42 protein-coding genes, 2 tRNA genes and 1 pseudogene (1 of these 45 only partly in view) are annotated in these 49,374 nt (G+C 70.5%); 33 read left to right on the forward strand and 12 right to left on the reverse strand.

All coding sequences use genetic code 11. From position 1 onward, the window contains the following. Both AC07AW_RS08265 and AC07AW_RS08270 read right to left on the reverse strand, forming a co-directional pair. Positions 1-1,295, reverse strand: the start of a protein-coding gene (locus AC07AW_RS08265; protein ID WP_478814664.1) for a S8 family serine peptidase. It extends 2,026 nt beyond the left edge of the window; only the first 1,295 of its 3,321 coding nucleotides appear in the window; the start codon lies at positions 1,293-1,295; the stop codon falls past the left edge of the window. A gap of 194 nt (positions 1,296-1,489) precedes the next feature. Continuing rightward, positions 1,490-2,032 carry a CGNR zinc finger domain-containing protein gene (locus tag AC07AW_RS08270; protein ID WP_478814665.1) on the reverse strand — a complete coding sequence of 181 codons (543 nt, stop codon included), beginning with the start codon at positions 2,030-2,032 and terminating at the stop codon, positions 1,490-1,492. Positions 2,033-2,162: 130 nt separating this feature from the next. Between AC07AW_RS08270 and AC07AW_RS08275 the strand changes: the two genes are divergently transcribed. From AC07AW_RS08275 to AC07AW_RS08295, 5 genes are all read left to right on the forward strand, one after another. After that, a complete protein-coding gene (locus AC07AW_RS08275; protein ID WP_478814666.1) occupies positions 2,163-2,618 on the forward strand; it encodes a VOC family protein in 456 nt (151 codons plus the stop codon). A gap of 277 nt (positions 2,619-2,895) precedes the next feature. Then, positions 2,896-3,633, forward strand: coding sequence for a pyridoxamine 5'-phosphate oxidase family protein (locus AC07AW_RS08280; protein WP_478814667.1), 738 nt, complete (start codon positions 2,896-2,898; stop codon positions 3,631-3,633). Further along, positions 3,630-4,157: an HPP family protein gene (locus AC07AW_RS08285; protein ID WP_478814668.1), complete on the forward strand. Its 528-nt coding sequence runs from the start codon at positions 3,630-3,632 to the stop codon at positions 4,155-4,157. Before AC07AW_RS08280 ends, AC07AW_RS08285 begins: the two co-directional genes overlap by 4 nt. A 9-nt stretch (positions 4,158-4,166) precedes the next feature. Next, complete coding sequence (locus tag AC07AW_RS08290; RefSeq protein ID WP_478814669.1) at positions 4,167-4,634, forward strand: NUDIX hydrolase; 468 nt, start codon at positions 4,167-4,169, stop codon at positions 4,632-4,634. 109 nt (positions 4,635-4,743) lie between these two features. After that, positions 4,744-5,883 carry a serine hydrolase domain-containing protein gene (locus AC07AW_RS08295; RefSeq protein WP_478814670.1) on the forward strand — a complete coding sequence of 380 codons (1,140 nt, stop codon included), beginning with the start codon at positions 4,744-4,746 and terminating at the stop codon, positions 5,881-5,883. Positions 5,884-5,887: 4 nt separating this feature from the next. Here AC07AW_RS08295 and AC07AW_RS08300 read toward each other — a convergent pair whose 3' ends face one another. Then, the gene (locus AC07AW_RS08300) at positions 5,888-6,892 is read right to left on the reverse strand and encodes a hypothetical protein (RefSeq protein ID WP_478814671.1); all 1,005 of its coding nucleotides are present in this window, start codon (positions 6,890-6,892) and stop codon (positions 5,888-5,890) included. Positions 6,893-7,029: 137 nt separating this feature from the next. Next, positions 7,030-9,576, reverse strand: a complete 2,547-nt coding sequence (gene pepN, locus AC07AW_RS08305) for an aminopeptidase N (RefSeq protein ID WP_478814672.1) — start codon at positions 9,574-9,576, stop codon at positions 7,030-7,032. A 148-nt stretch (positions 9,577-9,724) separates the two neighbouring features. Between pepN and AC07AW_RS08310 the strand changes: the two genes are divergently transcribed. Continuing rightward, positions 9,725-10,360, forward strand: a complete 636-nt coding sequence (locus tag AC07AW_RS08310; protein WP_478814673.1) for a mycothiol-dependent nitroreductase Rv2466c family protein — start codon at positions 9,725-9,727, stop codon at positions 10,358-10,360. 110 nt (positions 10,361-10,470) lie between these two features. Here the strand turns inward: AC07AW_RS08310 and AC07AW_RS08315 are convergent, their stop codons facing one another. Together AC07AW_RS08315 and AC07AW_RS08320 are read right to left on the reverse strand one after the other, a co-directional pair. Beyond that, complete coding sequence (locus AC07AW_RS08315) at positions 10,471-11,115, reverse strand: superoxide dismutase (RefSeq protein ID WP_478814674.1); 645 nt, start codon at positions 11,113-11,115, stop codon at positions 10,471-10,473. Between the two features lie 175 nt (positions 11,116-11,290). Continuing rightward, complete coding sequence (locus AC07AW_RS08320) at positions 11,291-12,703, reverse strand: amino acid permease (RefSeq protein WP_478814675.1); 1,413 nt, start codon at positions 12,701-12,703, stop codon at positions 11,291-11,293. Positions 12,704-12,997: 294 nt separating this feature from the next. Between AC07AW_RS08320 and AC07AW_RS08325 the strand changes: the two genes are divergently transcribed. Next, positions 12,998-14,158: an RNA-guided endonuclease InsQ/TnpB family protein gene (locus tag AC07AW_RS08325; RefSeq protein ID WP_478814676.1), complete on the forward strand. Its 1,161-nt coding sequence runs from the start codon at positions 12,998-13,000 to the stop codon at positions 14,156-14,158. Between the two features lie 366 nt (positions 14,159-14,524). Beyond that, on the forward strand, positions 14,525-15,118 hold the full coding sequence (locus AC07AW_RS08330) for a biotin transporter BioY (RefSeq protein WP_478814677.1): 594 nt from the start codon (positions 14,525-14,527) through the stop codon (positions 15,116-15,118). A 73-nt stretch (positions 15,119-15,191) separates the two neighbouring features. Here AC07AW_RS08330 and AC07AW_RS08335 read toward each other — a convergent pair whose 3' ends face one another. Beyond that, a complete protein-coding gene (locus AC07AW_RS08335; protein ID WP_478814678.1) occupies positions 15,192-16,643 on the reverse strand; it encodes an amino acid permease in 1,452 nt (483 codons plus the stop codon). Positions 16,644-16,839: 196 nt separating this feature from the next. Between AC07AW_RS08335 and AC07AW_RS08340 the strand changes: the two genes are divergently transcribed. Further along, positions 16,840-17,334 carry a ribose-5-phosphate isomerase gene (locus AC07AW_RS08340; RefSeq protein WP_392153938.1) on the forward strand — a complete coding sequence of 165 codons (495 nt, stop codon included), beginning with the start codon at positions 16,840-16,842 and terminating at the stop codon, positions 17,332-17,334. Further along, on the forward strand, positions 17,334-18,140 hold the full coding sequence (locus tag AC07AW_RS08345; RefSeq protein WP_478814679.1) for an Fpg/Nei family DNA glycosylase: 807 nt from the start codon (positions 17,334-17,336) through the stop codon (positions 18,138-18,140). The genes AC07AW_RS08340 and AC07AW_RS08345 overlap by 1 nt, the downstream gene beginning before the upstream one ends. Before the next feature lie 104 nt (positions 18,141-18,244). On the opposite strand, the gene AC07AW_RS08350 is transcribed toward AC07AW_RS08345, so the two are convergent. Beyond that, the gene (locus AC07AW_RS08350; RefSeq protein WP_478814680.1) at positions 18,245-19,474 is read right to left on the reverse strand and encodes a GNAT family N-acetyltransferase; all 1,230 of its coding nucleotides are present in this window, start codon (positions 19,472-19,474) and stop codon (positions 18,245-18,247) included. A gap of 106 nt (positions 19,475-19,580) precedes the next feature. Here AC07AW_RS08350 and AC07AW_RS08355 point away from each other — a divergent pair, with 106 nt between their 5' ends. Then, positions 19,581-20,726, forward strand: a complete 1,146-nt coding sequence (locus AC07AW_RS08355) for a PP2C family protein-serine/threonine phosphatase (protein ID WP_478814681.1) — start codon at positions 19,581-19,583, stop codon at positions 20,724-20,726. Here the strand turns inward: AC07AW_RS08355 and AC07AW_RS08360 are convergent. After that, complete coding sequence (locus AC07AW_RS08360) at positions 20,683-21,777, reverse strand: acyltransferase family protein (protein WP_478814682.1); 1,095 nt, start codon at positions 21,775-21,777, stop codon at positions 20,683-20,685. The two genes, AC07AW_RS08355 and AC07AW_RS08360, sit on opposite strands and share 44 nt — an antisense overlap. A gap of 299 nt (positions 21,778-22,076) precedes the next feature. Between AC07AW_RS08360 and AC07AW_RS08365 the strand changes: the two genes are divergently transcribed. Together AC07AW_RS08365 and AC07AW_RS08370 are read left to right on the forward strand one after the other, a co-directional pair. Beyond that, positions 22,077-22,271, forward strand: coding sequence for a hypothetical protein (locus AC07AW_RS08365; protein WP_030684996.1), 195 nt, complete (start codon positions 22,077-22,079; stop codon positions 22,269-22,271). Positions 22,272-22,374: 103 nt separating this feature from the next. Beyond that, complete coding sequence (locus AC07AW_RS08370; RefSeq protein WP_478814683.1) at positions 22,375-23,274, forward strand: trypsin-like serine peptidase; 900 nt, start codon at positions 22,375-22,377, stop codon at positions 23,272-23,274. 62 nt (positions 23,275-23,336) lie between these two features. On the opposite strand, the gene AC07AW_RS08375 is transcribed toward AC07AW_RS08370, so the two are convergent. Further along, positions 23,337-23,407, reverse strand: a tRNA-Gly gene (locus AC07AW_RS08375). 132 nt (positions 23,408-23,539) lie between these two features. Here AC07AW_RS08375 and AC07AW_RS08380 point away from each other — a divergent pair. The 5 genes from AC07AW_RS08380 to clpX all read left to right on the forward strand — a co-directional run bounded on the left by AC07AW_RS08380 (position 23,540) and on the right by clpX (position 28,217). Beyond that, a tRNA-Pro gene (locus AC07AW_RS08380) sits at positions 23,540-23,616 on the forward strand. A 171-nt stretch (positions 23,617-23,787) separates the two neighbouring features. Next, complete coding sequence (tig, locus tag AC07AW_RS08385; protein WP_478814684.1) at positions 23,788-25,173, forward strand: trigger factor; 1,386 nt, start codon at positions 23,788-23,790, stop codon at positions 25,171-25,173. A gap of 240 nt (positions 25,174-25,413) precedes the next feature. Then, a complete protein-coding gene (locus AC07AW_RS08390; RefSeq protein ID WP_362572549.1) occupies positions 25,414-26,031 on the forward strand; it encodes an ATP-dependent Clp protease proteolytic subunit in 618 nt (205 codons plus the stop codon). Positions 26,032-26,096: 65 nt separating this feature from the next. After that, positions 26,097-26,759: an ATP-dependent Clp protease proteolytic subunit gene (locus AC07AW_RS08395; protein WP_030684990.1), complete on the forward strand. Its 663-nt coding sequence runs from the start codon at positions 26,097-26,099 to the stop codon at positions 26,757-26,759. A 174-nt stretch (positions 26,760-26,933) separates the two neighbouring features. Beyond that, positions 26,934-28,217 (forward strand): ATP-dependent Clp protease ATP-binding subunit ClpX, encoded by a 1,284-nt coding sequence (gene clpX, locus AC07AW_RS08400; protein ID WP_015033605.1) that lies wholly within the window; start codon positions 26,934-26,936, stop codon positions 28,215-28,217. 69 nt (positions 28,218-28,286) lie between these two features. Here the strand turns inward: clpX and AC07AW_RS08405 are convergent, their stop codons facing one another. Then, on the reverse strand, positions 28,287-29,234 hold the full coding sequence (locus AC07AW_RS08405) for a hypothetical protein (RefSeq protein WP_478814685.1): 948 nt from the start codon (positions 29,232-29,234) through the stop codon (positions 28,287-28,289). Positions 29,235-29,372: 138 nt separating this feature from the next. Between AC07AW_RS08405 and AC07AW_RS08410 the strand changes: the two genes are divergently transcribed. Beyond that, entirely contained in the window at positions 29,373-32,021 is a 2,649-nt protein-coding gene (locus AC07AW_RS08410; protein WP_478814686.1) for a valine--tRNA ligase, read from the forward strand. Between the two features lie 137 nt (positions 32,022-32,158). Further along, complete coding sequence (locus AC07AW_RS08415; RefSeq protein ID WP_478814687.1) at positions 32,159-33,298, forward strand: sensor histidine kinase; 1,140 nt, start codon at positions 32,159-32,161, stop codon at positions 33,296-33,298. 68 nt (positions 33,299-33,366) lie between these two features. On the opposite strand, the gene AC07AW_RS08420 is transcribed toward AC07AW_RS08415, so the two are convergent. Next, positions 33,367-34,389: a rod shape-determining protein gene (locus tag AC07AW_RS08420; RefSeq protein WP_478814688.1), complete on the reverse strand. Its 1,023-nt coding sequence runs from the start codon at positions 34,387-34,389 to the stop codon at positions 33,367-33,369. Between the two features lie 100 nt (positions 34,390-34,489). Between AC07AW_RS08420 and folC the strand changes: the two genes are divergently transcribed. The 13 genes and pseudogenes from folC to AC07AW_RS08485 all read left to right on the forward strand — a co-directional run. Then, entirely contained in the window at positions 34,490-35,989 is a 1,500-nt protein-coding gene (folC, locus tag AC07AW_RS08425) for a bifunctional tetrahydrofolate synthase/dihydrofolate synthase (protein WP_478814689.1), read from the forward strand. Positions 35,990-35,994: 5 nt separating this feature from the next. Next, positions 35,995-36,348 carry a DUF4233 domain-containing protein gene (locus tag AC07AW_RS08430; RefSeq protein ID WP_478814690.1) on the forward strand — a complete coding sequence of 118 codons (354 nt, stop codon included), beginning with the start codon at positions 35,995-35,997 and terminating at the stop codon, positions 36,346-36,348. A gap of 66 nt (positions 36,349-36,414) precedes the next feature. After that, a complete protein-coding gene (gene ndk / locus AC07AW_RS08435) occupies positions 36,415-36,828 on the forward strand; it encodes a nucleoside-diphosphate kinase (protein WP_352017594.1) in 414 nt (137 codons plus the stop codon). Positions 36,829-37,039: 211 nt separating this feature from the next. Next, complete coding sequence (locus AC07AW_RS08440; RefSeq protein ID WP_017239313.1) at positions 37,040-38,059, forward strand: rod shape-determining protein; 1,020 nt, start codon at positions 37,040-37,042, stop codon at positions 38,057-38,059. A 64-nt stretch (positions 38,060-38,123) separates the two neighbouring features. Continuing rightward, entirely contained in the window at positions 38,124-39,125 is a 1,002-nt protein-coding gene (mreC, locus tag AC07AW_RS08445) for a rod shape-determining protein MreC (protein WP_478814691.1), read from the forward strand. Then, positions 39,122-39,790: a rod shape-determining protein MreD gene (gene mreD, locus AC07AW_RS08450; protein WP_478814692.1), complete on the forward strand. Its 669-nt coding sequence runs from the start codon at positions 39,122-39,124 to the stop codon at positions 39,788-39,790. The genes mreC and mreD overlap by 4 nt, the downstream gene beginning before the upstream one ends. A 54-nt stretch (positions 39,791-39,844) precedes the next feature. Next, the gene (mrdA, locus tag AC07AW_RS08455; protein ID WP_478814693.1) at positions 39,845-42,067 is read left to right on the forward strand and encodes a penicillin-binding protein 2; all 2,223 of its coding nucleotides are present in this window, start codon (positions 39,845-39,847) and stop codon (positions 42,065-42,067) included. Between the two features lie 14 nt (positions 42,068-42,081). Beyond that, positions 42,082-43,281, forward strand: a complete 1,200-nt coding sequence (gene rodA, locus AC07AW_RS08460; protein WP_478814694.1) for a rod shape-determining protein RodA — start codon at positions 42,082-42,084, stop codon at positions 43,279-43,281. A gap of 19 nt (positions 43,282-43,300) precedes the next feature. Continuing rightward, entirely contained in the window at positions 43,301-44,818 is a 1,518-nt protein-coding gene (locus tag AC07AW_RS08465; protein ID WP_478814695.1) for a CYTH and CHAD domain-containing protein, read from the forward strand. A 52-nt stretch (positions 44,819-44,870) separates the two neighbouring features. Continuing rightward, the gene (locus AC07AW_RS08470) at positions 44,871-46,799 is read left to right on the forward strand and encodes a TIGR03960 family B12-binding radical SAM protein (RefSeq protein ID WP_478814696.1); all 1,929 of its coding nucleotides are present in this window, start codon (positions 44,871-44,873) and stop codon (positions 46,797-46,799) included. A gap of 65 nt (positions 46,800-46,864) precedes the next feature. Further along, positions 46,865-47,500, forward strand: a complete 636-nt coding sequence (locus tag AC07AW_RS08475) for a hypothetical protein (RefSeq protein ID WP_478814697.1) — start codon at positions 46,865-46,867, stop codon at positions 47,498-47,500. 241 nt (positions 47,501-47,741) lie between these two features. Next, positions 47,742-48,533 (forward strand): TIGR03936 family radical SAM-associated protein, encoded by a 792-nt coding sequence (locus AC07AW_RS08480; protein ID WP_478814698.1) that lies wholly within the window; start codon positions 47,742-47,744, stop codon positions 48,531-48,533. 235 nt (positions 48,534-48,768) lie between these two features. Next, positions 48,769-49,374, forward strand: a pseudogene (locus tag AC07AW_RS08485) (ribonuclease E/G); the annotation flags it as partial.

A 49,374-nucleotide genomic window follows, 5' to 3' on the forward strand; every position in this document is an offset into this window, starting at 1 on the left:
GACCAGGTGCACGCGCGCGAGGAGACGATCTTCGCGCCGGGGGCGGCGCCGCTCATCTTCCCGCCGAAGAGGCCGTTGGCCGCGGTGATGCCCGCGACGTGCGTGCCGTGCGCGGACTCGACGAGACCGATGTTGACGAAGTCGGCCTTCTTGCCGATGTAGTCGTCGCCCCAGCCGTCGAGCGCGACGTCCTTGCGGATCTCGACGACGAACGGGGTGCGCTCGGCGACGTCGGTGGCCGGGTTGTCCGTACCGAAGTAGCCGACCTGGTAGCCGTCCTTGTACGGCTTCATCGGCGCGTTGTCCGTGAAGTCGTTGTTCTGGTCGGTGTCCACGCGGACGGTTCCGGCGGCCGGGTCGTACAGCATGCCGAAGATGTCGGTGGTGTCGCCGTCCCGGTTGATGTCGCCCTTCGGGTCGCCACCGGCGGTGAAGCGCTCCTGGAAGCGGCTGAACTGGTACGAGCCCGCGGGGGCCTTCCAGCTCTGCGCGGAGGCGGTGAAGACCGGGCCCGCGACCGGGGTGATCTGGGCGCGCCAGGTGTTGTCGCCCTCGGTGACCGGGTCGGTGGCGGTCACCCAGTCGACGATCTTGCGCTCGCCGGTGGTGGTCTTCTGCAGGGCCGGGTGGCCGAGGTCGACACCCGAGTCCAGGATGCCGATGGTCACGCCGCGGCCGTCGGCCTTCGGGTGCTCCTTGACGAAGTCGACCGCGCCCGTCTCGTACGAGGGGTTGTACGGGTTCTTCGCCGGGGTGTCCTTGCCCGGGGCCGGGTACGTCGTGGCGACGGTGGTGCCGTCGACGGCACCCGTCGCGGCGCCCGCGTCCGGCGTCGGGTCGTCCAGCGCGACCTCCGCCTGGAGGTCGACGGACTGGACGGAGGAGAGGTTGGTGGCGGCCTTGATGGCGGCGGCGGCCTTGGCGGTCGGCAGGGTGGCGCGGACGTAGCCGAGGGCGTCCTGCTGCTTGCCGACGGAGGCGCCGGCGACGGCGTCCAGCTGCGCGGCGACCTGCTCGGTGGCGCCGGGGACGGTGGCGACGAGGACGGTGACGTTCTTCTCGCCGCTCGCCTGGGCCTCGGTGAGCCGCTGGGCGTCGATGGCGCCGAGCTTGTCGGCCGGGTTCGAGGACTTGACCGGGGGAGTGGTCGCCGGGGCCTCGGTGGCGAGCACGGGCGCGGCGCCGGTCGCGACGAGCGCCGCCACGAGTCCGGCGGCGGCTGCGACGCGGGCCGCGCGTCTGGGCCCGTGCGTCGAGCTTCCGGGTATGGAGCTCTGAGTGTCGGGGGTGGTCATTTACATCCCTGTTTGTGAAAGGACGGTGTCCGGATTCTGATGCCGGATGACCGCTCAGCCTTTCGCAAGTGACAGGGGTTTGGGGAGAGTTGTCGGGTGCCGGATTGCCGCCGCGGCACAAACCCGCCAGCGCGGTGGACGCGCCACGCGGGACGAAATCACCCGAACCAGGGCGAGTTGCCGTGGTGGACGGCTCAACTCTCCTTCGTACGGGCGTAGTGGCGGGAGGCCTTGGCGCGGTTGCCGCAGACGGCCATCGAGCACCAGCGGCGGGTGCCGTTCCGCGAGGTGTCGAAGAAGTGCAGGACGCAGGCCTCGTGGGCGCAGGCCCGGATCCGGTCGGGTGCGGTGCGCAGCAGGTCGAGGTAGTCGCGGGCGGCGGTCCAGCCGGGACCGCGGGCGGGGTCCGCGAACTCGGCCTCCTCGCCGGGGCCCTCGGTGGTGAGCCTGGGCCGGATGCGGCCGTGCCCGAGGACGTCGTCGACGCGCGCGGTGGCGGCGGGGTCGCCGGGACGGTCGACGAGCGCGGCGAGCGCGTCCCGGGCGGCGAGGGTGTGCCGGAGGGTGGCCGCGTCGGCGGTGAACCGCTGGTCCAGGCCGTTGGCGGCGAGCCAGACGGAGAGCCCCTCGACATCCGCCAGCAGGTCGTGGCGGACGCCTTCGTCGTTCCAGCGGGTGTTGAGGAGGTCCAGGGAGAGCGGCTCGCCGACGAGCGGACGCGGATCGACGACGGTCATGGTGGACACCCTCCTCGGTGAGCTAACCCCTCAAGAGTACGTGAACGGTTGACTCCCTCCACGGCTAACCCCTAAAGTCGAATTAGAAGGTTAGCCCGAGAGGGGCGGCCGAACCGGAGAGGGAACCGCCATGCCCGCGATCGGCACGCTCGCCACCCACCATGTCGGCCTCAACGTCACCGACCTGACGCGCTCGCTCGCCTTCTACGGAGACGTCCTCGGCTTCGACGTCCTCGGCGAGGGCGCGGAGCAGGACAGCAGCTACGCCTTCCTCGGCCAGGACGGCCGCCTGGTCCTCACGCTCTGGCAGCAGGCCGAGGGTGCCTACGACTCCGGCCGGCCGGGCCTCCACCACCTGGCCTTCGAGGCGGAGTCCATCGAGCACGTCCGCGCCGCCGAGGCCGCGCTCACGGCGCGCGGCGCCACCTTCGCGTACGAGGGCGTCGTCGCCCACCGCGAGGGCGCGGCCTCGGGCGGCATCTTCTTCCACGACCCGGACGGCACCCGCCTGGAAATCTCGGTCCCCAAGGGCGCGGAAGGGGCTGAAGCCCCGAACGAAACGGCCCCGACCTGCGGCTTCTTCTGACGAACCCGGTTGTGGGCCATCGTTCCTCCCCCAGACTCCGTCCGGGGGGACCCCCAGGGCGGAACGGGTGGGCACAACGCCGAACGCGCCACCCGCGCCCAGGGCCCCGCACCACGACGACCCGCACCCTCCGGAGGCACCCGTGAACACCGCCTACAGCCCTGGCTCCCGCGCCGTGCAGGCAAGGGTCGGCGTAAGAGACCGAGCCGAGCACATAGCCCCCTCCATCACCCACGGCATCCGCCCCATCGCCGCAGCCTTCCTCGAAGCCCAGCCCATGCTGATGATCGGCACGGCGGACGCCGAGGCCCGCGTCTGGTCCACCCTGCTCACCGGCGCGCCCGGCTTCGTCCGGGCCACCGGCCCCCACACGGTCTCGGTCGCCGCCGCCCTTCCCGAGGGCACGCCCGACGGCTCCCCCGTCGGCACCCTCGCCCTCGACCCCCGCACCCGCCGCCGCATGCGCCTCAACGGCACCGCGAGGACCAGCGGCCGCGGCTTCACGATCGAGGCCGAACAGGTCTTCTCGAACTGCCCGAAGTACCTCCAGAAGCGGGAGTGGTACGGCTCCGAGCCCGCCGGCCCCGAGGCGGGCACGGCGCGGCACGGCGAGGCCCTCACCCCCGACCAGATGCGCCGGATCCGGGCGGCGGACACGTTCTTCGTCTCCACCGCAGCCCCGGACGGCCTCGACACCAGCCACCGCGGCGGCAACCCCGGCTTCGTCCGGGTCGACACGCCCAGGGAGCTGAGCTGGCGCGACTACCCGGGCAACTCCATGTTCCTGACCCTGGGCAACCTGGAGGAGGACGGCCGCGCGGGACTGCTCTTCCTCGACTGGGAGACGGGACCGACCCTCCAGCTCAGCGGCCTCGCGCACACGGAGTACGGCCCCGAGGGCCGCGTCACCCGCTTCCGCGTGGACCGCACGATCGAGACCCCGGCCGGCAGTCCCCTGCGCTGGTCGCCACCGGAGTACTCCCCGGCCAACCCGAAACTCTGGAGCCCCAGTTGACGACCGCCGCCACCGCGTCCACCGCCACCGCGTCCACCGCCGCACCCCGCCTCTCCGCCCCGCCGCGCCCCCGCCCCCGCGTCGTCCTCGCCTCCACCGCCGCCGCGGGCACCGCACTCCTCCTCCTGGTCGCCGTCGGCGCCGTCCTCCACCAGCCGCTGCTCATCCCGCCCCTCGCCGCGAGCATGGCGCTCGTGGCCGGCGCCCCCGACCTGCCGCTCTCCCAGCCGCGCTCGGTCGTCGGCGGCCAGCTGCTCTCCGCCCTCACCGGCTTCGCCGTCCTCGCCCTGGCCGGACCGGGCCCGTGGGGCGCCGCCGTGGCGGGCGGTCTCGCCCTCGGCGTGATGATGCTCGCCCGTACCCCCCACTCGCCCGCCGCGGCGACGGCCGTCATCGTCGCCCTCCAGGCCCCGCCCTTCTGGTCGTTTCTCGGCCTTCTCGCGCTCGCCTCCCTCCTCCTGGTCGCCGTCGGCCTGACGGCCGCCCGTGTCACGGGGCGGACGTATCCCGCGTACTGGCTCTAATCTCGGCTCATGCAGCAGGAGTTGAGGGTGGCGGCCTACGCCGTGTGTGTCCGGGACGGCGAGATACTCCTCGCCCGCTGGGTCGCGAAGGACGGCGTCAAGCGGTGGACCCTGCCGGGCGGCGGCATGGACCACGGCGAGGACCCCGTCCATACCGTCGTCCGCGAGGTCGAGGAGGAGACCGGCTATCTGACCGAGCCGACCGCCCTCCTCGGCATCGACTCCATCCGGCGCTCCTGGCTCCGCCTGCTCGGCGCCCCGGGCGACTGGCAGGGGCTGCGGATCCTCTACGAGTCCCGGATCACCGGCGGCGCCCTGCGGAACGAGGAGGGCGGCTCCACCGACCTCGCCGCCTGGCACCCGCTCGACTCCGTGCCCTCCCTCGCCCGTGTCGAACTCGTCGACATCGGCCTCCAGCTCTGGCGCGACCGGCCGCCCCTCGGGCGCTCGCACCTCACCGAGCACGACAACCGCTGACCCCTGCCAGAAGGCTGAAAACGGCTCAACCGTCGCGCGTGCGGTCAACCCCGCCCGCCCTCCGGCAGTCCCCTCCCCTGACCGCAGTACAACGATCAGGGGAGCCCGCATGTCAGCCGCCCGCACCATCGTCGCCGCCACCCTCGTGGCAGGTCTCGCCGCCACCGCCCTCGCCACCCCCGCCCTCGCGGCGCAGGCGCCGGCGCACCGGCAGGACCACGCGGCCACCCAGCAGGCTCTGGACGCCGCCGTCGCCGAGGGCGTGCCCGGTGCCGTCGCCCAGGCCCGCGACGGGCGCGACCGCTGGACCGGCACCGCGGGCGAGCGCAAGGGCAACGACCGCTACCGGGTCGGCTCCATCACCAAGACCTTCACCGCCACCGTCCTCCTCCAGCTCCAGGCGGAGGGCCGTATCGACCTCGACGACCCGGTCGAGAAGTGGCTCCCCGGTGTCGTCCGGGGCAACGGCCACGACGGCAGCGCGATCACCGTCCGTCAGCTGCTCAACCACACCAGCGGCATCTACAGCTACACCGAGGACCCCGCATTCCAGGCCAAGGTCTTCGGCCCCGGCTTCCTGGAGCACCGCTACGACACCTGGACCCCGCAGCAGCTCGTCGACGTCGCCATGACCCACAAGCCGGACTTCGCGCCCGGCACCTCCTGGAACTACTCCAACACCAACTTCGTCCTCGCCGGCATGGTGATCGAGAAGGTCACGGGACGTCCGTACGGCAAGGCCGTCGAGAACCGGATCATCAAGCCGCTCAAGCTCCGCGCCACCACCGTCCCCGGGACCCGCTCGGCCATGCCGGAGCCCAGCAGCCCGGCGTACTCCAAGCTCTCCCGGGACGAGAACGCCCCCGTCCACGAGGTCTCCGACCTCAACCCGAGCCTCGCGGGCGCGGCGGGCGAGATCATCTCCGACTCCCGCGACCTGCAGACCTTCTACTCGGCCCTGCTCAAGGGCCGGCTCCTCACCAAGAACGGTCTGAAGGAGATGACGACCACGGTCCAGATCTCCCCCGAGTACCCGAACGTGGGCTACGGCCTCGGGCTCATGAAGCAGAAGCTGAGCTGCGGCCAGGAGGTCTGGGGGCACGGCGGCGGCATCCACGGCTCCACCTCCCTGGCCCAGGTGACCCGCGACGGCGAGCACTCCCTCGCCGGCAACTTCAACGCCGACTGGGAGGGTGACACCGAGAAGGTCGTCGAGGCCGAGTTCTGCGGCACCGACCCGAAGAAGTAGGCCGTCACCGCGGCAGGACGACGACGTACGCGGCGGGCTGCCGGTCCGGCGCGGCCATCAGGGCCGTACGGACCACGGCGGCCTGCTGGTCCATCGCCTCGCGCAGCTTGCGCGGGGTGAGGTGGACGACCGTGATGCCGAGCCGCTCCAGGTGCTCCCGCTTGCGGGTGTACTCGGTCCACAGCTCGTCGTCGTCCTGCCGGGGCGCCCGGGTGTCCAGCTCCACGGCGACCGCCTGGTCCGGCCAGTAGGCGTCCACCCCGCCCAGGTGCGGGCCGCCCGGCAGCCGCAGGTCCACGTTCCACAGCGGGTCCGGCAGCGCGAACTCCCGCACCATCTCGTAGAGCCGCTGCTCGGAGAGCGAGCGCCCCTCGACGAGCAGCGCGTCCACCGCGTCCACCACGTGCGGCCGGGAGAGCAGCCGGGCCCGGCTCAACTCCCGTACCACCGCGCCCGGTTCGCAGTGCCCGCCGCGCACGGCCTCGGTGAGCAGCCGGCGTACCGTCTCCGCGTCCGTGAGGCCCGACACCGCGTCGGCGACGGCGCGGGCGACCGGGGCGACGGGGAGGCCCGTGAGCTCCACCGGCTCCGGCGACTCCGCGGCGCGCACGACCCGCACCCAGCCGGTCGAGCGCAGTCGCCGGGTGCGCGGCACGAGCACGTCGATCCGGTCCTGGGCGGTGAGCGGGGGAGCGGAGGAGAAGCGGTGCAGGGTCAGCGCGGCGAGTCCGGTGATCATCGCGTCCGGGCCCTGCGCGGGGACGGCGCCGGTCCTGCGGGCGTAGAGCAGGGCGGCGCGCAGCCGGTCCTCGCTGGTGGGCGGCCCGGGCTGGAGCAGGAAGACACCGGGCAGCAGCTGCTGCCAGCCGCCGGGCCGGCAGTGCGCGGCGACCTCGGCTGCGGGGATGCCCTGCGCCCTCAACTGGTCTGCGGACGCGAGTCGTTGCGCGCAGCCGGTGCGGGAGGAGAGAGGGAGGGGGCGGGGGGTGATGGGGGTGTTGTGGTTCATGCCGGGGGTCTTCCGCTCCCGAAGGCTCCCCTAACCCCTGTTACACGCTCGTCGACATTTAGGGACAACCTCGCCCTAAAGTACGCACGTTCGAGTGCCGATGGGGGCCGCGGTCCGCGGCCCCCGTCGTCAGGACCTCACGCCGCCAGGCCATCGCACTTCTGCGCCCGCAGCGCCCGCGCCAGGTCGTCGCGGGCCTCCAGGACCAGTCGCCGCAGCGCCGGCGCCGCCGCCGCGTGCTCCGACAGCCAGGTGTCCGTCGCGGCCAGCGTCGCCTCGTCGTCCTGGAGCCCCGGGAACAGGCCCCGGACCACGTCGATGCCGATCTGGATCGACCGCTCGCCCCACAGCCGCTCGATCGCCGCGAAGTACTTCTCCGCGTACGGCGCGATCAGCTCGCGCTGCGAGGGCTGCACGAAGCCCGCGATGGTCGCCTCGACCAGCGCGTTCGACAGGGTGTCCGACTCGACGACCTGCGCCCAGGCCTGCGCCTTGACCGCCGCCGAGGGCCGCGAGGCCAGCAGCCGGGTCTGGTGGCGCTTGCCCGTCGCCGTGTCGTCGAGGGCCAGCTCCTCGCCGATCCGGGCCTCGTCCGCACGGCCGTGCACGGCGAGCGGGGAGAGCAGCGCCCAGCGCAGCTCCTGGTCGACGTCGAGGCCGTCGATCTTCGCCGTACCGTCGAGCAGCCCCTCCAGGAGCTGGAAGTCGGCCTCGGCGGAGGCGGTCGCCGCGAAGAACCGCGCCCAGGTCAGCTGGTGCTCGCTGCCCGGCTCGGCCACCCGCAGCTCGCGCAGCCCGCCCTCGGCGAGCAGCCGCCCGCCCGCCTCGCGCCACGCGGGCGCCGCGTACAGCGTGACGGCCGACTTCGTCCAGCCGTGGACCATCTGGAGGACGCCGATGTCGGTCTCGCGGCCCGCGAAGGCGAGCGCGACGGAGACGAAGTCCCGGGCGGGCATGAGCCCGTCGCGGGTCAGGTTCCACAGCGCCGACCAGCACAGGGCGCGGGCCAGCGGGTCGGTGATGTCGCCGAGGTGCGCCCGCAGGGTCGCGAGCGAGCCCTCGTCGAAGCGGATCTTGCAGTAGGTGAGGTCGTCGTCGTTGACGAGGACCAGGTCGGGCTTCTCCTCGCCCGCGAGCCCGTCGACGACGGTCCGGGCGCCGGTGATGTCGGCCTCGGCCCGCGCATACCGCACGAGCTCCCCGCCGGAGAGCCGGTAGAGGCCCACGGCGGCGCGGTGCGGGCGCAGCTCGTCGCCCTCCTGGAGGACGGCGAGCTCGGTGATCCGGCCCTCCGCGTCGTACGTGACGGCCGGGGTCAGGCTGTTGACGCCGGAGGTCTGGAGCCAGGACTTCGCCCAGGTCTTCATGTCGCGCCCGGAGGTCTCCTCCAGGATCGCGAGGAGGTCGGCCAGCCGCGTGTTCCCGTAGGCGTGGCGCTTGAAGTAGCGGCGCGCGCCCTCCAGGAACGCGTCCCGCCCGGCGTACGCCACGAGCTGCTTGAGCACCGAGGCGCCCTTGGCGTACGTGATGCCGTCGAAGTTGAGCTTGGCGTCCTCCAGGTCACGGATGTCGGCCGTGATCGGGTGCGTGGACGGCAGCTGGTCGGCGCGGTACGCCCAGGCCTTGCGGTTGTTGGCGAAGGTCACCCAGCTGTTGGTGAAGCGGGTGGCCTCGGCGTTCGCGAAGGAGCCCATGAAGTCCGCGAAGGACTCCTTCAGCCACAGGTCGTCCCACCACACCATGGTGACCAGGTCGCCGAACCACATGTGCGCCATCTCGTGCAGGATGACGTTGGCCCGGCTCTCGTACGCGGCCTGGGTGACCTTGCCCCGGTAGATGTACTCCTCGCGGAAGGTCACCATGCCCGGGTTCTCCATCGCGCCGAGGTTGTACTCGGGGACGAAGGCCTGGTCGTACTTCCCGAAGGGGTACGGGTAGTCGAAGTTGTCGTGGAAGAAGTCGAAGCCCTGCTTGGTGATCAGGAAGACGTCGTCCGCGTCGAAGTGCTTCGCGAGCGACTTCCGGCACATCGCGCCGAGCGGGATCTCCAGCTCGCCGCGCGTGTAGCTGTCGGTCACGTAGTGGTACGGGCCGGCCACGACGCACGTGATGTACGTGGAGATCGGCGCCGTCTCCGCGAACCGCCACACGCCCTCGGCGTCCTGCTCGCCCGCGCCGTTCGACCAGACCGTCCAGCCCTCCGGCGCGGTCACCGCGAAGCGGTACGGGGCCTTGAGGTCCGGCTGCTCGAAGTTGGCGTGCACCCGGCGGGCGTCGGCCGGCTCGTACTGCGTGTAGAGGTAGACCTCGCCGTCCTCCGGGTCGACGAAGCGGTGCATGCCCTCGCCGGTCCGGCTGTAGGCGCACTGGGCGTCCACCACGAGCGTGTTCTCGTCGGCGAGGTCGTCGAGCGCGATCCGCGCGCCGTCGAAGACCACCGCAGGGTCGAGCGAGCGGCCGTTGAGCGTGACCGCGTTCACCGAGGGGGCGATCAGGTCGACGAACGTGCTCGTGCCCTCGCCGGTGCGGCGGAACCGGATCGTCGTCAGCGAGCGGAAGGTGCGCACCGCCTCCTCGGACTCGCCGACGGCCGACCGCAGGTCGAGGACGACCTCGTACCCGTCGACGGACAGCAGCGCGGCCCGCTCGTGGGCCTCGTCGCGGGACAGATTCTCACCGGGCACGGTCACTCCTTCGTGGCGCGTTCGAAACAGCACCGATCCTCCCATGTGCAGCTGTCACCGGGGGACCCGGGAATGCGTCAGCGCGTCCGCGGGTTCCCTTCTTTCGGCGCACCACCTACTTCTTTCCGCGGCCTCACCGAGGAGTGACATGTCCGAGACCAGGACCACCGCCGACTTCTACTTCGACCCGCTGTGCCCCTGGGCCTGGATGACCTCCCGCTGGATGCTGGAGGTGGAGCAGGTCCGCCCGGTCGACGTGCGCTGGAAGGTCATGAGCCTGGCCGTGCTCAACGAGAACAAGCTGGACGAGGTGCCCGCCGAGTACCGCGAGATGCTGGAGACCCAGGCCTGGGGCCCGGTCCGCGTGGTGATCGCCGCCCAGCAGCTGCACGGCGACGAGGTCGTCGGCAAGCTCTACACGGCGCTCGGCACCCGCTTCCACAACAACGGCGAGGGCCCGACCCGCGAGGCGATCGTCGGCGCCCTGAAGGACGTCGGCCTGCCCGAGGACCTGGCGGACTTCGCCGACAAGGACACGTACGACACCGAGCTGCGCGCCTCCCACACGGAGGGCATAGAGAAGGTCGGCCAGGACGTCGGCACCCCGGTCATCGCGGTCCCGGGCCCGACGGGCGACGAGGTCGCCTTCTTCGGCCCGGTCGTCACCCCGACCCCGCGCGGCGACGACGCCGCCCGGCTGTGGGACGGCACGCTGCTCGTGGCGTCGACGCCGGGCTTCTACGAGATCAAGCGCACCCGGACGTCGGCGCCCAGCTTCGAGTAGGCGCCACCCGGTACGGAAGAACCCCCGCGATTCACGTCATCGCGGGGGTTCTTCTTTCATCCGCCTGCCCGGTGAAGGTTGAGAAGACGATCACGAGCAGGAGTGCGGGGTCAGAACGAGATCAGCGGGATGCTGGCCTTCGCCGACAGGTAGCGCCTGTGCACGTCCTGCCAGTTGACGACCTGCCACATGGCCTCGATGAAGTCGACCTTCTGGTTCTTGTACTGCAGGTAGAAGGCGTGCTCCCAGGCGTCGAAGACCAGGATCGGGACCGAGCCCTGCCCGACGTTGCCCTGGTGGTCGTAGACCTGCTCGACGATGAGCCGGCCGCTGATCGGCTCGTACGCGAGGACGCCCCAGCCGGAGCCCTGGGTGGTCGCGGAGGCCTTGGTCAGCTGGGCCTTGAACTTGGCGAAGGAGCCGAAGGACTCGGTGATCGCGTCCGCGAGCTCACCGACGCCGTCGGCGGCCAGCGGCTCGCCGCCGCCCCCGTCCTTCGGGCTGTCCATGTTGTTCCAGTAGATGGAGTGCAGGATGTGGCCGGAGAGGTGGAACGCGAGGTTCTTCTCCAGGCCGTTGATCGCACCCCACTGGTCCTTCTCGCGCGCCTCTTCCAGCTGCTCCAGGGTGTCGTTCGCGCCCTTGACGTATGCGGCGTGGTGCTTGTCGTGGTGCAGCTCGATGATCTGCGGATTGATCACCGGCTCCAGCGCCGCGTAGTCGTACGGCAGCTCCGGAAGTGTGTAGATCGCCATGTGCCCGAGCCCTTCGACGGCTTATTGCAACCTATATGCAAGTGCAGGCTAACAGTAGGTGCGGGGGAAGTTGATCAGTCCTTCGTCCTAGGTCCCGCGCCCGGGTCCTCCCCCCAGGTACGACGAAGCCCCCGGACCGAGTGGTGGTCCGGGGGCTGCGTACAGGAAGGGGGGCTCAGGAGGCCCGGTCCGCCGTTTTCTTCTGGCGGATGAAGCCGATCGTCGCGAGCGCCAGCGTCAGCGCGCCCGTGTAGATCAGCTGCACGCGGGTGCCCTCCTCGCGCGCCATCAGGACGAAGATCGCCGCCATGCCGGCCAGCGCCACCCAGGTCAGCACCGGGAAGGCCCACATGCGCACGACCAGCTTCTCGGGCGCCTCGCGCTCGGTGCGGCGGCGCAGCACCAGCTGGGAAGCGGCGATGAAGAACCAGACGACCAGGATGATCGCGCCGATGGTGTTGAGCAGCCAGATGAAGGCCTTGTCCGGCGACCAGTAGCTCAGCAGCACGCAGCCGAAGCCGACGACGCAGGAGACGAGCACGGCCGGGCGGGGCACCCCGCCGTACAGCTTGCCCAGCGCCTTCGGGCCCTGGCCGCGCGCGACCAGCGAACCGGCCATCCGGGAGGCGCCGTAGATGTTGGCGTTCATCGCGGAGAGCAGGGCGACGAGGACGACCACGTTCATGATCTGGCCGGCCGCCGGGATGCCCAGGTGGTCGAGGGCGGCGACGTACGGGCCCTTCTCGACGACCGCCTTGTCGTCCCAGGGGACGAGGGTGACGATGACCGCCATGGAGCCGATGTAGAAGAGCGCGATCCGCCACATCGCCGTACGGACGGCCTTGGCGACGCCCTGCACCGGGTGCTCCGACTCGGCCGCCGCGATGGTGACCGTCTCCAGGCCGCCGTACGCGAAGACGGAGGCCAGCAGGCCCACGATCAGGCCCTCGGAGCCGTGCGGGAAGAAGCCGCCGGCGCCGCTGAGGTTCGCGGTGCCGGGGGAGTCCGTGCCGGGCAGGACGCCGACGATCGCGAGGACGCCGATGCCGAGGAAGAGGACGATCGCGCCGACCTTGAGCGCGGCGAACCAGAACTCGAACTCGCCGAAGTTCTTCACCGCCGCCAGGTTGGTGACGCAGAAGACCAGCATGAAGAGCGCGACCCAGGCCCACTCCGGGCTGCCGGGGAACCAGCCGGTCATGATCTTCGCGGCGCCGATGCCCTCCAGGCCGACGGCGACGCAGAGCAGGAACCAGAAGGCCCAGCCCGAGGTGAAGCCCGCCCAGGATCCGAAGGCGCGTTCGGCGTGGACGGAGAAGGAGCCGGAGGCCGGGTTCGCGGCCGACATCTCGCCGAGCATCCGCATCACGAGCATCACGAGGATGCCCGAGATCGCGTAGGCGATCACGATCGAGGGACCGGCGGCGGCGATGCCGGCGCCGGAGCCGACGAAGAGCCCGGCACCGATGACTCCGCCGAGGGCGATCATCGAGAGATGGCGCTGCTTGAGGCCGTGCGAGAGGCCCTCGGCAGGTGCGGTCGCGCCGTCCTTGCGGTCGGCCGGCGCGGGCGCGGTGGTCCGAGACATGGGCGAGCCCTGTTCACTAGCTGAGGAGGGAGGGAGCCCACAGTCTGTGGCCCGCCCCGCTCACGAGGAACAGATGTCCGCTATACGGTCACCAACTTCACTCAAAGTGAACATTCAATTCCGATGTGCGGAGAGTGTGTGCGGCTCGCGCCAGATGGGCCCGACTCTGGGCAACGACGAACAAGAGGCGGGTCTTTTGTCATGGAAACACCTCGATCGTGAAGAGGATCACAGTGCTTGCTGGTTTCGGCGGCTCGGCGCCCGGGCCGGGCCAGCCGCCCTACGGTGGTCGTCATGAAGCTCGTGGTGCAGGTTCGTCTCATGCCGGATGCCGTACAGGCGCCAGCCCTTGAGCGCACCCTGCGCACGGTCAACGAGTGCGCGAACCGCGTCTCGGCAGGTTCGTTCGAGAGCTTCGGGCTCAAGGGCTCTGTGCGGGATCTGCGATCGATGTCGTACGGGGAGCTCAAGACCCGAGGACTGGGGGCTCAGGCGGCGCAGCATGTGATCAAGCGTGTCGTGGATGCCTACGCCACCTTGCGGGCGAACATGCGGGCCGGGAATCTCGGCAAGGAGGGCTCGAAGCGGCGTCGCATGGCCGAGTCCAAGCCGATCGTGTTTCGCATCGATGCGGCGCACACGTTCGACGACCGTTGCTTGTCCTGGAGCTACGACCGGCGGACCGTGTCCATCTGGACGCTCGATGGTCGGGTCAAGAACCTGCGGTTCGCGTGCTCGCCGGGCGCACTCAAGCAGCTGGCCGGTCACCGCAAGGGCGAGTCCGACCTGGTGCACCGGGACGGTAAGTGGTTCCTGCTCGCCACCGTCGATGTCTCCGAACCGGAGATGTTCAAGCCAAAGGGCTTCCTCGGCGTGGACCGGGGCATCAGCAACCTCGCCACCACCAGCGACGGCACCAACTACACGGGCCGTCGCTTGAACCGGTATCGGCGTTGGCAGGCCCGCAAGAAGGCCGAGCTGCAGGCCAAGCGCACTCGGTCGTCGGTGCGACTGCTGAAGAAGCGGGCGCGCCGGGAGGCTCGGCACACCGCCCACATCAACCACAGGATCTCCAAGGACATTGTGGCCGTCGCCCAACGCACCGGGCGCGGCATCGCCGTTGAAGAACTGGCGGGAATCCGCGAACGGGTCACGGTTCGACGCGACCAGCGGGCCACACTGTCGTCCTGGCCGTTCCACCAGCTCGGCTCCTTCCTGGAGTACAAGGCCCGCCGGGCAGGCGTGCCGTTCATAGAGGTGGACCCGGCCTATACCTCGCAGCGCTGCCCGCGCTGCGGTCACACCGAGCGCGCCAATAGGCCCACTCGGGAGCTCTTCCGCTGTCGTCGGTGCGGGCTCGCTGGCCCCGCCGACCACGTCGCCGGGGTCAACATCGCCAAGCGGGGTGTCCTGGCGTGGGGCTTCGTCAACAGTCCCGCCCCGGACCCGGCATAGCCGGATCCGGGGGATGCGACCCGTGACCGTCCTGTCGTAGGGGGCAGTCGGGAGCGCGAATCGGTTGCGATGACCGAGTCCACTCGCTCAGTCGCCTACGGCCGAGAAGTTGACATTGAGCAGTACGGGTTCGTCGGTTTATGGAGACCCCACAGTCTCTCCGCTGACAGGTTCCTGGCGCAAAAGGGACCTCTGTGCATGAGGTCCCAGTGACAAGCGTCACGTGGCACGAGGCGCGGAGAACAGGGTTTGTTCAATCCCCACGAAGGGCTCAGGTCGCGCTTTGTTGGCGCCTTACGGTGATCGGGTGCTCACTCCTGGCATAGCGTCAACCTGTCCCTCCCACCCTCACCCCGCGGAGTACCGATGAGCACCGCCGCCGCCCCCGCCCGCTCCCTCCGGGCGGGCACCGTCCTCGCCGACCTCCTCCCGGCGAGCCGCGCCCGCGACATCGCCCTGGTCGTCGGCGGCGCCGCCCTCACCGGCCTCGCCGCGCAGATCACGGTCCCGGTCCCCGGCTCCCCGGTCCCGGTCTCCGGCCAGACCTTCGCCGCCCTGCTCGTCGGCACCGCGTTCGGCGCCCGCCGCGGCTTCCTCGCCCTCGCCCTGTACGCGGTCGCGGGCATGGCGGGCGTCCCGTGGTTCGCCGAGGCCTCCTCCGGCTACGGCATGCCGTCCTTCGGCTACATCCTCGGCATGCTCCTCGCCTCCACCGTGGTCGGCGCCCTCGCCCGCCGCGGCGCCGACCGCTCCGTGCTCCGTACCGCCGGCGCGATGGTCCTCGGCTCCGCGATCATCTACGCCGTCGGCGTGCCGTACCTGGCCCTCGCCACCGGCATGACCCTCGGTCAGGCCGTCGCCGCCGGCCTCACCCCGTTCCTCATCGGCGACGCCCTCAAGGCCGCGCTCGCCATGGGCGCCCTGCCGGCCGCCTGGAAGCTCGTGGGCCGCAAGGGCTGAGCCCCGGAGCCGTACGCGAAGGGCCCCGCCGTTCCCGGAGGAACGGCGGGGCCCTTTCGTACGCCTGAGGGAGCTACACGCGCTCGAGCTCCTCGGCGCCGGCGTTCTTGCCGAGCCGCTGGCGGACCACCGCGATCGCCATCACGAGCGCGGCGACGAGCAGGGACAGCACGACCTGGTCACGGTTGCTGCCGCCGTCGTAGACCATGTAGCCGAGGACGCCGACGATCATGGCGATGGTCGCCCAGGTCAGGTACGGGAAGAGCCACATCTTCACGATCAGCTTCTCCGGCGACTCGCGCAGGATGATGCCGCGCATCCGCAGCTGGGTCACGCAGATGACCAGCCAGACGAAGAGCGCGACCGCGCCGGAGGAGTTCAGCAGGAAGGCGAAGACGGTGTCCGGCCACTTGTAGTTGAAGAAGACCGCGACGAAGCCGAAGACGACCGAGCCGAGGATCGCGGCGGTCGGCACGCCCCGCTTGTTGACCTTGGCGAAGGCCTTCGGCGCGTCACCGCGCTGGCCGAGCGAGAAGGCCATGCGGGAGGCGGTGTAGAGGCCCGAGTTCAGGCAGGACAGGACGGCCGTCAGGACGATCACGTTCATGATCTGGCCGGCGTGCGGGATGCCGATGGAGTCGAGGGCGGCGACGTACGAGCCCTTGTCGACGATCGACTTGTCGTTCCACGGCAGCAGCGTCAGGACGACGAAGATCGAGCCCAGGTAGAAGACGCCGATCCGCCAGATCACGCTGTTGGTGGCCTTGGTGACGGCCTTCTGCGGGTCCTCCGACTCGCCGGCGGCGAGCGTGACGATCTCGCTGCCCATGAACGAGAAGACGACCATCAGCACACCGGTGAGGACCGCGCCCGCGCCCATCGGGAAGAAGCCCCCGCTGTCGGTGAGGTGCGCGAATCCGGCGCCCGGGTTGTCCGAGCCGGGCAGCACGCCGAAGACCGCGAGCAGACCGATGACGACGAAGGCGCCGATGGCGACGACCTTGATGCCGGCGAACCAGAACTCGAACTCGCCGTACGAGGCGACGGAGCCGAGGTTGGTGATCGTGAGGACCACCATCACGATGAGCGCCCAGCCCCACTGCGGCACGGCCGGGATCCAGCTCTCCAGGATCTTGGCGCCCGCGGTCGCCTCGACGGCGAGGACGACGACCCAGAAGAACCAGTACAGCCAGCCGATGCTGAAACCGGCCCAGCGGCCCAGGGCCTGGTCCGCGTAGGCGGAGAAGGAGCCGGAGGACGGCCGGGCGGCGGCCATCTCGCCGAGCATCCGCATCACGAAGACGACCATGGCGCCGACGAGTGCGTACGAGAGGAGGATCGCGGGGCCGGCCGCGGCGATGCCGGAGCCGGAGCCGACGAAGAGACCGGCGCCGATGACGCCGCCGATCGCGATCATCGACAGGTGGCGGTTCTTGAGCCCGGCCTTGAGACCGTCGGAGGACTGCGGGGTGCCGGTGGTGCCGGTCTCCTGGCCGTCCTTCGTCAGGGTCGGTTGCGTGTTCACAGACGCTTCCTCGTGTGTGGGGGGCGCTCGGGTCGCGAGCCTGAGCATTGAACCCCGTGAGCAGGGATGATCGGAAGACCTCATTCCGGATCGTTGTACGGGCGACCTCGCGAGAGTCGAAGGTCCGTACCAGGTCGGGTGAAGCTCCCGACCCCGCTGCCTGCTACCCGGGCCCTGACGTGCCACACTCGGCATCATGCGCGTCTATATCGGTTCCGACCACGCCGGCTTTGAACTAAAGAACCACCTCGTCGAGTGGCTCAAGGCCCACGGCCACGAGCCCGTCGACTGCGGTCCTCACATCTACGACGCCCTCGACGACTACCCGCCGTTCTGCCTGCGTGCCGCCGAGAAGACGGCCGCCGACCCGGACAGCCTGGGCATCGTCATCGGCGGCTCCGGCAACGGCGAGCAGATCGCCGCGAACAAGGTGAAGGGGGTGCGCGCCGCCCTCGCCTGGAGCGAGCAGACCGCCGCCCTCGGCCGCGAGCACAACAACGCCAACGTGATCTCCGTCGGCGGCCGGATGCACACCCAGGAAGAGGCGACCAAGTTCGTCGAGATCTTCCTGAACACCCCGTACTCGGGTGACGAGCGTCACACCCGCCGCATCGACATGCTGTCGACGTACGAGACCACCGGCGAGCTCCCCCCGATCCCCGCGCACCACCCGCAGGAGCCGACCGCCTGATGCCCGAGGGGCACACCATCCACCGGCTGGCCGCCGACCACCGCGAGCGGTTCGGCGGCCGGCCCGTGCGCGTCTCCAGCCCCCAGGGCAAGTTCTCCGACTCGGCGGCCCTGCTCGACGGCACGACCCTGGAGACGACGGAGGCCCACGGGAAGCACCTCTTCCTGGGCTTCCCCGGCGAGGAATGGATCCACATCCACCTGGGCCTCTTCGGCAAGGTGAACTTCGGCGACGCCCCGGCTCCGCCGCCCACGGACACGGTCCGACTGCGCCTCGCCAACCCCGACTCGTACGTGGACCTGCGGGGCCCCACCACCTGCGCGCTGATCACGGACGCCGAGAAGCAGGCGATACACGACCGCCTCGGCCCGGACCCGCTCCGCGAGGACGACGACCGGGCGAGGGCCTGGCACCGGATCTCGAAGTCCCGGACGACGATCGCCGCCCTCCTCATGGACCAGAAGGTCATCGCGGGCGTCGGCAACGTCTACCGCGCCGAGGTCCTCTTCCGGCACGGCATCGACCCGTACCGCGCGGGCAGGGACCTCACGGCGGGAGAGTGGGACGCGATCTGGGAGGACCTGGCGGTCCTCATGCGCGAGGGCGTCCGCCTGAACCGCATCGACACGGTCCGCCCCGAACACACCCCGGAGGCCATGGGCCGCCCGCCCCGAGTGGACGACCACGGCGGCGAGGTCTACGTCTACCGCCGGGCGAACCAGCCGTGCCACATCTGCACGACGGACATCCGCACGGCGGACCTGGCGAACCGCAACCTCTTCTGGTGCCCGAGCTGCCAGGCCTAGGTGTGGGCAGACGTTCCGCCTGGGGGTCCCCCCAGGACGAAGTCCTAGGGGGAGGATAAGGGTGGGCACCCGAGGGCGATGCCCGACCCGTTGCCGCCCCGCCCCTAGAACCCGTGCGGCAACCAGGGCGCGACAGGTGACCCGAAAGCGACGGACGCCTCGACCAGCGCCCCTTCCCGAAGCTCCCGCACCCGCCCGGCCGAGGCCAGCGACATCAACGAGGTCCCGCCCAGGTACGCGGCCCCCAGCTCCCGCACGGACAGCGCGAGATCGGGCGCGTCCCCGGTACGCACGCACGTCGCCCCCTTCGCGTCCCCCGTCAACCGCCACCGCCCCGCGTTCCAGGGACAGAACGCGTCCTCGACCTCGAACACCACGTCCACCGGCGCCTGATACGTCCGCGCCTCAAGCGCCGCGCCCACCTCCACGAGCCGCACGAACAGGATCTCCCGCAGCGTCGGCTCGCAGCGCCGGACATTCGTCACCAGGTGCTGCCAGGCGTCGTCCACCGGCCGGCTGTGGATCTTCACCTTCGTCGTCAGGTCCACCGAACACAGGAAGCGCCACAGCGCCGCCTCCGCCACCGCGTCGAGGCCGGCCAGCTGGTGCACCGAGACGGAACCGTCTGGCCCCGCGAAGGACCAGTCCGGCTTGATCGCGTAGTGCGCGTACCCGACGACCTCAGCGTCCCGCTCGGCGAGCACACACAGCCGCGGTGAGGCACCCTCTCGGTCACCCGGCGGGTCGAGCAGCGCCTGCCGCTCCCAGCCGGGCCGTCGCGCCAGCATCCCGGGCCGGCCGGGAACCAGCTTCGCGTACACCGCCTCGGTCGCCTCCAGCGCCTCCGCCGGAGTCGTCACCCGCAGCCTCACGTCGTCCACGCCCTCCGGCGCGGTCAGCCGCACCCGGGTCCTGTCGATGGTCGCGTGCGCCGCGTACGTTGCCGCGCCATAGCCGAAGCGGCCGTAGATCTCCGGCTCGGAGGCCGTCAGGACCGCCAGCGGCTCGCCCCAGCTCCGCAGGTCGTCCAGCTGCCGCCGCATCATCGAGGTCAGGATCCCGCGCCGCCGATGAGTTCCGGCCACGCTCACCATCGTCACCCCGCCCGCCGGGACCGACGCCCCGCCCGGCACCGTCAGCCTGAACGTGAACGCCCCCGCCGTCCCCACGCACAGATCGCCGTCCCAGGCACCCAGGGAACGGTCGTACTCGGTCAGGTCCTGCCAGAGCTGCCGCTCCTCCGGCGACTCCGGCACACCGCCGAACGCAAGCTCCAGCACCCCGTACCAGCGGTCCCACTCCGACGGGTCGAGAACCCGCAGTTCAGTCGTCATATGCCATCGATATCAGCGGCGCGCGCCCGGGGCGACCCGATTTCACGCACCTTGTCACCGGGGTACCCCTGCACGATGTCCGAAGGGATGGATAGGGTCCAGGCCAATGGGACAGCGCGCCGGAGTGAACACGTACGCGGCCCGGACACGCAGGCGCGTGCGCCGGGCCCGCGTCGCGCTGCGCAGATCCGCCGTCGACTACTTCCGCGGCGACGGCGCCGACTGGCTCGCCTTCGCCGGTCTCCTCCTGATGATCCCCGCCATCGCGTGCGGGACCCTCCTCAACCCGGTGTGGTGCGCACCCGCCGCGCTCGTCCTGCCCATCGTGGCCGGCGGCCTGCTGCTGCGCCCCGCCAGCCTGCTCGGTCTGTACGCGGCGGCCGCCGGCGCCCTCATCGTCGAGTCCGTCGTCCTCGGCCCGTACACCCAGGGTCCGGCCAGGGTCACCCCCGGCACCGTCCTGGTCGTCGCCGCCTGCGGACTCTTCGGGCTGCTCATCGCCCAGTTCCGCGCCCGCGTCGGTGTGCCCTGGCGGCGCGGCGGCACCATGCTCTTCGATCTGCGCGAGCGCATCCGCGTCCAGAGCGCCCTGCCCCGGCTCCCCAAGGGCTGGCACCGTGAGATGGCGCTGCGCCCGGCCGGCGGCCAGTCCTTCTCGGGCGACTTCGTCGTCGCTGCCCGCACCCACGGCGGACGCACCCTGGAGGTCGTCCTCACCGACGTCTCCGGCAAGGGCATGGACGCGGCCTCCCGCTCCCTGCTGCTCTCCGGCGCCTTCGGCGGCCTCCTCGGCTCGCTCCCGCCGCACGGCTTCCTCCCGGCGGCCAACGGCTACCTCCTCCGCCAGAACTGGGACGAGGGCTTCGCCACCTCGATCCATCTCGTCCTCGACCTGGAGTCCGGCGACTACGAGCTGTTCTCCGCCGGCCACCTGCCCGCCCTCCAGCTCCACGCGGGCAGCGGCCGCTGGGAGGAGAAGGCCGCCGACGGGCCCCTCCTCGGCGTCTACGACGGGGCGGAGTTCCACCCGGTCAAGGGCTCGCTGCGCCCCGGCGACGTCCTGATGCTCTTCACCGACGGCCTGGTGGAGGCCGCCGACCGGGACATCGCGGAGGGCATCGACCGTCTCACCGGCGAGGCCGACCGCTGTGTCGCCGAGGGTTTCGAGGGCGTCGCCTGGCACCTGATCGAGGCCGTCGCCAAGGACGTCAACGACGACCGGGCGCTTCTCCTTCTCTCCCGTCCTTCCTGAACGCCCAGGCCAGCTCCGGCTCCGTCACCGGCTTCATGATCCGGTGCACCACCGGGGTGCACAGCAGTGTCATCACGGCGAGCGTCGTCACGGAGAGGAGGACGCGGCCGGCCGGCGTGCCGAGCGACGGGTACTGGTCGAAGAAGCCCGAGTACTGCCCGCCCCGGATGAGGAGTCCGTGCAGCAGGTAGCCGCAGATGGTGCCGGAGCCGAGCACCGTGAACCAGCGCTTGCGGGCGGGGACCAGGGCGAGGAAGGCCGCCGTGAGGATCAGCGTGCAGACGAAGAGGGCGCCGACCCTGATGAGCCCGGGCCACCACGCCACCCCCATCTCCTGGGCGCTCACGGTCCGGTAGAACCAGGTCATGTAGATGCTGGCGGTCGCCCAGTAGGTGAAGGGCAGGGCGCCGGCGAAGACCAGGGCGGCCACGATCCGCACCGGCCGCCGCCGCAGGAACAGGAAGTGCTCGGGCCGCATGCGGAGCCCGATCACGAAGAACGGCAGGAACTGCAGCACCCGCTGCATGCCGATGACACCGTCCAGGCCGGGGGTGATCGCGGCCAGCGCCCCGATCCCGACGGACACGGGCACCGGCCAGCGGATGACCGACCAGAAGGGGGCGGTCACCCGCCAGACGAACAGCGCGATCAGGAACCACATCAGGTACGAGGGGTGGAGCAGGCTGTACGGGCGTTCGGGCTGCGCTCCCCAGCGGATGAGCAGGGTGTACGCGACCTCGAAGACGAGGTACGGCACGACGATCCCGGTGAGCAGCCGCCGCAGCTGGTCGGGGCGCCCGGTGTAGCTGCGCGAGAGGTAGCCGGATATCAGGACGAAGGCCGGCATGTGGAAGGCGTACACCAGCATGTACAGGGTTCTGGTCGTCCGGCTGCCCTCCACCACCACGGGGAGCACGTGCCCCACGGCCACGAGCAGGATGGCGAGGTACTTCGCGTTGTCGAAGTACGGGTCACGCCGCCGCCCGGCTCTGGGGGCGGGCGCGGTGCGGAGGGGAGTGGCGGTGATTCCCGGGTGAGTGGTGGACGACATTGGCGAGACGCTAGCTGTGAGCCTGCTGTCCGAAAAGTATGTGCGCTAAAAGGTGCGCGAAGTCTCAAATCCCCCTAAAAAGGGGCGGTGAGGCGTGGTTCAAAAGCCCCAAAACACCGCAATCGTCCTCTGGTTGTACGGGTGTGGCAATCCTCTCCCTTCCCGTTGCCCGACCTCGACGATTCGTCACCCGGCAGCGAGGGCAAGGGGGTTGGTGGCACGATGGAGGAAGCGGGGGGTGTTCCGAGACAGGGGCTCCCTGGTGGGCAAGGTGGGACCGACCGAGGGTGTGATCAGTTGTGGCCATTTCACTGTCTGTGGTGTTGCTGTTGGCAATCATCCTGGTGGTGCTGATCCGAGGGGGAAACCTCAAGGGCGGCCCGGCCGTGGTCGCGGTCCTCTTCGGCTTCTTCCTCGCCTCCACCGGCATGGCCGACGACATCCAGCGCTTCCTGGACTCGATAACGCAGACCGTGGGGTCCATAAAGTTCTGACGGTAGCCTCCATCAAGTTCTGACACGCGACGAGGCCCCCGCCGGCACAGGCGGGGGCCTCGTCACGCGAACGGCCGAGGGCCGGGATGGGGGCAGTAGGGGCATGGGGAGAAGGCGCGGATGGGGTGGTGCGGTCGCGGCCGCGCTCGTCGTATGGGGTGCGGGCGGCTGCGGCCCGATGACCGCGGCCGGGAAGGGCGGCGGCGAACCCCGGCACGGCCAAGCGCCGACCGAGGCCGAGATCGTCGTCCATGACGCGGCGGTCACGGACGGGCAGCGCGCCCAGGTGGAGGCGTACTGGACCGGAACGGGCGTCAGGGCGCTCGCTGCCGGGGACCGCATGGGCGAGCATGTGCAGCCCGCATGGGAGCGGGGCGGTGCCATCGCCCGTACCGTCGGCCGGCTGTACGTCCGGGGGAGTGACGGCGGTCCGTCCGCCTGTACGGCGACCGTGGTCGGTACGCACACGGTCGTCACCGCGGCGCACTGCGTCAGGACACCCGTCGAGGGGAAGTCCGCGTCGGAGGCGACGTGGGACGGGCAGCCCTACTTCGTGCCCGGGTACCGCGACGGCAAGAGCCCGTACGGCGGCTTCACGGTGCGCAGGGTGCGGATGGCCGTCGAGTGGCAGGACGACGGGCAGGACGTCGCCATGCTGGAGATGAACCCCGCTCGCGACGGGCGGAGCATTTCCGAAGTGACCGGCGTCCAGAGGGTCACGTTCGAGCCGGAACCGGCGGCCCTCACCCACTTCGTCGGCTATCCGTACACGAACCGGGCCCTGCACTGTCAGGCCCCCGGGGAACCTCTCGACGGCATCGCGTGGCGGATTCCGTGCGTCATGGGGGTCGGTTCGAGCGGTGGCCCGTACCTGGTCGACCTCGACGGTGGCGGGACCGGCACCGTCGTCGCGGTCAACGTCAGCAGTGACGGCGAGTCCAGCTACGGAACGGCCCTGGGGGCACTCGCCCGGGAGCTTCACGGGCGGTCCGAGCGCGGATAGCGCTCCCGGACGGTGGGCGAAACGCAGAAAACCCCAGGAGACCTGGGGTTTTCTCGTCTGAGAGCGGGTGACGGGAATCGAACCCGCGTAGCTAGTTTGGAAGACTAGTGCTCTACCATTGAGCTACACCCGCACAGCATCGCGCCGCAGGTCACGAGGACCGCGGCACGAGGAGCATGGTAGCCGGTCAGGGGCCTTTCGTGCACACCCGGAAAACAGGGGGCGCCGCACAGTCCCCATCCATGTACCCTACGTGTCGCACCGACGGGGTGTGGCGCAGCTTGGTAGCGCGTCCGCTTTGGGAGCGGAAGGCCGTGGGTTCAAATCCCGCCACCCCGACCATGACGATCACGCGCTCACCTCGCGCGTTCTTGATCACGTTGTGGGCGTCATCCCGCTTGCGGTTACTATGCAAGCTGCGTGCCCGTGTGTCTTTCTGACCGGGCCGACCCGCCGGAACCGCCACACGCGGCCCCGGCGGATTCCAGGAATCAGCCACAAGGAGACCGAACCGTGAAGAGCGCCGTGGAGACCCTGAACCCGACCCGGGTTCGGCTCACTGTCGAGGTGCCCTTCGAGGAGCTCAAGGACAGCCTCGACGCGGCGTACAAGAAGATCAACCAGCAGGTCACGGTCAAGGGCTTCCGTAAGGGCAAGATCCCGGCTCGCGTGATCGACCAGCGGTTCGGCCGCGGCGCCGTGCTGGAGGAGGCCGTCAACGACGCGCTCCCGAAGTTCTACACCGAGGCCGTCAACGAGGCCGAGGTCAACCCGCTCGGCCAGCCCGAGGTCGACATCACCGAGCTGAAGGACGGCGAGCTGCTGGCCTTCACCGCCGAGGTCGACGTCCGCCCGACGCTCGAGATCCCGGACTACTCCGGCATCGAGGTCACCGTCGACGCGGTCGAGGTCACCGACGAGGACATCGAGAAGTCCGTGGAGCAGCTCCGCGAGCGCTTCGCCTCGACCTCCCCGGTCGAGCGTGCCGCCCAGGACGGCGACGTCGTCACCATCGACCTCGAGGCCAAGGTCGACGGCGAGGTCCTGCCCGACGGTGTCGCCAGCGACGTCTCGTACACGATCGGCTCCGGCGAGCTGCTCGACGGCATCGACGAGGCCGTCAAGGGCCTCGAGGCCGGCGGCGAGGCCACCTTCACCTCGCAGCTGAAGGGCGGCTCCGCCGAGGGCAAGGACGCGGAGGTCACCGTCAAGGTCACCACCGTCGCCGCCCGTGAGCTCCCCGAGCTCGACGACGAGTTCGCGCAGATGGCGTCGGAGTTCGACACCCTCGACGAGCTCAAGGCCGACAGCCGCAAGCGCCTCGAGAACATGAAGCAGTTCGACCAGGCCACCCAGGCCCAGGAGCGCGTCCTCGACGAGCTCCTCAAGCTGGTCGAGGTCCCGATGCCCGAGAAGCTTCTCGAGGACGAGATCAACACCCGCAAGCACAACCTGGAGCACCACCAGCTCGGCCAGATGGGCCTCGACCTCGCGAAGTACCTGGAGATCCAGGGCAAGACCGAGGAAGAGTTCCTGGCCGAGACCAAGGAGCAGGCCGAGAAGGGCATCAAGACGCAGTTCATCCTCGATGAGCTCGTCAACAAGGAGAAGCTCGACGTCTCCCGCGAGGAGCTCACCGAGCACCTGTTCCGCCGTGCCGCCTCCTCCGGCATGAGCCCCGACCAGTTCGCCCAGGCCGTGGCCCAGCAGGGCCAGGTCCCGATGCTCGTCGGCGAGGTCGCCCGCGGCAAGGCCCTCGCGGTCGTCGTCGAGGCCGCCAAGGTCCTCGACACCAACGGCGAGGTCGTCGACCTCTCCGACGACGAGGACGAGGTCGAGACCGCCGTCGAGGCCGTCGAGGCCGTCACCGGCGAGGCCGAGGTCTCCGAGGACAAGTAAGGGCCCCCGCCCCCGGCGGACCCTGCTCCACGGGCCCGTGCGCACTCCTGTGCGTACGGGCCCGTGGACGTACCGGGACCCTCTTACACGCCCCCAACTACCTTGCGCTCCCAGCGAACAGTTCGGGAACCGGGATGGCGTTGTCCGACCTGCGCGTTAGGGTCCATGAATACGAGGGCACTGCCCTCTGAACAAGACGCTGAGACGGCTTGGGGCCGTCGGAGACGAGCAGGTGGATACGTGACGAATCTGAAGCCTTACGCCGCGGGTGAGCCGTCCATCGGTGGCGGCCTCGGCGACCATGTCTACAACCGACTGCTCGGCGAGCGCATCGTCTTCCTCGGCCAGCAGGTCGACGACGAGATCGCCAACAAGATCACCGCCCAGATGCTCCTCCTGGCCGCCGAGCCGGAGAAGGACATCTTCCTGTACATCAACAGCCCCGGCGGCTCGGTGACGGCCGGCATGGCGGTCTACGACACCATGCAGTTCATCCCGAACGACGTCGTCACCATCGGCATGGGCATGGCGGCCTCCATGGGCCAGTTCCTGCTCACCGCCGGCGCCCCCGGCAAGCGCTTCGCGCTGCCGAACACCGACATCCTGATGCACCAGGGCTCCGCCGGCATCGGCGGCACCGCCTCCGACATCAAGATCCAGGCCGAGTACCTCCTGCGCACCAAGAAGCGCATGGCCGAGATCACCGCGCAGCACTCCGGCCAGACCGTCGAGACGATCATCCGCGACGGCGACCGCGACCGCTGGTTCACCGCGGAGGAGGCCAAGGAGTACGGCCTCATCGACGACATCATCACGCACGCCGCGGGTGTTCCGGGCGGCGGCGGCACGGGCGCCTGAGCGCCGGCAGCCCGCCGAAGAGCCCCCAGCCCCCTCTGAACGCCACCAGGACGGTGAACACCCAGATGCAGAACAACCTCTCCCCGAGCGGCCTCTACACCGGCGCGCCGATGGACAACCGCTACGTCGTGCCGCGCTTCGTCGAGCGCACCTCGCAGGGCGTCCGCGAGTACGACCCGTACGCGAAGCTGTTCGAGGAGCGCGTGATCTTCCTCGGCGTGCAGATCGACGACGCCTCCGCCAACGACGTCATGGCGCAGCTCCTGTGCCTGGAGTCGATGGACCCGGACCGCGACATCTCGATCTACATCAACAGCCCGGGCGGCTCCTTCACCGCCCTCACGGCCATCTACGACACGATGCAGTTCGTGAAGCCCGACATCCAGACGGTCTGCATGGGCCAGGCGGCCTCCGCCGCGGCCGTGCTGCTCGCCGCCGGCACCCCCGGCAAGCGGATGGCCCTGCCGAACGCCCGCGTGCTGATCCACCAGCCCTCCGGCGGCACCGGCCGTGAGCAGCTCTCCGACCTGGAGATCGCGGCCAACGAGATCCTGCGCATGCGCAGCCAGCTGGAGGAGATGCTGGCCAAGCACTCCTCGACGCCGATCGAGAAGATCCGCGACGACATCGAGCGCGACAAGATCCTGACGGCCGAGGACGCCCTGGCGTACGGCCTGATCGACCAGATCGTCTCGACCCGCAAGAGCACGGCCTCCGCCGAGCGCTGACGCCCGACCTTCCCTCGGCGCGGTTCACAGGGTCCGCGTGGCTCGTGTGGCCGAATCGCGACCATGTGAACCGTGCCAAGGGGGGCCCGAACAGGGGGCCCGGCAAGGTACCGTCGAATATGAGGCACCAGGAGTCGCTGAACCAAGCGCTCCCAGGCGAAGGGGAAGCACCTCGTGGCACGCATCGGTGATGGCGGCGATCTGCTCAAGTGCTCGTTCTGCGGAAAGAGCCAGAAGCAGGTGAAGAAGCTCATCGCGGGACCCGGTGTGTACATCTGCGACGAGTGCATCGACCTCTGCAACGAGATCATCGAGGAAGAACTCGCGGAGACGAGCGAGGTGCGGTGGGAGGAACTCCCCAAGCCCCGCGAGATCTACGAGTTCCTCGAGGGGTACGTCGTCGGGCAGGAGCCCGCGAAGAAGGCCCTCTCGGTCGCGGTGTACAACCACTACAAGCGCGTCCAGGCCGGCGAGAACGGCGGCGCGCAGGGCCGTGACGACGCCATCGAACTGGCGAAGTCCAACATTCTGCTGCTGGGTCCCACGGGCTCCGGGAAGACGCTCCTGGCCCAGACCCTGGCCCGCATGCTCAACGTCCCGTTCGCCATCGCCGACGCGACGGCGCTGACGGAGGCCGGCTATGTCGGCGAGGACGTCGAGAACATCCTGCTCAAGCTGATCCAGGCCGCCGACTACGACGTCAAGAAGGCCGAGACCGGGATCATCTACATCGACGAGATCGACAAGGTCGCCCGTAAGAGCGAAAACCCGTCGATCACGCGTGACGTCTCCGGCGAGGGCGTGCAGCAGGCCCTCCTGAAGATCCTGGAGGGCACGACGGCCTCCGTCCCGCCGCAGGGCGGCCGGAAGCACCCGCACCAGGAGTTCATCCAGATCGACACGACGAACGTGCTCTTCATCGTGGGCGGCGCCTTCGCCGGCCTGGAGAAGATCATCGAGTCGCGGGCGGGCGCCAAGGGCATCGGCTTCGGGGCGACCATCCGCTCCAAGCGCGAGATCGAGGCGAGCGACCAGTTCCAGGAGGTCATGCCGGAGGACCTGGTGAAGTTCGGGATGATCCCCGAGTTCATCGGCCGTCTCCCCGTGCTCACCTCCGTCCACAACCTGGACCGCGAGGCGCTCCTCCAGATCCTGGTCGAGCCGCGCAACGCGCTGGTGAAGCAGTACCAGCGCCTCTTCGAACTCGACGGCGTGGAACTGGACTTCGACCGCCCGGCCCTGGAGGCCATCGCCGACCAGGCGATCCTCCGCGGCACCGGCGCGCGCGGCCTGCGCGCCATCATGGAGGAGGTCCTCCAGTCGGTCATGTACGAGGTCCCGTCCCGCAAGGACGTGGCCCGCGTGGTCATCACGGCCGACGTCGTCCGCAACAACGTCAACCCGACGCTGGTCCCGCGGATCGTGAAGAACGACGGCAGGCACGAGAAGTCGGCCTGAGCCGTACGGACATGGAAGGGGCGCCCCGCCGGCCGGCGGGGCGCCCCTTCTCCGTGTGCGGGCCTGGGATCAGGCCTTGACGCGGACTTCCTTGCGGAGCTTGGCCGTGATGGCGGCGGCGTCCTCGGCGGAGCCGCCCGTGCCCGTGAGGGCGGAGGCCATGTCGAGCGGGACGACGAAGCCCACGGTGCTGTGGTCCGCCCAGACGCAGATGGTCATGGCGAACCCCGGCGTCGACGAGGCGGGGTCGGCCTCGCTCTTGGCCTGCTGGCACTTGAGGACCGCGCCGTCGAGCTCGGCGGGCTCGTACGCCTTCGGCTCGCCGACCAGGGCCGGCTCGCCCTTCTTGCCCTTGTCCTTGTCGGCCTCGGTCTTGATGCTGGCGAAGACGGTGTCGACGACCTTCTCCGGGTCGTCGATCTCGCCGTAGAGGCCGCTGAAGGAGAGGACCTTGCCCGCGAGGGGGTTGGCCTTGTTCTCCACCTGGTAGGAGGCGCTGACCTCCTTGGCGTTCTTGACGCCGTTCTTCTCGGCCTCCTTCAGGGTGTCCTTGTCGGACGAGTCGCCCTTGTCGGGGGACTTCTTGTACTCGCCGAGCACCGTCTCCGGCGTGATCAGCTTGTGCGGGCCGTCGTCCGCGACCGAGCCGCCGCCACCGCCGCCGATGACGAAGTACGCGCCCACGCCGATCGCCGCGACGACCGCGACCGCGCCGATGATCCAGCCGGCCTTGGACTTCTTCGGGGCCGGCGGGTGGGGCACGTAGCCGCCGGGGCCCTGGGGGGCGCCGTACTGCGGCTGCTGGCCGTACGGGGGCTGCTGCTGCTGCGGGTAGCCGTAGGGCGGCTGCTGCGGCGGAACACCCTGCGGGGCCTGCTGGGGGTATCCGTAACCCGGCTGCGGAGCCTGCGGCTGGCCGTACGGGCCCGGCTGCTGCGGCTGCTGGCCGTAAGGGCCCGGCTGGCCGTAAGGACCGGGCTGCTGGCCGCCGTACGGACCCGGCTGGTTGTAGCTCATCGACAGGTTCCCCTCACAGGATGTTTATGTCTGCCGAACATCCTGGCGGAACCCGTGGCCGGTCAGTGCGGCGGGGGCCACACCGTTACCGAACCAAAGCGTTTCAGGACAGCACCGGGACACCCCTAAACTGGCCCCGTGACCGAGAACACTCAGCAGCAGACAGCGCCCACGACCGAACTGCCGACCCAGTACGCGCCGGCCGAGGTAGAGGGGCCGCTGTACGAGCGCTGGGTAGAGCGTGGGTACTTCGAGGCGGACCCGAAGAGCGAGAAGCCGCCGTACACCATCGTCATCCCGCCGCCGAACGTCACCGGCTCGCTCCACCTGGGCCACGCCTTCGAGCACACGCTGATCGACGCCCTCACCCGCCGCAAGCGCATGCAGGGCTTCGAGACGCTGTGGCAGCCCGGCATGGACCACGCCGGCATCGCCACCCAGAACGTCGTCGAGCGCGAGCTCGCCAAGGAGGGCAAGTCCCGCCACGACCTGGGCCGCGAGGCGTTCGTCGAGCGGGTCTGGGAGTGGAAGGCCGAGTCCGGCGGGCAGATCGCCGGCCAGATGCGCCGCCTCGGTGAGGGCCTGGCGTGGAGCCGGGACCGCTTCACCATGGACGAGGGCCTGTCCCGTGCCGTCCAGACCATCTTCAAGAAGCTCTACGACGACGAGCTGATCTACCGCGCCGAGCGCATCATCAACTGGTGCCCGCGCTGCCTGACGGCCATCTCCGACATCGAGGTGGACTACCAGGAGGACGACGGCGAGCTCGTCTCCATGCAGTACGGCGAGGGCGAGGACACCATCGTCGTCGCCACGACCCGCGCCGAGACGATGCTCGGTGACACCGCGGTCGCCGTCCACCCGGACGACGAGCGCTACGCCCACCTGATCGGCAAGCGGATCAAGCTGCCGCTGACCGACCGTACGATCCCGGTCGTCGCCGACACGCACGTCGACCCGGAGTTCGGCACCGGCGCCGTCAAGGTGACGCCGGCGCACGACCCGAACGACTTCGCCATCGGCCAGCGTCACGACCTCGAGTCCATCGAGGTCCTCGACGAGCGCGGTGTGATCACCGTCCACGGCCCCTTCCAGGGCCTGGACCGCTTCGAGGCCCGCTCCGCGATCGTCGCCGCCCTGCGCGCCGATGGCCGGATCGTCGCCGAGAAGCGTCCGTACGTCCACTCCGTCGGCCACTGCTCGCGCTGCAAGACGACGCTGGAACCGCGTCTGTCGATGCAGTGGTGGGTCAAGGTCGAGACCCTCGCCAAGGCCGCCGGTGACGCGGTCCGCGACGGTCGGGTCAACATCCACCCGGCCGACATGTCGCAGCGCTACTTCGACTGGGTCGACAACCTCAACGACTGGTGCATCTCGCGCCAGCTGTGGTGGGGCCACCGCATCCCGGTCTGGCACGGTCCGAACGGCGAGCTGGTCTGCGTCGGCCCCGACGAGGAGCCGCCGACGGGCGAGGGCTGGACGCAGGACACCGACGTCCTCGACACGTGGTTCTCGTCCGGCCTGTGGCCGTTCTCGACGATGGGCTGGCCGGAGCAGACGCCCGACCTGGAGAAGTTCTACCCGAACTCCGTCCTGGTCACCGGCTACGACCTGATGTTCTTCTGGGTCGCCCGGATGATGATGTTCGGTCTGTACGCGATGGACGGTCAGCCGCCGTTCAGCACGATCGCGTTCCACGGCATGGTCCGTGACGAGTTCGGCAAGAAGATGTCGAAGTCGTTCGGGAACACGGTCAACCCGCTGGACTGGATGGACAAGTACGGCTCCGACGCCCTGCGGTTCACCCTGGCCAAGGGCGCCAACCCCGGTGTCGACGTCCCGATCGGCGAGGACTGGGTCCAGGCGTCCCGGAACTTCGCCAACAAGATCTGGAACGCGACCCGTTTCGCGATGATGAACGGCGCGAACATCGAGGGCCCGCTGCCGGACGCCTCCGAGATGTCGGCGACCGACCGCTGGATCCTGTCCCGCCTCAACGAGACGGTCGCTCAGGTCGACGCGTACTACGAGGACTTCCAGTTCGCCAAGCTGAGCGAGGCGCTCTACCACTTCGCGTGGGACGAGGTCTTCGCCTGGTACGTCGAGCTGTCGAAGACCACGTTCTTCGCGGGCGGCGAGGGCGCCAAGGTCTCCGGCCGGGTCCTCGGCGAGGTCCTGGACGTCATGCTGCGGCTGCTGCACCCGATCGTCCCGTTCGTCACCGACACCCTGTGGACGACGCTCACCGGCGGCGAGTCCCTCGTGATCGCGGACTGGCCGAAGGCTGTGTCTGTTCCTGGGGCTGACGCCCCGGGCGGCTTCCACGACAAGGCCGCCGAGAAGGAGATCGAGCTCGTCCAGCGGGTCGTCACCGAGGTCCGCCGCTTCCGCAAGGAGCAGGGCCTCCAGGACGCCCAGAAGGTGCCCGCCCGCCTCACCCTCGACGGCACCCCGCTCGGCGCGCACGAGGCCGCCATCCGGCAGATCCTGCGCCTCCAGCCGGAGGGCGAGGGCTTCTCCGCCACCGCCTCCCTGCCGGTCGCCGGCGCCACCGTCGCGCTCGACCTCTCGGGCACGATCGACGTGGAGGCCGAGCGCAAGCGCCTCGCGAAGGACCTCGCGGCGGCCGAGAAGGAGAAGGCCCAGGCCGAGGCCAAGCTCGGGAACGAGGCCTTCCTGGCCAAGGCACCCGACAACGTCGTGGACAAGATCAAGGGCCGGCTCGCCAAGGCGGACGAGGACATCGCCCGCATCCAGACCCAGCTGGCGAACCTGCCGCAGGCCTGATCCGTACGACGAGAGGGGCCCGGAACCGCTTCCCGCGGTTCCGGGCCCCTTCTGCTTTGTCCGTTTGTGGGTGACATCACGCGACTTGTGACCGAAGTCCCTGGGGCCGGGCCGAAAGACCCGGGATGATGGAAGGCATGCTCCGCCTCCCCACCGTCCCCGCGCTCCGCCGTTGCGTGGACCGGTGGGCCGTCTCGCCCCGCGCCCTCGACGTCGTCGCCGCGCTCAGCGCCTTCGGCCTGATGGTCCTGGACGTGCCGGGGCTCGCCCGCGCCGACAACTCCCTCACCGGGGTCACCGCGACCCTGGTCCTGGCGGCCGGCGCGGCCACGCTCGTGCTGCGCCGCCGGCTGCCCTGGCTGCCGTACGTGGTGGCGCTCGGCCTGATGGGCTGGCTGCACGAGCTGACCATGATCCAGTTCGCGCTGTACTCGATCGGCCGGTTCCGGGGGCGGCGCGCCGCGATCATCGCGACCCTGCTGTACGTCGCCGTGGCGTACGGCCTCTTCCTGACGCCCGGCTGGCCCGCCGAACACGGCGAGACCCTCAGCGACTTCCTCAGCCTGGTCGTCCCGATCGGCACCCTCGCGGCCGGCGTCGGCATCGCCGCCTACCGCCAGGACCTCGTCCGCGCCCTGGAGGTGCAGCGCCGCGAGGCCGCCGCCCGCCAGGCCGTGCAGGAGGAGCGGATCTCCGTCGGCCGGGACGTCCACGACCTGGTCGGCCGCGAGCTCACCGTCCTCGCGGTGCGGGCCGAGGTCCTCGCCGTACGGGCCAGGGGAGAGGCTCACCAGAAGGACTTCGAGGAGCTCGCGGACACCGCCCGGCGCGCCCACCTCATGCTCAACGAGACGATCGTGCGCCGCGCCGACCGGGACGCCGCGACCCCCGGCCTCGAAGGGCTCGCCGAGCTCGCGGGGGAGAGCGAGCGGATGGGCAACCCCGTCGAGCTGACGGTCGCCGAGGAGGCCAAGGCGCTGTCCCCGCTGCGGCAGGCCGCCGTCCACCGCGTCGTCCAGGAGTGCCTGACGAACGCCGCCAAGCACGCGCCCGGCCTCCCCGTGACGGTCGCGATCACCGTGGCGGGACCCGATCTGCGGATCGAGGTGCGCAACCCGCTGCCGAAGAGCCCGCCGGACCCCTCGCCCGTCTCGACCGGCACCGGCCTGTTCTCCATGGAGGAGCGCGTCACGAGCATGGGCGGCACGCTGAAGGCCCGCCGGGAGGACGGCGCCTACCTGGTGACGGCATTGCTCCCTACCGGCCTGACGCGGTAACTCACCGGACCGTCTCCGCCTTCCCGAGCGCCCCGCTACCGGACCGTCTCCGCCTTCCCCAGGACCCGCTACCGGACCGTCTCCGCCTTCCCCAGCACCCGCTGGAGCCCGTCGAAGTCCTCCACGCACCGGCCCGAGCCCAGGGCCACGCAGTCCAGCGGCTCGTCCGCGACGAAGACCGGGATGCCGGTCGCCGAGGCCATCCGCAGGTCGAGGCCCGGAAGCAGCGCCCCGCCGCCGGTCAGCACGATGCCGTGCTCCATCACGTCGCCGGACAGCTCCGGCGGGCACTCCTCGAGCGTCACCCGTACGGCCGTGATGATCGCCTCCACCGGCTCGTCGAGCGCCGCCCGCACCTCCGGCACGGTCAGCTCCACCGGCCTCGGCAGTCCGCTGACCTTCTCCCGGCCCCGGACGGTGAACGTCCGGCACTCGAACTCCTCGCCGCCCGGCACCGGCCAGGCCGAGCCGATCGCGACCTTCACGTCCTCGGCCGTCCGCTCGCCGACGAGCAGCGAGTGCTCCTTGCGGACGTGGTCGGTGATCGCCGAGTCGAGCCGGTCGCCGCCCACCCGCAGCGACTGGGCCGTGACGATGCCGCCGAGGGAGATCACCGCCACCTCGGTCGTACCGCCGCCGATGTCGACGACCATCGAGCCGCGCGGGGAGGAGACGGGCAGCCCGGCGCCGATCGCCGCCGCCATCGGCTCCTCGATCAGATGGACCGCACGCGCCCCCGCCGAGAGGGAGGCGTGCACGATGGCCCGCCGCTCGACCTGCGTCACCCCGCTCGGCACGCACACCACCATCCGGGTGCGGGGCCGCCGGCGGCCCGGGACGGCCTTGCGGACGAAGTGCCGGATCATCTCCTCGGCGGCCTCGTAGTCGCTGATCACGCCGTCCCTCAGCGGCCGGATCGCGGTGATCGAGCCGGGCGTGCGGCCGATGGTCTCCTTCGCCTCCGTGCCGACCGCGAGGGCCTGCCGGGAGCCCTCCTGGACCGCCACCACGGACGGTTCGTTGAGCACGATGCCCCGGCCCCGGGCGTAGAGGAGCGTGTTGGCCGTGCCGAGGTCGATCCCTATGTCCATGATCGCCAAGTTTGCCGGGGCGATCACTCCGGCGGTGGACCGAAAGTCCCGAATGGGGTGGGTCCATCGTCCCGTCGGTGCCGCTCCGTAGACTGGGCCCGTGAGCGAGCCGAGCGACCCGAATGACCAGTTCGACGACATCGTCGACACCGAGACGAACCGCGACCCCGACCTGGCGGTGATCGAGGCCGGCAGCCGCACCCTGCGCACGCAGGGCGGACTGCCGCAGGGCGATCCCGTGCCCAGCCGTCCCGAGGACCCCGAGCTGGACAAGGCGCTGCGCGAGGTCGAGACCGAGCTGTCCACCCGCTGGGGCGAGACCAAGCTGGACCCCTCCGTCACCCGGATCGCGGCCCTGATGGACGTCCTCGGCGAGCCGCAGCGCGCGTACCCCTCGATCCACGTCACCGGCACCAACGGCAAGACGTCGACGGCCCGCATGATCGAGGCCCTGCTCGGCGCCTTCGAGCTGCGCACCGGGCGCTACACCTCGCCGCACGTGCAGACGATCACCGAGCGGATCAGCCTGGACGGCGCCCCGATCTCCGCCGAGCGGTTCATCGAGACGTACCAGGACGTCAAGCCGTACGTGGAGATGGTCGACGCCCGAGAGGAGTACCGGCTCTCCTTCTTCGAGGTCCTCACCGGCATGGCGTACGCGGCCTTCGCGGACGCCCCGGTCGACGCGGCCGTCGTCGAGGTCGGCATGGGCGGCACCTGGGACGCGACGAACGTCATCGACGCCTCCGTCGCCGTCGTCACCCCCATCGACCTCGACCACACGGACCGGCTCGGCGAGACGACCGCCGAGATCGCGGCCGAGAAGTCGGGGATCATCAAGCCGGGCGCGACCGTCATCCTGGCCCAGCAGCCGGTCGACGCGGCCCAGGTCCTGCTGAAGAAGGCCGTCGAGGCGGACGCGACCGTGGCCCGTGAGGGCATGGAGTTCGGCGTGGTCTCCCGCGAGGTCGCGGTCGGCGGCCAGCTCCTCACCCTGCGCGGCCTCGGCGGCGAGTACGACGAGATCTTCCTGCCGCTGCACGGCGCCTACCAGGCGCACAACGCCGTGGTGGCGCTCGCGGCGGTCGAGGCCTTCTTCGGGATCGGCGCCGAGCACGCCAGGACCCTGGACATCGACACCGTGCGCCGGGCCTTCGCCCAGGTGGCCTCGCCGGGCCGCCTGGAGATCGTCCGCTCCTCGCCGACCGTCATCCTGGACGCCGCGCACAACCCGCACGGCGCGCGGGCGACGGCCGAGGGCGTCAGCGAGGCCTTCGGCTTCTCCCGGCTCATCGGCGTGGTCTCCACGAGCGGGGACAAGGACGCCAAGGGGCTCCTGGAGGCCTTCGAGCCGATCTTCGCGGAGGTCGTGATCACCGCGAACTCCAACCCGCGGGCCACCGACGTCGACGCGCTCGCCGCGACGGCCGTCGAGGTCTTCGGAGAGGACCGGGTCGTCGTCGAGCCGCGGCTGCCCGACGCCATCGAGGCGGCCATCACCCTCGCGGAGGAAGAGGCCGAGTACGGCGGCGCGGGTGTCCTCGTGACCGGTTCGATCTTCACGGTCGGCGACGCCCGACTGCTGCTGCGAAGGGGCTGAACCCGATGCGTGTGCTCTGTTCCTCGACGCTCATCGGCGAGTTCTTCGTGATCGGCTTCGCCGGGCTCGTCGCCATGAAGGACGACAGCCTCGCCACGTCCACCGTCTGGTGGGTCTGCGGCGTGGCCATGGTCTTCTCGGTGCTGCTGTGCGGGATGATCACCCGGCCCGGCGGGGTGCAGCTCGGCTGGGCCCTGCAGCTCGGGCTGGTCCTCAGCGGCTTCTTCGTCCCGACCATGTTCTTCCTCGGCGCGGTCTTCGCCGGTCTGTGGTGGGCCTCGGTTCACTACGGGCGGCGGATCGACGAGGTCAAGGCACGCTGGGCCGCACAGGCCTCGGCAGGGCCTGACGCTGCGTAATCGACGGGGGTGCGGGCCCTGTAGCCTCGGAGGTCCCGCACACCGTTTTTCCGAAGGAGTTCCCCCGTGAGCCAGCGATCGCTCGTCCTGCTCAAGCCCGACGCCGTCCGCCGTGGTCTGATCGGCGAGATCATCGGCCGTATCGAGCGCAAGGCCGGCTGGACCATCGCGGCCCTGGAGCTGCGCGAGCTCGACCAGGACACGCTGGAGCAGCACTACGGCGAGCACAAGGGCAAGCCCTTCTACGAGCCGCTCATGGGCTTCATGCAGTCCGGCCCGGTCGTCGCGCTCGTCGTCGACGGTGAGCGGGTCATCGAGGGCCTGCGCACGCTCGCCGGCCCGACCGACCCGATCGCCGCCGCGCCGGGCTCCATCCGGGGCGACTTCGGCACGATCGTCCGCGAGAACCTGATCCACGCCTCGGACTCCGAGGAGTCGGCGGCCCGCGAGCTGAAGATCTTCTTCCCGGGTCTGGTCTGACGCGAAGTCAGCCGAACGAAGCACCCTGTGGGGCGACCGAAGGAATTTCGGTCGCCCCCAGGCATATGAACGCCAATCCCGGGAACGGATCGCCGCGTCCTGCCGTCACCAGTACTGAGGTGGACCAACGCGCGCCATTCGCGCGGGCGGCACTACGATGGAAAACTCCACGCCGCACCACTCTCAGCCATGGGAAATCAAGGGGAACTCAATGTCGTTCATCGGCCGTGACATGGCTGTCGACCTCGGGACCGCCAACACGCTGGTGTACGTCAGGGGTCGAGGCATCGTTCTGAACGAGCCGTCAGTCGTCGCCATCAACACCAACACCGGGGGCATCCTCGCGGTCGGCGCCGAGGCGAAGAAGATGATCGGCCGGACCCCCGGCAACATCGTCGCCGTGCGCCCGCTCAAGGACGGTGTGATCGCCGACTTCGAGATCACCGAGCGCATGCTCCGCTACTTCATCCTCAAGATCCACAAGCGCCGCTACCTGGCCCGCCCCCGCGTCGTCGTCTGCGTGCCCTCCGGCATCACCGGAGTGGAGCGCCGCGCCGTCATCGAGGCGTCGACCCAGGCCGGTGCCCGTCAGGTGCACATCATCGAGGAGCCCATGGCGGCGGCCATCGGCTCGGGCCTCCCCGTCCACGAGGCCACCGGCAACATGGTCGTCGACATCGGTGGCGGCACCACCGAGGTCGCCGTCATCTCCCTCGGCGGAATCGTCACAGCACAGTCCATCCGGGTCGCCGGCGACGAGCTGGACAACGCGATCATCCAGCACATCAAGAAGGAGTACTCGCTCCTCCTCGGTGAGCGCACCGCCGAGCAGATCAAGATCACCATCGGCTCCGCGTACGACCTCGACAAGGACGAGCACACCGAGATCCGCGGCCGCGACCTCGTCTCCGGTCTGCCCAAGACCGTGGTCATCTCCGCCGCCGAGGTCCGCAAGGCCATCGAGGAGCCGGTCAACGCGATCGTCGACGCCGTGAAGACCACCCTCGACAAGTGCCCGCCGGAGCTCTCCGGTGACGTCATGGACCGCGGCATCGTTCTCACGGGTGGCGGCGCCCTGCTCCGCGGCCTCGACGAGCGCCTCCGGCGCGAGACCGGCATGCCGATCCACATCGCCGAGGACCCGCTGGACTCGGTGGCGCTCGGCTCCGGCAAGTGCGTGGAGGAGTTCGAGGCGCTCCAGCAGGTCCTGGACGCCCAGCCGCGCCGCTAGAACCGCACCACCGCAGTAGTACAGCCGAACAACCGAACCACGAGGAAAGGCACGGCCGCCGCACGTGAGGGACACACGAGAGAGCCGGCTGCTCCTGGTGCTGCTGATCGCCATCGCGTTCGCACTGATCACGGTGGACATCCGCGGCGGTCAGGAGTCACCCGTCGACGGTGCCCGACAGGCCGCAGCCGCGGTCTTCGGGCCCGTCGAGAACGGTGTGGCGGCCGCCGTCGATCCCGTCGGCAACGCCATAGGCGCGGTACGGGACTCCGGCGAGCGGCACACCCGGATCGCCGCCCTGGAGAAGGAGAACGCCGAACTCAAGGCGAAGCTCGGCAGCGACGACCGCAACCGCAACCGGCTGCGCGAGCTCGACTCCATGCTCAAGACCGCCGGCGCCGGGCAGTACGGCATCAAGGGCGCCCAGGTCATCGCCATAGGAGCGGCCCAGGGCTTCTCCTGGACCGTCACCATCGACGTCGGCGCGCGCGACGGCATCAAGCGGGACATGACCGTGCTCAACGGCTCCGGTCTCGTCGGCCGTGTCACCACCGTCGGTCCCTCCACCTCCACCGTCCTCCTCGCCAACGACCCCGACTTCACCGTCGGCACCCGTATGGAGAAGAGCGACGAACTCGGCTTCGCCACCGGCCAGGGCGACAGCCCCCTCCTCGTCCAGCTCCTCAACGGCAAGGCCAAGGTCAAGCCCGGCGACCGGCTCGTCACCTTCGGCTCCCGCGCCGACAAGCCCTTCGTGCCCGGCGTCCCGGTCGGCGAGGTCGTCCGTGTCGACCCCTCGGGCGGCGGCCTGACCCGCAACATCTACGTCCGCCCGTACGTCGGCTTCACCAAGCTCGACATCGTCGGCGTCGTCGTCCAGGCCCCGCGCTCCGACCCCCGCGACATGGTCCTGCCGCAGAAGCCCAAGCCCGCGCCGACCGTCACGGTCACGGTCACACCGCCGCCACCGGACGGACAGCAGGCGAACCCGCAGAGCCAGGGCCAGAATCAGAACGACGGCCAGAACCAGCAGGCGCAGCAGGACCAGGGGGGCGTGACACCGTGAAGTTCAACCGCATCCTCCTCTCCGCCACCCTGATCGTCGTCGCCCTGGTCGTCCAGGTCTCCGTCCTCGCCCGGCTCCAGCTCCCCGGCGCCGTCCCCGACCTCGTCCTCCTCACCGTCGTCGGCCTCGCCCTCGTCTACGGACCGGTCAGCGGCTCCCTCATCGGCTTCACCGCCGGCCTGCTCTCCGACCTCGCCCCGCCCGCCGACCACGCCGCCGGCCGCTACGCCCTCGTGCTCTGCGTCATCGGCTACCTCGTCGGCCTCGCGAAGCCGGACAACGGCCGGCTGACCTCCGCGGCCGGCCCCATGGCCGTCGTCGTCGCCGCGGCCCTCGGCTCCACGCTCCTGTACGCGGGTGTGGGCGCCCTCGTCGGCGACACCGCCGCCCGCCATGTCGGCCTCGGCTTCCTGCTGTTCACCGCGGCCGTGTACGACCTGCTTCTCGCGCCCTTCACGGTGCCGCTCATCATGGCGCTGGCCCGCCGCGCCGAGAACGACCCGCTCGCCGACGCCGGCGGCGGCAACGGCGCCGACGTCGCCTCCGGCTGGCTCTCCTCCGGCACCGGCCTCAGGATCGGCGCCCAGCGCGGGGGCCTGCGCGTGAAGGCCGCACGGAGCCGTGCCTCACGCGCCGGACGCATCAAGGGAGTCAAGCGACTGTGACGACCGGACGCATCAAGGGAGCCGAGCGACCGTGACCGAGGGGGCACCGGCAGCATGAGCAACATCCCCGAGACAGGGCGGACCCCCCGGGTCCAGATCCGGCTCGTCGTCATCCAGATCCTCGTCTTCTCACTGCTCCTCACTCTGGGCGGCCGGCTCTGGTACCTCCAGATCCGCAACGGCAAGGAGTACACGGACGAGGCGAAGAACAACCACGTCCAGCAGGTCGTCCAGCCCGCCGTCCGCGGCTCGCTCCTCGACGCCCGCGGCGTCCCGCTCGCCGACAACGAGACCCGCCTCGTGGTCTCCGCGTCCCGCACCGAGCTGATGAAGATGAAGGACGACGGCAAGGGCGTGCTCACCCGGCTCGCCGACGTCCTCGACATGAAGCCGCAGGACGTCATCAACAAGATCCGGCTCTGCGACTCCAAGACGCCCAAGCCCTGCTGGAACGGTTCGCCCTACCAGCCGATCCCCGTCACCGACGAGGCCACCACCCAGCAGGCCCTCCAGATCCGCGAGCGCGCCGAGGACTTCCCCGGCATCACCGCCGAACCCACCGCCGTCCGCCGCTACCCGGCCCCCGGCAAGTCCCGCACCTCCCAGGTCCTCGGCTACCTCTCGCCCGTCACCGACGAGGAGATCGAGAAGGCCAAGGACACCGACTCGCCGTTCCTCCGCTCCGACCAGGTCGGCCGCTCCGGCCTGGAGCGCACGTACGACAAGGAACTCCGCGGCAAGGCCGGCGTCACCCGCTACGAGGTCGACAACCTCGGCCGCGTCATCGGCCAGGCCAAGAGCGACCCCGCCGTCCCCGGCTCCAACGTCGTCACCTCCATCGACGCCCGCGTCCAGGCGGTCGCCGAATGGGAGCTGCACAACGCGATGGTGGAGGCCCGCAAGACGTACGACAAGAACACCAGCGAGAACTACAAGGCCGACGCGGGCGCCGTCCTCGTCATGGAGACGAAGACCGGCCGCATCGTCGCCATGGCCTCACAGCCCGACTACGACCCCAACGCCTGGGTCGGCGGCATCTCCGCCAAGGACTACGCCGCCCTCACCGGCAAGAACTCCAACTTCCCGCTCCTCAACCGGGCCATCCAGGGCCAGGCCGCCCCCGGCTCCATCTTCAAGGTCATCCCGACCACCGCCGCCGTCAACGCCGGATATGACTTCAACGGCCGCTACCCGTGCCCCTCCTCGTACTCCATCGGCGGCCAGGTCTTCAAGAACTTCGAGTCCCAGGGCCACGGCTCCATCACCCTCGGCCAGGCCCTCGAAGTCTCCTGCGACACCGTCTTCTACGCCCTCTCCCACCAGCAGTGGCTCAACGACGGCGGCATGAAGCCGAAGAAGAACGCCAAGGACTGGTTCTACAAGACGGCCCATCAGTTCGGCCTCGGCGCCGAGACCGGCATCGACCTCCCCAACGAGGTCAGCGGCCGCGTCCCCGACCGGAAGTGGAAGCAGGACTTCTGGGCGGCCAACAAGGACTACTGGTGCAAGATCGGCAAGCGCGGCGGCACCTACGTCCAGCAGCTCTCCTACGAGAACTGCCTCGAAGGCAACCTCATGCGCGCCGGTGACTCCGTCAACTACTCGATCGGCCAGGGCGACACCCTCGTCACCCCGATCCAGATGGCCACCATCTACGCGGCCATCGCCAACGGCGGCACCCTCTGGAACCCCACCGTCGGCAAGGCGATCATCAGCCCCGACGGCAAGAAGGTCACCGAGATCAAGCCCACGTCCCACGGCAAGCTCCCCATGGACGCCAAGACCCAGGCGTTGATAGAGGAGGCCCTCGCGGGTGTCGCCACCCGCGGTACGGCCGCCTGGCGGTTCGGCGGCTGGCCGCAGGACAAGATCCCGATGCACGCCAAGACGGGTACCGCCGAGGTCTACGGCAAGCAGACGACCTCCTGGTTCGCCACGTACACCAAGGACTACGCGATCGTCATGACGATCTCCCAGGGTGGTACCGGCTCCGGCGCCTCCGGCCCCGCCGTGCGCAACATCTACGACGCGCTCTACGGACTCGACGACGCCGGCAACCAGGACCTCAAGCGGGCCCTGCTGCCGACGCCGCAGAAGACCCTGCCGAAGATCGAGGCCGACGGCTCCATCGACGCGCCGAAGACCAAGCCGTACGACCCCGAGGTCGGCAAGATCGACCCGAACGCGCCACCGAAGACCCCCGACCCGGCCGCCACGAAGAAGCCGGACGACGACCAGACCCTCGCGGGCCCGCCCGCGGCCTGGCACCGGGACTGAGGAGGACCGACCCCATGACCGCACCCCACGGCTTCTCCGTCTCCCGGTACGCACCCGAGCGCGGCACCCTCGCCAAACTGGCGGCCCGCGACTCGGTGCTCCGCCGGCTCGACTGGCCCATTCTGCTCTCGGCGCTCGCCCTCTCCGGCATGGGCGCGCTGCTCGTCTGGTCCGCCACCCGCGGCCGCACCGAGCTCAACAACGGCGACCCGTACTACTTCCTCTTCCGGCACGTGCTCAACACCGGCATCGGGCTCGCCCTGATGATCGGCACGATCTGGCTCGGCCACCGCACCCTGCGCGGCGCGGTGCCGATCCTCTACGGCCTCTCGATTCTGCTGATCCTCGCCGTCCTCACCCCGCTCGGCGCCACCATCAACGGCGCCCACGCGTGGATCGTCGTCGGCGGCGGCTTCTCCCTCCAGCCCAGCGAGTTCGTGAAGATCACGATCATCCTGGTCATGGCGATGCTCCTCGCCGCCAAGGTCGACGCCGGCGACCAGCTCCACCCCGACCACCGCACCGTCGCCAAGGCCCTCGCCCTGGCCGCCCTCCCCATGGGCATCGTCATGCTGATGCCCGACCTCGGCTCGGTCATGGTCATGGCGGTCATCGTGCTCGGCGTCCTGCTCGCCTCCGGCGCCTCCAACCGCTGGGTCCTCGGCCTCATCGGCGCCGGCGTCCTCGGCGCGGTCCTCGTCACCACGCTCGGCATGCTCGACGAGTACCAGATCAACCGCTTCGCGGCCTTCGCCAACCCCGACCTCGACCCGGCCGGCGTCGGCTACAACACCAACCAGGCCCGCATCGCCATCGGCTCCGGCGGCCTCCTCGGCGCCGGCCTCTTCAAGGGCTCCCAGACCACCGGCCAGTTCGTCCCCGAACAGCAGACCGACTTCGTCTTCACGGTCGCCGGAGAGGAACTCGGATTCGTCGGCGCCGGCCTGATCCTCGTCCTCCTGGGCGTCATCCTCTGGCGCTCCTGCCGGATCGCCCGCGAGACCACCGAGCTCTACGGCACGATCGTCGCGGCCGGCATCATCGCCTGGTTCGCCTTCCAGTCCTTCGAGAACATCGGCATGACGCTCGGCATCATGCCGGTCGCCGGTCTGCCCCTGCCGTTCGTCTCGTACGGCGGCTCGTCGATGTTCGCCGTATGGGTGGCGATCGGACTGCTCCAGTCGATCCGGGTACAGCGGCCCATGACGGCCTGACGGCGGCTAGATTCGAGCTATGGCGGAGACGAAGCGCGAGATCGAGCGGAAGTACGAAGCCACCGGAGGCACCGGACTCCCGGACCTCACCCGCGTCCCCGGAGTCGCGTCCGTCGTCGACGACGGCGTCATGGAACTCGACGCCGTCTACTACGACACCCCCGACCTGCGCCTGTCCGCCGACGGGCTGACCCTCCGCCGCCGCACCGGCGGGAGCGACGCCGGCTGGCACGTGAAGTTCCCCGTCGCCGTGGGCGTCCGCGACGAGATCAGAGCCCCGCTCAGCGACACCCTCCCGGGTGCGCTCGCGGGGCTCCTGCGCTCCCGGGTCCGCGACGCGGAGGTCTTCCCCGCCGTCCACCTCCACTCCTCCCGCGACGTCCGCCACCTCCTCGCCGCGGACGGCACCCTCCTGGCGGAACTCTCCGTGGACACGGTCCACGCGGAAAGCCTCCTGGGCGGGGGAGAGGCCTCCTGGACCGAGATCGAGGTCGAGCTCGCCGACGGCACCGACGACGAGACGATCCTCGACGCGATCGGGAAACGCCTGAAGAAGGCGGGCATCGTCCCCTCGGACGCCCCGTCGAAACTGGCGAGGGCCCTGCAGGAGACGGGCACGGCGCCCCGCCCGCCGGCCGTCCCCGGGAAACCCGGCACCGCCGGCGCCGCCGTGCTCGGCTACGTGCGCGAGCAGGTCGAGGCGATCGTCACGCTCGACCCCGCCGTGCGCCGCGACCTGCCCGACGCCGTGCATCAACTGCGCGTCGCCTGCCGACGGCTGCGCAGTGCCTTCAGGACGTACGGCGCCGTGCTCGACCGGGACGTCACCGACCCCCTCGGCGAGGAGCTGAAGTGGCTCGCCGGCGAGCTCGGCGCCGCCCGCGACCAGGAGGTGCTCGCCGAGCGGCTGAGCGCCCGGATCGACGAGGTCCCCAAGACCCTCCGCCTCGGCCCCGTCAGGGCCCGGCTGCGGATCTGGGCCGCCGCCCGCAGCGGCGGCGCGCGGCGCAGGGCCCTCGACGCCCTGGACTCCGCCCGCCACCTGACCCTGCTCGAAGCGCTCGACGCGCTGCTCGCCGACCCGCCCCTGCGCAAGGCCGCCGGGCGCGGCGCCCGCAAGGTCCTCGCCCGCGCCGTCCTCAAGGACCACGACCGTCTCGCCGGCCGCGTCGACCACGCCCTCGCCCTCGACCCCGGTCACGACCGGGACCTCGCCCTCCACGCCGCCCGCAAGGCGGCCAAGCGCGCCCGGTACGCCGCCGAGGCGGCCGGCCCCACCCTCGGGAAGCCCGCCGAGAAGCTCGCCACGCGCGTGAAGGCGGTCCAGACTCTTCTCGGCGAACACCAGGACGGAGTGGTCGCCCGCACGACGCTCAGGGAGCTGGCGATCCAGGCCCACGCGGCCGGCGAGTCCGCCTTCACCTGGGGACTTCTCCACGGCCGCGAGGAGGCCCGGGCCGCGGAGAACGAGCGGGAACTGCCCGGGGTGTGGGCCCGGGCCGCCGCCCCGGAAATCCGGTCGGCACTGAGCCACTGAGCACCGGGGTACGCTTGAGAGTCGCCCCCCTGCCAGCTCACGAAGGTTCGAGATGTCTGCTGCCGAGTCTGTCTTCCCGCAGCTCGAAGCTCTGCTCCCGCACGTGCAGAAGCCGATTCAGTACGTCGGTGGAGAGCTGAACTCCACGGTCAAGCCGTGGGAGTCCGCCGACGTCCGCTGGGCGCTGATGTACCCGGACGCGTACGAGGTCGGCCTGCCCAACCAGGGCGTCATGATCCTCTACGAGGTGCTGAACGAGCGCGAGGGCGTCCTCGCCGAGCGCACCTACAGCGTGTGGCCGGACCTCGAAGAGCTGATGCGCGAGCACAACGTGCCGCAGTTCACCGTGGACAGCCACCGCCCGGTCGGCGCGTTCGACGTCTTCGGCCTGAGCTTCTCCACCGAGCTCGGCTACACGAACATGCTCACCGCCCTCGACCTGGCGGGCATCCCGCTGGAGTCGAAGGACCGCACCGTCGACCACCCGATCGTGCTCGCCGGCGGCCACGCCGCGTTCAACCCCGAGCCGATCGCGGACTTCATCGACGCGGCGATCATCGGCGACGGCGAGCAGGCCGTCCTCGACATGACCGAGATCATCCGTCAGTGGAAGGCCGAGGGCAGGCCGGGCGGCCGCGAGGAGGTCCTCTTCCGCCTCGCGAAGACCGGCGCGGTCTACATCCCGGCGTTCTACGACGTCGAGTACCTGCCGGACGGCCGCATCGGCCGTGTCGTGCCGAACAAGTCGGGCGTCCCCTGGCGCGTGTCCAAGCACACCGTCATGGACCTCGACGAGTGGCCGTACCCCAAGCAGCCCCTCGTGCCGCTCGCGGAGACCGTCCACGAGCGCATGTCCGTCGAGATCTTCCGCGGCTGCACCCGCGGCTGCCGCTTCTGCCAGGCCGGCATGATCACGCGCCCCGTGCGGGAGCGAAGCATCACCGGCATCGGCGAGATGGTCGAGAAGGGCCTCAAGGCGACGGGCTTCGAGGAGGTCGGCCTCCTCTCCCTCTCCTCCGCGGACCACACCGAGATCGGCGAGATCGCGAAGGGCCTGGCGGACCGCTACACGGACGACAAGGTCGGCCTGTCCCTCCCCTCGACCCGCGTCGACGCCTTCAACGTCGACCTGGCGAACGAGCTCACGAGGAACGGCCGCCGCTCCGGCCTCACCTTCGCCCCCGAGGGCGGCTCCGAGCGCATGCGCAAGGTCATCAACAAGATGGTCTCGGAGGAGGACCTCATCCGTACGGTCTCGACGGCCTACGGCAACGGCTGGCGCCAGGTGAAGCTGTACTTCATGTGCGGCCTGCCGACGGAGACCGACGAGGACGTCCTCCAGATCGCCGACATGGCGATGAACGTGATCGCCGAGGGCCGCAAGGTCTCCGGCCAGAACGACATCCGCTGCACCGTCTCCATCGGCGGTTTCGTCCCCAAGCCGCACACCCCCTTCCAGTGGGCCCCGCAGCTGTCGGCCGAGGAGACGGACGAGCGCCTGCGCAAGCTCCGTGACAAGATCCGCGGCGACAAGAAGTACGGCCGCTCGATCGGCTTCCGCTACCACGACGGCAAGCCCGGCATCGTCGAGGGCCTCCTCTCCCGCGGCGACCGCCGCCTCGGCGCGGTCATCCGCGCGGTGTACGAGGACGGCGGCCGCTTCGACGGCTGGCGCGAGCACTTCTCGTACGACCGCTGGATGGCCTGCGCCGAGAAGACGCTCCCCGAGGTCGGCGTCGACGTCGCCTGGTACACCACCCGCGAGCGCACCTACGAGGAGGTCCTGCCCTGGGACCACCTGGACTCGGGCCTCGACAAGGACTGGCTCTGGGAGGACTGGCAGGACGCCCTCGACGAGACCGAGGTCGAGGACTGCCGCTGGACCCCGTGCTTCGACTGCGGCGTCTGCCCGCAGATGGACACGCACATCCAGATCGGCCCCACCGGCAAGAAGCTGCTGCCGCTGACGGTGGTCAAGTAGTAACGCTTGCGTGACGGCCCGGCGAAGGGGGAAACCCTTTGCCGGGCCGTCGCGTCGTTCCGGGCATGAACACGGAAAACCCGGGCTGCCTCACGGGAGTGGCGCGCGCCGTCGCCCTCGTGATCGTGCTGCCCCTCCGGCTGATCTGGGACGCCTTCGCCTTCTGCATGAAGCAGCTGTGGCGCTGGATCCTCGCCCCGGTCGGCCGGGCCCTCGGATGGCTGATCCACCACCTGGTCGTGATCCCGCTGCGCTTCCTCTGGGAATGGGTGATCGTCCCGGTCGCGCGGGCCCTCTGGTGGGTGATCGACCTGCTGGTCGTCACACCGCTGACGTACCTGTGGGAGTGGGTCCTCCTCCCCGTCCTCAAGGGCCTGTGGTGGGTCGTCGACCTGCTGGTCGTGACCCCACTGACCTGGCTCTGGCGGTACGTGCTCGCGCCCGTCGCCCGGGCGGTCGGCGCCGCACTCGCCTGGGCCTGGGACATCGCCGGGCGGATCTCGCGGGCCGTCGGCCGGGCGATCGGCTGGGTGCTGTGGAACGTGATCGGCCGGCCCCTCGCCTGGGCGTACCGGGTGATCCTCACCCCCGTCGGCCACTGGCTGCGGGCCTGGGTGTGGCGGCCCGTCGCCGCCGCCGCGCGCGCCGTCCGCACCGCCGCCCGGGAGGTGCGCGTCGCCCTCTTCGGCGGACCTCGCTGACCCGGGACCCGCCCGGCCCGGGGAACCGGAGGTGGCCCGGGCGCGTACTCTGGGTAGTACAGCGAACGTCCCCGGCGCGGCGCCCGCCCCCGAGATCTCCCCGCGGAAGCGGGGGTGAACCGGGCGGGACCCCTGGGGCAACCCGTACATCTCGTGGACGGCGCGCACCCGCGCCGCCCCGCACCGAGGAGAAGAACCACTGGGCAAGCGACAGCCCGAAGGCCCGCCGCCCGCACCGGCGGTGCAGCGCATCCGACTGCGCTACACCAAGCGCGGCCGCCTCCGGTTCACCAGCCACCGTGACTTCCAGCGCGCCTTCGAGCGTGCGCTGCGCCGTGCCGAGGTGCCCATGGCGTACTCGGCGGGCTTCACCCCGCACCCCAAGGTGTCGTACGCCAACGCCGCCCCGACGGGTACGGGCTCCGAGGCCGAGTACCTGGAGATCGCGCTCACCGAGGCACGCGACCCGGAGAACCTGCGGGCCCTGCTCGACGAGTCCCTCCCGGCGGGCCTCGACATCACCGACGCCGTCGAGGCCCGGACCTCGGGTCTCGCCGACCGGCTCACCGCCTCCGTGTGGGAGCTGCGCCTGGAGGGCGTCCCGGTCGAGGTCGCCGAGAAGGCCGTCGAGGCGTTTCTCGCGGCCGAGACGGTGGAAGTACAGCGCAAGACCAAGAACGGAGTCCGCACCTTCGACGCCCGTTCCGCTGTCACCGAGCTGACGGCGGGCCGTCCCCAGGGTGATCCCCAGGGTGATAGGCCGCTGGACAGCGCCTGTGCGATACTGCGGCTGGTTGTTCGGCACGTGACACCTGCCGTGCGACCCGACGACGTCCTGTCCGGTCTCCGAGCTGTGGCCGACCTGGCGCCGCCGGTCCCCGCTGCGGTGACCAGGCTGGCGCAGGGGCTCTTCGACGAGGAGTCCGGCACGGTGACCGACCCGCTCGCGCCCGACCGCGAGGCAGTCACGGCCGCTTCATCCACGGCCGCCGCGACCGCCCCGGCGACGGCGCCGGGTGCCGGTACCGCGTAGGGAGCGGTCGTCGTAGCGCCGCCCTGGTACTCGGGAGCCACCTGGGTCGGGCAGCGCACTGACCAGGAGACTTTCGCCAGGCCGTCCGCACAGGGCGTACGGAACCGGCGAGCCAGACATACAGCTCCCGTGCGGCGCCCGCGCCCCGGACGGCGGCACCGCGCCACTGGCGCGACCGTGCCGCCGGACCGGAACCAGGCGCGGCGCCCGGGAGCGTGACGGGAGAACCGCCCGCATGCTCGAGTCCAACGAAGACACCAACGCCCCCGGTGACAAGCTGCCGCCGCGCCGCAGGCGCCGCGCCGCTTCCCGCCCCGCCGGTCCGCCGGTGACGGGCGCCACCGCCGAGACCCCGGTGGCCGCCGAGGCCCCGGCTGTCGAGACTCCCGCCCCGGCCGAGGCCGAGGCCGCCCCCGCGCCGCGGACCCGCCGCCGCGCCACCCGCAAGGCCACCGCGCCTGTGGTGGAGACCGCGGTCGAGCCGGCCGTGGAGCCGGTCGTCGAGACCCCCGCGGCCGAGTCCGTCGAGGAGGCCCCCGAGGCCGCCCCCGCCCGTACCCGCCGCCGTGCCACCCGTAAGGCCACCTCGCCGGTGACCTCCACGGCCGCCGCCGAGCAGGCCGCGGAGCCCGTGGCCGCTGCCGAGCCGGTCGTCGAGGCCCCGGTCGTCGAGGCCGTCGAGGAGGCCGCCCCGCCGGCCCGTACCCGCCGCCGTGCCACCCGTAAGGCCACCTCGCCGGTGACTTCCACGGCCGCCGCCGAGCAGGCCGCGGAGCCCGTGGCCGCTGCCGAGCCGGTCGTCGAGGCCCCGGTCGTCGAGGCCGTCGAGGAGGCCGCCCCG

The sequence above is a fragment of the Streptomyces sp. NPDC044003 genome (assembly GCF_056435185.1).

Coding starts and splice junctions, on each gene's coding strand:
- AC07AW_RS08310 (WP_478814673.1), top strand. CDS start 9,725: ATGTCCGAGACCAGGACCACCGCCGACTTCTACTTCGACCCGCTGTGC.
- AC07AW_RS08465 (WP_478814695.1), top strand. CDS start 43,301: ATGGCGGAGACGAAGCGCGAGATCGAGCGGAAGTACGAAGCCACCGGA.
- AC07AW_RS08295 (WP_478814670.1), top strand. CDS start 4,744: ATGTCAGCCGCCCGCACCATCGTCGCCGCCACCCTCGTGGCAGGTCTC.
- AC07AW_RS08470 (WP_478814696.1), top strand. CDS start 44,871: ATGTCTGCTGCCGAGTCTGTCTTCCCGCAGCTCGAAGCTCTGCTCCCG.
- AC07AW_RS08440 (WP_017239313.1), top strand. CDS start 37,040: ATGTCGTTCATCGGCCGTGACATGGCTGTCGACCTCGGGACCGCCAAC.
- AC07AW_RS08350 (WP_478814680.1), bottom strand. CDS start 19,474: ATGACGACTGAACTGCGGGTTCTCGACCCGTCGGAGTGGGACCGCTGG.
- AC07AW_RS08320 (WP_478814675.1), bottom strand. CDS start 12,703: ATGTCTCGGACCACCGCGCCCGCGCCGGCCGACCGCAAGGACGGCGCG.
- AC07AW_RS08325 (WP_478814676.1), top strand. CDS start 12,998: ATGAAGCTCGTGGTGCAGGTTCGTCTCATGCCGGATGCCGTACAGGCG.
- AC07AW_RS08405 (WP_478814685.1), bottom strand. CDS start 29,234: ATGAGCTACAACCAGCCGGGTCCGTACGGCGGCCAGCAGCCCGGTCCT.
- AC07AW_RS08475 (WP_478814697.1), top strand. CDS start 46,865: ATGAACACGGAAAACCCGGGCTGCCTCACGGGAGTGGCGCGCGCCGTC.
- AC07AW_RS08355 (WP_478814681.1), top strand. CDS start 19,581: ATGGGACAGCGCGCCGGAGTGAACACGTACGCGGCCCGGACACGCAGG.
- AC07AW_RS08315 (WP_478814674.1), bottom strand. CDS start 11,115: ATGGCGATCTACACACTTCCGGAGCTGCCGTACGACTACGCGGCGCTG.
- AC07AW_RS08270 (WP_478814665.1), bottom strand. CDS start 2,032: ATGACCGTCGTCGATCCGCGTCCGCTCGTCGGCGAGCCGCTCTCCCTG.
- AC07AW_RS08300 (WP_478814671.1), bottom strand. CDS start 6,892: ATGAACCACAACACCCCCATCACCCCCCGCCCCCTCCCTCTCTCCTCC.
- AC07AW_RS08395 (WP_030684990.1), top strand. CDS start 26,097: ATGCAGAACAACCTCTCCCCGAGCGGCCTCTACACCGGCGCGCCGATG.
- AC07AW_RS08345 (WP_478814679.1), top strand. CDS start 17,334: ATGCCCGAGGGGCACACCATCCACCGGCTGGCCGCCGACCACCGCGAG.
- AC07AW_RS08340 (WP_392153938.1), top strand. CDS start 16,840: ATGCGCGTCTATATCGGTTCCGACCACGCCGGCTTTGAACTAAAGAAC.
- AC07AW_RS08275 (WP_478814666.1), top strand. CDS start 2,163: ATGCCCGCGATCGGCACGCTCGCCACCCACCATGTCGGCCTCAACGTC.
- AC07AW_RS08360 (WP_478814682.1), bottom strand. CDS start 21,777: ATGTCGTCCACCACTCACCCGGGAATCACCGCCACTCCCCTCCGCACC.
- AC07AW_RS08330 (WP_478814677.1), top strand. CDS start 14,525: ATGAGCACCGCCGCCGCCCCCGCCCGCTCCCTCCGGGCGGGCACCGTC.
- AC07AW_RS08370 (WP_478814683.1), top strand. CDS start 22,375: ATGGGGAGAAGGCGCGGATGGGGTGGTGCGGTCGCGGCCGCGCTCGTC.
- mrdA (WP_478814693.1), top strand. CDS start 39,845: ATGAGCAACATCCCCGAGACAGGGCGGACCCCCCGGGTCCAGATCCGG.
- rodA (WP_478814694.1), top strand. CDS start 42,082: ATGACCGCACCCCACGGCTTCTCCGTCTCCCGGTACGCACCCGAGCGC.
- AC07AW_RS08420 (WP_478814688.1), bottom strand. CDS start 34,389: ATGGACATAGGGATCGACCTCGGCACGGCCAACACGCTCCTCTACGCC.
- AC07AW_RS08415 (WP_478814687.1), top strand. CDS start 32,159: ATGCTCCGCCTCCCCACCGTCCCCGCGCTCCGCCGTTGCGTGGACCGG.
- AC07AW_RS08430 (WP_478814690.1), top strand. CDS start 35,995: ATGCGTGTGCTCTGTTCCTCGACGCTCATCGGCGAGTTCTTCGTGATC.
- AC07AW_RS08290 (WP_478814669.1), top strand. CDS start 4,167: ATGCAGCAGGAGTTGAGGGTGGCGGCCTACGCCGTGTGTGTCCGGGAC.
- AC07AW_RS08280 (WP_478814667.1), top strand. CDS start 2,896: ATGCTGATGATCGGCACGGCGGACGCCGAGGCCCGCGTCTGGTCCACC.